Origin of the sequence: Rhodococcus sp. NPDC003318 (assembly GCF_042879035.1) — a bacterium.
Lineage (GTDB): Bacteria > Actinomycetota > Actinomycetes > Mycobacteriales > Mycobacteriaceae > Rhodococcus_G.
Window position 1 is genome coordinate 1,049,254 of the sequence record NZ_JBIAOU010000001.1, and the last position, 57,313, is coordinate 1,106,566.

Annotated in this window: 52 protein-coding genes, 3 tRNA genes and 1 pseudogene (1 of these 56 cut by a window edge); 21 read left to right on the forward strand and 35 right to left on the reverse strand. The window is 70.0% G+C overall.

What is annotated here, in order from left to right; genetic code table 11:
• Window positions 1-129: 129 nt before the first annotated feature.
• Window positions 130-1,041, reverse strand: a complete 912-nt coding sequence (locus ACFYVR_RS04680) for a shikimate dehydrogenase (RefSeq protein ID WP_387470062.1) — start codon at window positions 1,039-1,041, stop codon at window positions 130-132.
• A gap of 127 nt (window positions 1,042-1,168) precedes the next feature.
• On the opposite strand from ACFYVR_RS04680, the gene ACFYVR_RS04685 reads away from it, so the two are divergent.
• Together ACFYVR_RS04685 and ACFYVR_RS04690 are read left to right on the forward strand one after the other, a co-directional pair.
• Window positions 1,169-1,894 carry a TetR/AcrR family transcriptional regulator gene (locus ACFYVR_RS04685; protein ID WP_387470064.1) on the forward strand — a complete coding sequence of 242 codons (726 nt, stop codon included), beginning with the start codon at window positions 1,169-1,171 and terminating at the stop codon, window positions 1,892-1,894.
• Between the two features lie 113 nt (window positions 1,895-2,007).
• A complete protein-coding gene (locus tag ACFYVR_RS04690) occupies window positions 2,008-3,387 on the forward strand; it encodes an MFS transporter (protein WP_387470066.1) in 1,380 nt (459 codons plus the stop codon).
• A 72-nt stretch (window positions 3,388-3,459) separates the two neighbouring features.
• Here ACFYVR_RS04690 and ACFYVR_RS04695 read toward each other — a convergent pair whose 3' ends face one another.
• From ACFYVR_RS04695 to ACFYVR_RS04725, 7 genes are all read right to left on the reverse strand, one after another.
• Window positions 3,460-5,367, reverse strand: a complete 1,908-nt coding sequence (locus ACFYVR_RS04695; RefSeq protein ID WP_387470366.1) for a TIM barrel protein — start codon at window positions 5,365-5,367, stop codon at window positions 3,460-3,462.
• Window positions 5,367-5,807 (reverse strand): type II 3-dehydroquinate dehydratase, encoded by a 441-nt coding sequence (gene aroQ, locus ACFYVR_RS04700; protein ID WP_387470068.1) that lies wholly within the window; start codon window positions 5,805-5,807, stop codon window positions 5,367-5,369. The genes ACFYVR_RS04695 and aroQ overlap by 1 nt, the downstream gene beginning before the upstream one ends.
• Window positions 5,808-5,885: 78 nt before the next feature.
• A complete protein-coding gene (gene clpX / locus ACFYVR_RS04705) occupies window positions 5,886-7,163 on the reverse strand; it encodes an ATP-dependent Clp protease ATP-binding subunit ClpX (protein ID WP_387470070.1) in 1,278 nt (425 codons plus the stop codon).
• Between the two features lie 278 nt (window positions 7,164-7,441).
• Window positions 7,442-8,104, reverse strand: coding sequence for an ATP-dependent Clp protease proteolytic subunit (locus ACFYVR_RS04710; protein ID WP_387470072.1), 663 nt, complete (start codon window positions 8,102-8,104; stop codon window positions 7,442-7,444).
• Between the two features lie 44 nt (window positions 8,105-8,148).
• Window positions 8,149-8,775 (reverse strand): ATP-dependent Clp protease proteolytic subunit, encoded by a 627-nt coding sequence (locus tag ACFYVR_RS04715; protein ID WP_387470074.1) that lies wholly within the window; start codon window positions 8,773-8,775, stop codon window positions 8,149-8,151.
• Between the two features lie 129 nt (window positions 8,776-8,904).
• The gene (tig, locus tag ACFYVR_RS04720; protein ID WP_387470076.1) at window positions 8,905-10,263 is read right to left on the reverse strand and encodes a trigger factor; all 1,359 of its coding nucleotides are present in this window, start codon (window positions 10,261-10,263) and stop codon (window positions 8,905-8,907) included.
• A 78-nt stretch (window positions 10,264-10,341) separates the two neighbouring features.
• A tRNA-Pro gene (locus ACFYVR_RS04725) sits at window positions 10,342-10,418 on the reverse strand.
• A 153-nt stretch (window positions 10,419-10,571) separates the two neighbouring features.
• Here ACFYVR_RS04725 and ACFYVR_RS04730 point away from each other — a divergent pair.
• Window positions 10,572-10,645, forward strand: a tRNA-Gly gene (locus ACFYVR_RS04730).
• A gap of 92 nt (window positions 10,646-10,737) precedes the next feature.
• On the opposite strand, the gene ACFYVR_RS04735 is transcribed toward ACFYVR_RS04730, so the two are convergent.
• Window positions 10,738-10,932, reverse strand: coding sequence for a hypothetical protein (locus tag ACFYVR_RS04735; protein ID WP_387470078.1), 195 nt, complete (start codon window positions 10,930-10,932; stop codon window positions 10,738-10,740).
• A gap of 135 nt (window positions 10,933-11,067) precedes the next feature.
• Here ACFYVR_RS04735 and ACFYVR_RS04740 point away from each other — a divergent pair, with 135 nt between their 5' ends.
• Together ACFYVR_RS04740 and ACFYVR_RS04745 are read left to right on the forward strand one after the other, a co-directional pair.
• Window positions 11,068-11,244: a hypothetical protein gene (locus ACFYVR_RS04740; RefSeq protein WP_387470080.1), complete on the forward strand. Its 177-nt coding sequence runs from the start codon at window positions 11,068-11,070 to the stop codon at window positions 11,242-11,244.
• Window positions 11,245-11,338: 94 nt separating this feature from the next.
• Entirely contained in the window at window positions 11,339-12,472 is a 1,134-nt protein-coding gene (locus ACFYVR_RS04745; RefSeq protein WP_387470082.1) for a nitronate monooxygenase, read from the forward strand.
• A 10-nt stretch (window positions 12,473-12,482) separates the two neighbouring features.
• Here ACFYVR_RS04745 and dinB read toward each other — a convergent pair whose 3' ends face one another.
• Window positions 12,483-13,739, reverse strand: a complete 1,257-nt coding sequence (gene dinB, locus ACFYVR_RS04750) for a DNA polymerase IV (protein WP_387470084.1) — start codon at window positions 13,737-13,739, stop codon at window positions 12,483-12,485.
• Between the two features lie 152 nt (window positions 13,740-13,891).
• On the opposite strand from dinB, the gene ACFYVR_RS04755 reads away from it, so the two are divergent.
• Entirely contained in the window at window positions 13,892-14,695 is an 804-nt protein-coding gene (locus ACFYVR_RS04755; protein WP_387470086.1) for a DUF1542 domain-containing protein, read from the forward strand.
• Between the two features lie 102 nt (window positions 14,696-14,797).
• Here the strand turns inward: ACFYVR_RS04755 and ACFYVR_RS04760 are convergent, their stop codons facing one another.
• The 3 genes from ACFYVR_RS04760 to ACFYVR_RS04770 form a co-directional block, all read right to left on the reverse strand.
• On the reverse strand, window positions 14,798-15,595 hold the full coding sequence (locus tag ACFYVR_RS04760; RefSeq protein WP_387470088.1) for an Fpg/Nei family DNA glycosylase: 798 nt from the start codon (window positions 15,593-15,595) through the stop codon (window positions 14,798-14,800).
• Window positions 15,596-15,598: 3 nt separating this feature from the next.
• The gene (locus tag ACFYVR_RS04765; protein WP_387470090.1) at window positions 15,599-16,072 is read right to left on the reverse strand and encodes a ribose-5-phosphate isomerase; all 474 of its coding nucleotides are present in this window, start codon (window positions 16,070-16,072) and stop codon (window positions 15,599-15,601) included.
• 80 nt (window positions 16,073-16,152) lie between these two features.
• A complete protein-coding gene (locus ACFYVR_RS04770) occupies window positions 16,153-16,776 on the reverse strand; it encodes a DsbA family protein (protein ID WP_387470092.1) in 624 nt (207 codons plus the stop codon).
• A 142-nt stretch (window positions 16,777-16,918) separates the two neighbouring features.
• Here ACFYVR_RS04770 and ACFYVR_RS04775 point away from each other — a divergent pair, with 142 nt between their 5' ends.
• Entirely contained in the window at window positions 16,919-18,154 is a 1,236-nt protein-coding gene (locus ACFYVR_RS04775) for an NAD(P)/FAD-dependent oxidoreductase (protein ID WP_387470094.1), read from the forward strand.
• A 76-nt stretch (window positions 18,155-18,230) separates the two neighbouring features.
• Window positions 18,231-20,810, forward strand: a complete 2,580-nt coding sequence (gene pepN / locus ACFYVR_RS04780; protein WP_387470096.1) for an aminopeptidase N — start codon at window positions 18,231-18,233, stop codon at window positions 20,808-20,810.
• Window positions 20,811-20,876: 66 nt separating this feature from the next.
• Here pepN and ACFYVR_RS04785 read toward each other — a convergent pair whose 3' ends face one another.
• The 3 genes from ACFYVR_RS04785 to ACFYVR_RS04795 are packed head-to-tail and all read right to left on the reverse strand — an operon-like array spanning window position 20,877 to window position 22,224.
• A complete protein-coding gene (locus ACFYVR_RS04785) occupies window positions 20,877-21,347 on the reverse strand; it encodes a DUF5130 domain-containing protein (RefSeq protein ID WP_387470100.1) in 471 nt (156 codons plus the stop codon).
• Entirely contained in the window at window positions 21,334-21,603 is a 270-nt protein-coding gene (locus ACFYVR_RS04790; protein WP_387470102.1) for a hypothetical protein, read from the reverse strand. The genes ACFYVR_RS04785 and ACFYVR_RS04790 overlap by 14 nt, the downstream gene beginning before the upstream one ends.
• Before the next feature lie 57 nt (window positions 21,604-21,660).
• Window positions 21,661-22,224, reverse strand: a complete 564-nt coding sequence (locus tag ACFYVR_RS04795; protein ID WP_387470104.1) for an HNH endonuclease — start codon at window positions 22,222-22,224, stop codon at window positions 21,661-21,663.
• A 265-nt stretch (window positions 22,225-22,489) separates the two neighbouring features.
• On the opposite strand from ACFYVR_RS04795, the gene ACFYVR_RS04800 reads away from it, so the two are divergent.
• Both ACFYVR_RS04800 and ACFYVR_RS04805 read left to right on the forward strand, forming a co-directional pair.
• On the forward strand, window positions 22,490-22,885 hold the full coding sequence (locus ACFYVR_RS04800) for a globin (protein ID WP_387470106.1): 396 nt from the start codon (window positions 22,490-22,492) through the stop codon (window positions 22,883-22,885).
• 57 nt (window positions 22,886-22,942) lie between these two features.
• Entirely contained in the window at window positions 22,943-24,550 is a 1,608-nt protein-coding gene (locus ACFYVR_RS04805) for a glycoside hydrolase family 13 protein (RefSeq protein WP_387470108.1), read from the forward strand.
• A gap of 19 nt (window positions 24,551-24,569) precedes the next feature.
• On the opposite strand, the gene ACFYVR_RS04810 is transcribed toward ACFYVR_RS04805, so the two are convergent.
• The 9 genes from ACFYVR_RS04810 to ACFYVR_RS04850 all read right to left on the reverse strand — a co-directional run bounded on the left by ACFYVR_RS04810 (window position 24,570) and on the right by ACFYVR_RS04850 (window position 38,054).
• Window positions 24,570-25,235 carry a hypothetical protein gene (locus ACFYVR_RS04810; protein WP_387470110.1) on the reverse strand — a complete coding sequence of 222 codons (666 nt, stop codon included), beginning with the start codon at window positions 25,233-25,235 and terminating at the stop codon, window positions 24,570-24,572.
• Window positions 25,228-25,674 (reverse strand): acyl-CoA thioesterase, encoded by a 447-nt coding sequence (locus ACFYVR_RS04815; protein WP_387470112.1) that lies wholly within the window; start codon window positions 25,672-25,674, stop codon window positions 25,228-25,230. Before ACFYVR_RS04815 ends, ACFYVR_RS04810 begins: the two co-directional genes overlap by 8 nt.
• Window positions 25,671-30,569, reverse strand: coding sequence for an NAD-glutamate dehydrogenase (locus ACFYVR_RS04820; RefSeq protein ID WP_387470114.1), 4,899 nt, complete (start codon window positions 30,567-30,569; stop codon window positions 25,671-25,673). Before ACFYVR_RS04820 ends, ACFYVR_RS04815 begins: the two co-directional genes overlap by 4 nt.
• Window positions 30,570-30,632: 63 nt before the next feature.
• On the reverse strand, window positions 30,633-31,052 hold the full coding sequence (locus tag ACFYVR_RS04825) for an acyl-CoA thioesterase (protein ID WP_387470116.1): 420 nt from the start codon (window positions 31,050-31,052) through the stop codon (window positions 30,633-30,635).
• Window positions 31,053-31,061: 9 nt separating this feature from the next.
• Window positions 31,062-32,735, reverse strand: a complete 1,674-nt coding sequence (gene ettA, locus ACFYVR_RS04830) for an energy-dependent translational throttle protein EttA (protein WP_387470118.1) — start codon at window positions 32,733-32,735, stop codon at window positions 31,062-31,064.
• A gap of 79 nt (window positions 32,736-32,814) precedes the next feature.
• The gene (locus tag ACFYVR_RS04835) at window positions 32,815-33,969 is read right to left on the reverse strand and encodes a lipase family protein (protein ID WP_387470120.1); all 1,155 of its coding nucleotides are present in this window, start codon (window positions 33,967-33,969) and stop codon (window positions 32,815-32,817) included.
• A 29-nt stretch (window positions 33,970-33,998) separates the two neighbouring features.
• Entirely contained in the window at window positions 33,999-35,243 is a 1,245-nt protein-coding gene (locus ACFYVR_RS04840) for an alpha/beta hydrolase family protein (protein WP_387470122.1), read from the reverse strand.
• Between the two features lie 157 nt (window positions 35,244-35,400).
• A complete protein-coding gene (ssb, locus tag ACFYVR_RS04845; protein ID WP_387470124.1) occupies window positions 35,401-35,838 on the reverse strand; it encodes a single-stranded DNA-binding protein in 438 nt (145 codons plus the stop codon).
• 185 nt (window positions 35,839-36,023) lie between these two features.
• On the reverse strand, window positions 36,024-38,054 hold the full coding sequence (locus ACFYVR_RS04850) for a cytochrome c oxidase assembly protein (RefSeq protein ID WP_387470126.1): 2,031 nt from the start codon (window positions 38,052-38,054) through the stop codon (window positions 36,024-36,026).
• Window positions 38,055-38,221: 167 nt separating this feature from the next.
• Between ACFYVR_RS04850 and ACFYVR_RS04855 the strand changes: the two genes are divergently transcribed.
• A tRNA-Arg gene (locus tag ACFYVR_RS04855) sits at window positions 38,222-38,295 on the forward strand.
• A gap of 17 nt (window positions 38,296-38,312) precedes the next feature.
• Here the strand turns inward: ACFYVR_RS04855 and ACFYVR_RS04860 are convergent.
• Window positions 38,313-39,470, reverse strand: coding sequence for a tyrosine-type recombinase/integrase (locus tag ACFYVR_RS04860; protein WP_387470128.1), 1,158 nt, complete (start codon window positions 39,468-39,470; stop codon window positions 38,313-38,315).
• Between the two features lie 398 nt (window positions 39,471-39,868).
• Between ACFYVR_RS04860 and ACFYVR_RS04865 the strand changes: the two genes are divergently transcribed.
• Window positions 39,869-40,006, forward strand: a complete 138-nt coding sequence (locus ACFYVR_RS04865) for a hypothetical protein (protein ID WP_387470130.1) — start codon at window positions 39,869-39,871, stop codon at window positions 40,004-40,006.
• Window positions 40,007-40,234: 228 nt separating this feature from the next.
• Window positions 40,235-40,666, forward strand: coding sequence for a hypothetical protein (locus ACFYVR_RS04870; protein WP_387470132.1), 432 nt, complete (start codon window positions 40,235-40,237; stop codon window positions 40,664-40,666).
• Window positions 40,667-40,696: 30 nt separating this feature from the next.
• Here ACFYVR_RS04870 and ACFYVR_RS04875 read toward each other — a convergent pair whose 3' ends face one another.
• A complete protein-coding gene (locus ACFYVR_RS04875; protein ID WP_387470134.1) occupies window positions 40,697-40,867 on the reverse strand; it encodes a hypothetical protein in 171 nt (56 codons plus the stop codon).
• Window positions 40,868-40,975: 108 nt separating this feature from the next.
• Window positions 40,976-42,382 carry an FUSC family protein gene (locus ACFYVR_RS04880; RefSeq protein ID WP_387470136.1) on the reverse strand — a complete coding sequence of 469 codons (1,407 nt, stop codon included), beginning with the start codon at window positions 42,380-42,382 and terminating at the stop codon, window positions 40,976-40,978.
• A gap of 73 nt (window positions 42,383-42,455) precedes the next feature.
• Between ACFYVR_RS04880 and ACFYVR_RS04885 the strand changes: the two genes are divergently transcribed.
• Window positions 42,456-42,965 carry a MarR family winged helix-turn-helix transcriptional regulator gene (locus ACFYVR_RS04885; protein ID WP_387470138.1) on the forward strand — a complete coding sequence of 170 codons (510 nt, stop codon included), beginning with the start codon at window positions 42,456-42,458 and terminating at the stop codon, window positions 42,963-42,965.
• Window positions 42,966-43,034: 69 nt separating this feature from the next.
• Here the strand turns inward: ACFYVR_RS04885 and ACFYVR_RS04890 are convergent, their stop codons facing one another.
• The 3 genes from ACFYVR_RS04890 to ACFYVR_RS04900 are packed head-to-tail and all read right to left on the reverse strand — an operon-like array spanning window position 43,035 to window position 45,628.
• A complete protein-coding gene (locus tag ACFYVR_RS04890) occupies window positions 43,035-43,307 on the reverse strand; it encodes a hypothetical protein (RefSeq protein WP_387470140.1) in 273 nt (90 codons plus the stop codon).
• 6 nt (window positions 43,308-43,313) lie between these two features.
• Window positions 43,314-44,492: a fatty acid desaturase family protein gene (locus ACFYVR_RS04895; protein WP_387470142.1), complete on the reverse strand. Its 1,179-nt coding sequence runs from the start codon at window positions 44,490-44,492 to the stop codon at window positions 43,314-43,316.
• A 26-nt stretch (window positions 44,493-44,518) separates the two neighbouring features.
• The gene (locus tag ACFYVR_RS04900; RefSeq protein WP_387470144.1) at window positions 44,519-45,628 is read right to left on the reverse strand and encodes a ferredoxin reductase; all 1,110 of its coding nucleotides are present in this window, start codon (window positions 45,626-45,628) and stop codon (window positions 44,519-44,521) included.
• Window positions 45,629-45,743: 115 nt separating this feature from the next.
• Between ACFYVR_RS04900 and ACFYVR_RS04905 the strand changes: the two genes are divergently transcribed.
• Window positions 45,744-46,364, forward strand: a complete 621-nt coding sequence (locus tag ACFYVR_RS04905) for a TetR family transcriptional regulator (RefSeq protein ID WP_387470146.1) — start codon at window positions 45,744-45,746, stop codon at window positions 46,362-46,364.
• Between the two features lie 4 nt (window positions 46,365-46,368).
• Here the strand turns inward: ACFYVR_RS04905 and ACFYVR_RS04910 are convergent.
• The 3 genes and pseudogenes from ACFYVR_RS04910 to ACFYVR_RS04920 all read right to left on the reverse strand — a co-directional run.
• Window positions 46,369-47,046, reverse strand: a pseudogene (locus ACFYVR_RS04910) (HNH endonuclease family protein); the annotation flags it as partial.
• Between the two features lie 137 nt (window positions 47,047-47,183).
• Window positions 47,184-48,140, reverse strand: a complete 957-nt coding sequence (locus tag ACFYVR_RS04915) for an endonuclease/exonuclease/phosphatase family protein (RefSeq protein WP_387470148.1) — start codon at window positions 48,138-48,140, stop codon at window positions 47,184-47,186.
• Between the two features lie 71 nt (window positions 48,141-48,211).
• Window positions 48,212-49,444, reverse strand: coding sequence for a PucR family transcriptional regulator (locus ACFYVR_RS04920; protein WP_387470150.1), 1,233 nt, complete (start codon window positions 49,442-49,444; stop codon window positions 48,212-48,214).
• Between the two features lie 186 nt (window positions 49,445-49,630).
• Here ACFYVR_RS04920 and ACFYVR_RS04925 point away from each other — a divergent pair, with 186 nt between their 5' ends.
• Window positions 49,631-50,476 carry an alpha/beta fold hydrolase gene (locus ACFYVR_RS04925; protein WP_387470152.1) on the forward strand — a complete coding sequence of 282 codons (846 nt, stop codon included), beginning with the start codon at window positions 49,631-49,633 and terminating at the stop codon, window positions 50,474-50,476.
• On the forward strand, window positions 50,473-51,042 hold the full coding sequence (locus ACFYVR_RS04930) for a DUF4203 domain-containing protein (protein ID WP_387470154.1): 570 nt from the start codon (window positions 50,473-50,475) through the stop codon (window positions 51,040-51,042). Before ACFYVR_RS04925 ends, ACFYVR_RS04930 begins: the two co-directional genes overlap by 4 nt.
• Here the strand turns inward: ACFYVR_RS04930 and ACFYVR_RS04935 are convergent.
• On the reverse strand, window positions 51,039-52,358 hold the full coding sequence (locus tag ACFYVR_RS04935) for an MFS transporter (RefSeq protein ID WP_387470156.1): 1,320 nt from the start codon (window positions 52,356-52,358) through the stop codon (window positions 51,039-51,041). The genes ACFYVR_RS04930 and ACFYVR_RS04935 overlap by 4 nt on opposite strands.
• A gap of 98 nt (window positions 52,359-52,456) precedes the next feature.
• On the opposite strand from ACFYVR_RS04935, the gene ACFYVR_RS04940 reads away from it, so the two are divergent.
• The 4 genes from ACFYVR_RS04940 to ACFYVR_RS04955 form a co-directional block, all read left to right on the forward strand.
• Window positions 52,457-52,984: a PadR family transcriptional regulator gene (locus tag ACFYVR_RS04940; protein ID WP_387470158.1), complete on the forward strand. Its 528-nt coding sequence runs from the start codon at window positions 52,457-52,459 to the stop codon at window positions 52,982-52,984.
• A gap of 26 nt (window positions 52,985-53,010) precedes the next feature.
• Window positions 53,011-55,041: an FAD-dependent oxidoreductase gene (locus ACFYVR_RS04945; RefSeq protein ID WP_387470160.1), complete on the forward strand. Its 2,031-nt coding sequence runs from the start codon at window positions 53,011-53,013 to the stop codon at window positions 55,039-55,041.
• 75 nt (window positions 55,042-55,116) lie between these two features.
• Entirely contained in the window at window positions 55,117-55,920 is an 804-nt protein-coding gene (gene cmrA / locus ACFYVR_RS04950) for a mycolate reductase (protein WP_387470162.1), read from the forward strand.
• Window positions 55,921-56,108: 188 nt separating this feature from the next.
• Window positions 56,109-57,313: the 5' portion of an AMP-binding protein gene (locus ACFYVR_RS04955; protein ID WP_387470164.1), read on the forward strand. The gene runs 427 nt beyond the window's last position; the window shows 1,205 of its 1,632 coding nt (coding positions 1-1,205); the start codon lies at window positions 56,109-56,111; the stop codon falls past the right edge of the window.

Genomic DNA, 57,313 nt, shown 5'->3' on the forward strand with positions numbered 1-57,313 from the left:
GGGTGCGGTCTTTTTGTTTTTGTGTTGGGGGGGCGGTGGGGGCGTGGCTGTTTTTTAAAACCCGGGGCTTGTGGGGCCCCCGGGGGGGGGGCCCCCCCCCCCCCCCGCCCACCACTGCGCGAAGCGCCTCTACTCGGCGGCGAGGATCCGCGTCATGTGGGCGGTCATCCTGGCCTCGTCGGCCGCGAGTCCGGTGAAGATCCGGAAGGAGTCGACGGCCTGACCGACCGTCATGCCGATGCCGCTGATCGTGCGGGCCCCCACGGCCCGCGCCCGACGCAGCAGTTCGGTCTCGGTGGGGCGGTACACGACGTCGGCGACCCACAGGTCGGGACGGAGCAGCTCGGCGTCGAGGGCGATGCCGGGATGCGCGGCCATGCCGATCGGGGTCGCGTGCACCAGGCCGTCCGCCTCCCGCACGGCGGACGGGGTGTCCGCGAGGCCGCCGGACGTGATGGTGCGGCCCGGGAACTGCGTGCGGAGCCGGTCCGCGAGCGCCGCAGCACGGGCGGGGTCGGCGTCGATGACGGTGAACGCGTCGGCGCCGCGCTTCATCGTCGCGTAGGCGACCGCCGCACCGGCCCCGCCCGCACCCAGCTGCACCACGCGGCCCAGCGGCGCGTCACCGAGACCGAGCTCGAGATTGCGGGAGAAACCCGTCCAGTCGGTGTTGTGGCCGATCAGCCGGGTGCCGTCGATCTTGACGGTGTTGACGGCGCCGAGCATCCGGGCATCCGGGGACAACTCGTCGAGCAGCGGGATCACCGCCTGCTTGCACGGGTGCGTCACGTTGAGGCCGTCGAAGCCGAATTCGACTGCGTCGCCGACGATCCGAGCAAGCGCCTCCACCCCGCCGAGGGTGTCGATGTCGAGTATCCGGTACACGTACCCGACGCCCTGCTCCCGCCCCTCGGTCTCGTGCAGGGTCGGGGTGAGCGACCGGGTGATGCCCGATCCGATCAACCCGCACAGGAACGACGGGGCGGTGGGCGCCTCGATGCGCACCGGCGCGGACGGGAGAAGGGGGGCGACGAGTGTCATGCGATCACTTCCAGTCGACTAATTAACTATCCAGTGAGTTATCTCACCGTAGCATACGATTCGGGACGCGAACACCACCGAACGACGCACGGAGTTCGCAGACGACACCGAATTCCCAGGAGAGACGATGGCGCCGGCCGAGACCGACCCCAAGGCAACCGCACCCAAGGCCCCCACATCGAAGGCAGCCGCATCGAAGGCCACGGCGCGGAGCAAGACGGGACGAACCCGCAACCCCGAGCGCACGCGCGAGGACATCCTCCGAGTGGCCACGGCCGAGTTCGCGGACAAGGGCCTCTCCGGCGCCCGCATCGACGAGATCGCCGCCAAGACCGCGACCACCAAGCGGATGCTCTACTACTACTTCGGCGACAAGGAGGGCCTCTACCGGGCCGTCCTCGCCAACGCCTACCAGGAGATCCGGTACGAGGAGGCCCAGGTCGACATCGAGCACCTCGACCCGGAGGACGCGATCCGCGCCGTCGCGGAGATCACCTTCGACCACCATGAGGCCCACCCGGACTTCATCCGGCTGGTGTCGATCGAGAACACCCACCGCGGCGAGAACCTCGCAGCGATCGAGGGCATGGCGCAGACCCAGCAGCCCGCGATCGAGACGCTCGAACGCATCCTGGTCCGCGGCCGCGAACTCGGACTGTTCCGCGCCGACGTCTCGTCCCTCGACGTCCACATCCTGATCAGCTCGTACTGCGTGTTCCGGATCGCCAACCGGTACACGTTCGGCACCCTCTTCGACTGGGATCCGGCCGCCCCCGAACACCGCGCCCACCTGCGGACGATGCTCGGCGACGTCGTGCTGTCGTATCTGCGGTCGCGACCCGGTCGAGTTTAACTAACCAGTTCGACCATTATTGACTACAGGCTGTGACCGGGGTTACCTTGGCATCTGCGCGATACGGACGGCTCGTTCGTGACGCGGACACTTTGCCCCTTCAGGAGTTCCCGATGACCCTCGACCACCGCCCCGGTCGTCCGTCCCACGACCCCGGCTCGAGCGATCCCAACGCCGATCCCGCGAAGGCGAAGATGGCGGCCAAGGCCGCCTTCTTCGGCAGCATGCTCGAGTACTACGACTTCTACATCTTCGCGTCGGCGGCGGCACTGGTGTTCCCCCACGTCTTCTTCGAAGGCGCGAAGAACCCCGTGCTCCTCTCGCTGGCGACCTTCGGCATCTCGTACATCGCCCGCCCCGTCGGCGCCGTGGTGCTCGGCCACTTCGGTGACCGCGCCGGTCGCAAGAAGGTGATGATGTTCTGCCTGGTGCTGATGGGCCTGGTCACCTTCCTCATCGGATGTCTCCCGTCGTCGGCCACGGCGGGCGCCGTCGGACCGATTCTGCTCGTCGTGCTGCGGGTGTTCCAGGGCATCTCGGCCGCGGGCGAGCAGTCGGGTGCCGGCTCGCTCACCCTCGAGCACTCCCCCGCGAACCGTCGTGGCTTCTTCTGCAGCTGGACACTGACCGGCACCCAGGCCGGATTCATCCTCGCCAGCCTCGCCTTCATCCCGGTCGCGTCCCTGCCCGACGAGACCCTCTACTCGTGGGGATGGCGAATTCCGTTCTGGTGCAGCCTGATCGTGCTTGTCGTCGCCTACGTTGTCCGGCGCAAGCTTGAGGAGCCCGAGATCTTCGTCGCCACCCAGGAGGCGATCGCCGAGTCCAAGACCGCCGCCCCGCTGCCCGTCGTGGACCTGTTCCGCACCCACTGGCGTGACGTGATGCGTGTCGTCTTCTGCGCCTTCATCGCCGTCGTCAGCACGGTCTTCTCCGTCTTCGGCCTGGCCTACGCGACCACCCCGGAGATCGGGATGAGCCGCACCACCATGCTCTGGGTCGCGATCGCCGCCAACGCCGTCGCCCTGGTCTCGCAGCCCCTGTTCGGCATCCTGTCCGACCGGATCGGCCGCAAGCCCGTCTTCATCGGCGGCGCGATCGGGTCCGCGGCCGGGATCTTCCTCTACTTCGCCGCGATCGGATCCGGCAACGTGGTCCTCATCTTCGCCGCGGGCATCGCCCTGATGGGTGGCCTCTATGCCGCGACCAACGCCATCTGGCCGGCGTTCTACGCCGAGATGTTCTCGTCGAGGGTTCGATACTCCGGCATGGCAATCGGCACTCAACTCGGCTTCGCCCTGGCCGGTTTCGCCCCCACGATCGCGCAGGCACTGCGCGGCGGCGAAGCCGACAACTGGATCCCCGTCGCGGCCTTCACCGCGGTCTGCGCGCTGATCGCAGCAACCTCGGCATCGACGTCGCGGGAGAACTCCCGCACCCCGCTCGCAGAGCTGGACAAGGCGCTACCCGAACCGGCCCTGACTCGAGTGTAGGACGAATGGCAGTGGGCCCCAACCGGATTCCGGTTGGGGCCCACACTCGTCGGTGCCCTGGGTGCGGTTCCCTCAGGGCGCCCGCAGTTGGGCCGCCAGGCGGACCGCGGCGTTCGCGTCGCCGTAGCCGCGGTAGCCGCGGACCCGCTGCACGACCTCGAAGAAGAAGTCGGCGCCGACGGTCGGCGTGAACAGGTGGAAGAACTCTCCGTCCGCGTCCGCGTCGTACAGGATGCCCGAGTCCGCCATCCGGTCGAGCAGTGCCCGCGGCAGACCGAACCGCGCATCGAGGTCGTCGTAGTAGTTCGACGGAATCGGCAGCGGCTCGAATCCCCGCGCCCGCATCGAGGCCGCGGTGGTGAAGATGTCGCTGCACCCGAACGCCACGTGCCCGATCCCGCCGCGGCGGGCGACCCCGAGGTGCGAGGTGACCGAGCCGGGCACCATGCCCAGCGTCAGCCGCAGGGGGTTCGGGCCACCGGACGGTTCCTCGAGCGCCCGGTTGCGGAGCATGCCCACGGCGTCGGTGACGTCGAGCCCCTCGTGCGGCTCCATCGCGAAAACCGACCGCAGCAACAGCATCACGCCGTCCCAGTTGTCCGCGGGAATGGCCAGGCCCACGTGGTCGACGCCGGTGAACAGCGGCACCTCGTCCTGCCAGTCTCGGCTGCTGGGGTACAGCTCGAACGCCGCCTCCCATGCCGCCGCGCTGGCCGGGCCGCGGACGTCCAGCGACGTCGCGTCGGTGATGTCGAGTCGCACGACGTCCGTGTCGGTGCCGCCGTCGGCGCCGGGCATGGCGACGTCGCGGGCGCGGACCTCGAGGGCGCGGGCCCGCGCGGCCCACGACTCCGGATCCGCCGAACGCACCCCGATCTGCGTGAGCACCGGCAGATGGGCGGGCAGACCCGGGGCGGTCCACACCGTGCCCGCGCTCGCGTCGACCACCATCGTCACTCCGGCGTGCCGCCACAGCTGGAGGTCGTGCGCGCCGTGCACCCCGGCCAATCGGAACCCGAGCTGCCCCAGCACCGCCCGCAGTGCGTCGTTCTTGCCCGGTCCCGCGGCGATCCGCAGTGAGACAACACCTTCCAGCGGAGAGGCCGCCGGGGGCTCGAACAGTGCGGGTGCTGCCGACCGCGCGGCGGCCGCGGTCTGACCCGCCACCTGACCCTCGAGGTACAGCAGGGACCGGTGCGCGTCGACGGCCGTCCGGCCCGTGTCCGAGCCGCGGAACGTGTCGTTGAAGATCTCCAGCGACCACGGCCCGCGGTAGCCCGCGGCCTGCACGTGGCCACCGAACGCGGTGAGGTCGAAATTGCCCTGCCCCGGGAAGTTCCGGTAGTGGCGGCTCCACTGCAGCACGTCCATCGCCATCGCCGGCGCGTCCGCCAGTTGGAGGAAGAAGATCTTCTCCCCCGGGATGTCCCGGATACCCGACGGGTCGTCGCCGCGGGAGAGGATGTGGAAACTGTCGAGGCACACGCCCAGCGCGGGATGGTCGGCGGCGCGGACGACCTTCCACGAGTGCCGGTAGGTGTTGACGTGCGCCCCCCAGGCCAGGGCCTCGTAGGCGATGCGCAGGCCGCGCCGCTGCGCCGCATCGGCGAGGACGGACAGTTGCTCGGTGAGCCGGTCGTCGTCGCGGACCGCCTGCGGCAGCGGCGACGAGCACACCAGCAGGGTGTCGCAACCGAGCTGTTCCATCACGTCGAACTTGCGTTCCGCGCGAACGAGGTTGCGGGCGAAGGTGTCCGGATCCGTCGAGTCGAAGTCCCGGAACGGCTGGTAGAGGTCGAGGGTCAGGCCGAGGTCGCGAGCACGCGCGGCGAGATCCCCCGCGGTCAGCGGAGACCCGACGAAATCGGGCTCGAACACCTCGAACCCGTCGAATCCGGCCGCCGCGATCGCGGACAGCTTCTCCTCGAGGGTGCCGCTGAGCGAGACGGTGGCGATGGACGTGCGCACTCGGTCCACGATCAGCCCCGACGGCAGATGTACTCGATCGCGAGGCCGTAGCCCGCAATGCCCAGGCCCGCGATCACCCCGGTCGCGACCGGCGACACGTAGGAGTGGTTCCGGAACTCCTCGCGGGCGTGGACGTTGCTGATGTGCACCTCGACGAGCGGGACCTCGAGCGTCACCAGCGCGTCACGCAGCGCGACCGAGGTGTGGGTGTATCCGCCGGGGTTGACGACGACGCCGGACGCCTCCGTGCGTGCCTCGTGCACCCAGTCGATCAGCACACCCTCGTGGTTGGACTGACGTGCCTCGACGGTGCGCCCGAACCCGGCGGCGGTCTCCACGCAGAGCGCGACGACATCGTCGAGCGTGTCCCGGCCGTACACCTCGGGCTGGCGCTGACCCAGCAGGTTGAGATTCGGTCCGTTCAGGACGTAGATGGGTCCCGGTGTCGTCACGCCCAGCCTCCACAGTTATGTACGAAATAGTGAATTACTTCGTACACAGCTTAGCGCGCGGGGCGGGCCACCCGCCGCTCAGGCGGTCTTGTCGCGGCGCTCGCGGTCCGGCTTGCGCGGCACGATGGTCGGGAGCACGTTGTCGTTGACCGTCTCCGCGGTCACGACCACCTTCTCGACGTCGTCGCGGCTGGGGATGTCGTACATCACCGGCAGCAGGACCTCTTCCATGATGGCGCGCAGACCACGCGCACCGGTGCCGCGCAGGATCGCCTGATCGGCGACCGCCTCGAGCGCGTCCGTGGTGAACTCGAGCTCGACCCCGTCCATCTCGAACAGCCGCAGGTACTGCTTGACCAGCGCGTTCTTCGGCTCCGACAGGATCTGGACGAGGGAGTCCTTGTCCAGGTTCGTCACCGAGGCCACGACGGGCAACCGGCCGATGAACTCGGGGATCAGACCGAACTTGATCAGATCCTCCGGCATGACCTCGGCGAAGTGGTCCTGGGTGTCGATCTCCGCCTTCGAGCGCACCTCGGCACCGAAGCCGATACCCCGCTTGCCGATCCGGTCCGAGACGATCTTCTCCAGACCCGCGAACGCCCCGGCGACGATGAACAGCACGTTCGTCGTGTCGATCTGGATGAACTCCTGGTGCGGGTGCTTGCGACCGCCCTGCGGCGGCACACTCGCCTGCGTCCCCTCGAGAATCTTCAGCAGCGCCTGCTGGACGCCCTCACCGGACACGTCCCGGGTGATCGACGGGTTCTCCGACTTGCGGGCGATCTTGTCGACCTCGTCGATGTAGATGATGCCGGTCTCCGCACGCTTGACGTCGTAGTCGGCGGCCTGGATCAGCTTCAGCAGGATGTTCTCGACGTCCTCGCCGACGTAGCCGGCCTCCGTCAGGGCGGTGGCGTCCGCGATCGCGAAGGGCACGTTGAGCATCTTCGCGAGCGTCTGTGCCAGGTACGTCTTGCCGCACCCGGTCGGACCCAGCATCAAGATGTTCGACTTCGCGAGCTCGACGGTCTCGCCCCGCACATCCCGACCCTTGTCGCCGGCCTGGATGCGCTTGTAGTGGTTGTAGACCGCGACCGCCAGCGTGCGCTTGGCCGCGTCCTGCCCGATCACGTAGTTCTCGAGGAAGTCGCGGATCTCCGCGGGCTTGGGCAGCTCGTCGAGCTTGACCTCGCTGGACTCGGCGAGCTCCTCCTCGATGATCTCGTTGCAGAGGTCGATGCACTCGTCGCAGATGTAGACGCCGGGGCCTGCGATGAGCTTCTTCACCTGCTTCTGACTCTTGCCGCAGAACGAGCACTTCAGCAGGTCTCCGCCGTCACCGATGCGTGCCATCTCGTCAGGTCCTACTTCCTTCTCAGCTGCGCGGTGCTCCTGTGCGCACTGTGCGTCTCAGTTGCACCGCGCTTCTCAGCTGCACTCGCTACGGGTGCCGACCATTCCACGTGGGCTACGTCACACGAATCTCGCCCGGAAGGCGAAACCTCTGTCTGTGACCGTACCCGTTGAGCCCGAAACAGGTCGACTTGTTGACCGTGTTTCGCGCCGACCCGCCCGGACCGTTACGGTCCGGGCGGCCGACCTGAAGACAACCGCGCGGCGCGGCCGCCCGGTCACTTCTGCGCGGAGAGCTTCCGGTAATCGAGAACGTTGTCGATGATCCCGTATTCCTTGGCCTCCGTAGCCGTCAGGATCTTGTCGCGATCGGTGTCCTTGCGAATCACCTCCGGCTCCTTGCCGGTGTGCCGTCCGAGGGTCTCCTCCATGAGCCTACGCATCCGCTCGATTTCCGCAGCCTGGATCTCGAGGTCGGAAACCTGTCCCTGGATACCGCCGGTGGCCGGCTGGTGGATCAGCACGCGGGCGTTCGGCAGCGCGAGCCGCTTGCCCGGCGTGCCCGCCGCGAGCAGCACCGCCGCGGCCGAGGCCGCCTGACCGAGGCACACCGTGGTGATGTCGGCGCGGACGTACTGCATGGTGTCGTAGATCGCCATCAGCGCGGTGAAGGATCCGCCGGGCGAGTTGATGTACATCGTGATGTCGCGGTCCGGGTCCTGCGACTCGAGCACGAGCAGCTGGGCCATCAGGTCGTTCGCGGACACGTCGTCGACCTGGTTGCCCAGGAAGATGATTCGTTCCTCGAACAGCTTGTTGTACGGGTCGGACGTCTTGACGCCGTAGCTGGTCTGCTCGGTGAACTGCGGCAGGATGTAGCGGGCCTGCGGACCTGCGGGGGCCGCGCCGGCCAGGCCGCGGGGATCAAAGAGGTGTGCCATCTGTTTCTCCAAGGTCGGTAGTGGGCGGTGGGGGCGCGACCGGCTCAGTTGCCGGTACCGCCTGCCTGCCGCGCGCGGGAGATGACGTGGTCGACGAAGCCGTACTCCTTGGCCTCGGTCGCGGTGAACCAGCGGTCGCGGTCCGAGTCGGAGGTGATCTGCTCGACGGTCTGGCCGGTGTGCTCGGCGATCAGTTCGGCCATCTCGCGCTTGGTGTGCGCGAACTGCTCGGCCATGATCGCGATGTCGGAGGCCGTACCGCCGATACCGGCCGACGGCTGGTGCATCATGATCCGCGCGTGCGGCAGGGCGTACCGCTTGCCCCGGGTGCCGGCGGAGAGCAGGAACTGGCCCATCGAGGCCGCGAGACCCATACCGAAGGTCGCGACGTCGCACTCGGCGAACTGCATGGTGTCGAAGATGGCCATACCGGCCGTCACCGAGCCGCCGGGCGAGTTGATGTAGAGCGAGATGTCGCGCGTCGGGTCCTCCGCGGAGAGCAGCAGGATCTGGGCGCACAGCTTGTTCGCGATGTCGTCGTCGACCTGGGTACCGAGGAAGATGATGCGCTCACGGAGCAGCCGCTCGTACACCGAGTCGCTCAGGTTCAGACCTGACGTGGCCGAAGTCATGACGGGGCCCTGCGAAGCCGCCGGGTTCTGTGAAGTCACGGTACCTGCCTTCTCGATCACTGAATCGTTGTCTCTTGACACAGACACTAACCAACAGGGGCGGCCCCGGAGTCCCGGTGCCGCCCCTGTTCGCTCAAGGCGTGATATCTGTTTGCACGCCGGAGGGTTCTAGTCCTCGGTGCCCTCGGATGCCTCGGTCTCGTCGTCCGGGCTGCCGAACAGCTCCTTGGTGTCCACGGTCGCGCCGCTGGTGTCGGTGACGGTGAACTTCTCGACGACGGAGGCGAGCGCCTTGCCGCGGCGGACGTCGGCGAAGACCGCGCCGAGCTGACCGGCCTGCTGGATCTGCTGGATGAACTGGTCCGGCGACAGGCCGTACTGCTGCGCCTGGAACAGGATCCGCTCCGTGAGCTCCTGCTGGCCGACGCTGGTGCCCTCGGCCTCGGCGATCGCGTCGAGCAGCAGCTGCGTCTTGACGGACTTCTCGGCCGCGGCCTTGGTGTCGTTGTCGAACTCCTCGCGCGACGAACCCTGCGCCTCGAGCAGCTCACCCAGCTTGGCCTCGTCGTGGTCGAGGCTGTGGATCGCGTCGTGCAGCGCGGCGTCGACCTCGGCCTTGACGACGGCCTCGGGCAGCGGCACCTCGACGGTCTCGAGCAGCGTCTCGAGGACCTTGTCGCGGATCTGGCCGGCCTGCTCGACCTTCTTGACGCGGGTGACCCGCTCGCGCAGGTCCGCGTTCAGCTCCTCGAGGGTGTCGAACTCGCTGGCCATCTGCGCGAACTCGTCGTCGGCCTCGGGCAGCTCACGCTGCTTGACGGTGTCGACCTTGACGGTGACGACCGACTCCTTGCCCGCGTGGTCGCCGGCGACCAGGCTCGTGGTGAACTCCTTGGACTCGCCGGCCTTGAGGCCGATGACGGCCTCGTCCAGGCCCTCGATGAGCTGGCCGGATCCGACCTCGTGGGACAGGCCGGTGGTCGACGCCTCCGGAACGTCCTCGCCGTCGACCGTGGCGGACAGGTCGATCGAGACGAAGTCGCCGTCCTCGACCGCGCGGTCCACACCGATCAGGGTGCCGAAACGCTGACGCAGCGACAGCAGCTGCTCGTCGACGGCCTCGTCGGTGACCTCGATCGGGTCGACCTCGACAGCGAGGGTCGAGAAGTCGGGCAGGGTGATCTCGGGGCGGATGTCGACCTCGGCGGTGAACGCGAGCTCCTCGCCGTCCTCGATCTTGGTGATCTCGATCTCCGGCTGGCCGATGACCTTGATCTCACCGGAGACGACGGCCTCCTGGTAGCGGCCCGGCAGCGCGTCGTTGACGACCTGCTCCAGGACCGCGCCGCGACCGACGCGGGCCTCGAGCAGCTTGGCCGGGGCCTTGCCCGGACGGAAGCCGGGGAGACGGATCTGCTGCGCGAGGGCCTTGTACGCCTTGTCGAAGTCGGGCTTGAGCTCCTCGAAGGGCACCTCGACGTTGATACGGACCCGCGTCGGGCTCAGCTGCTCGACGGTGCTCTTCACGGACATGCTCCTTCGTTGGTCTATCCGGTGTGCGGGCACCCGGTTCTTCGGATGCCCGCTTCTTCTTCGTGTTGTCCCTGGTCGGGGTGACAGGATTTGAACCTGCGACCCTCCGCTCCCAAAGCGGATGCGCTACCAAGCTGCGCCACACCCCGTCAGTTCGCACTGCGCCGTCACCACGGAGAATCCCGCGATGTCGGCGCCGAGAGGGAATCCTACGGCCACCCGATTGGCGAATTCAAAGCGAGGTTATGTACAGTCTCCATCGCAGACGGCAGTCATGGCGATCCCAAGATGTCGTGTGCGTCGGGGATGTAGCTCAATGGTAGAGCCCTAGTCTTCCAAACTAGCTACGCGGGTTCGATTCCCGTCATCCCCTCCAGCAGGGAGAAGGCCCGTCACCATCGCGGTGGCGGGCCTTCGTCGTTCCCGGGCCTTCGTCGTTCCCGGGCCTTCGTCGTTCCCGGGAGGTCGTCATTCCGGGCTTCCCCACACGTCCGGCACCACCGACCGCACCCGCCTGCCTCGCTCGCCCAGTACGTGCCCGAGCAGTTTGTGCAGCCGCAGGACCACCGACCGGTCGCGCACCTCGAGGTCCGGGTAGCCGTCGGCGAGTCGCTGCTCGAACGCACCGAGATCCCCGACCGAGCGGAGCCACACCTGGGCCACCAGGTTGTTCGGACCGTACAGCGCGAAACGGTTCCGCCACCTGCCCGCTCCACGGTCACGGCGAAGGTGTGGTCGAGCAGTGCATCCGCGACCGCCGCACCCCGCTCCGGACTGCAGCGGATCTCCAGGAACGCGGTGCACAGGTGGCGAAACACACTCGTCGACGGCGAGACGGTGATCCAGGCGTTTCCCGCCGCCACCAGGCGCTGCCACCGGCGCGCCAGCGTCACGCGCCACACGACCCGTGGGGCGTTCGCGGCGTGGCGCGCGGCGCGGGCGTCCGGGAACGAGGTGGGACGCACCGTCGGGTGAGCGACGGTTTCGGCGGACGAACTCTGTTCAGCGGCGCTCCAGATAGGGTAGAACGTGTTGCAGTCTGTCCGCCATCGCACCCGAGGAGCGCCCCGTGCACACACCGCTTTGCGACGAACTCGGCATCGAGTTCCCGATCTTCGCGTTCACCCACTGCCGCGACGTCGTCGTCGCCGTGAGCAAGGCCGGCGGCTTCGGCGTGCTCGGCGCGGTCGGATTCAGCCCCGAGGAGCTCGAGATCGAGCTGAACTGGATCGACGAGCACATCGGCGACCACCCGTACGGGGTCGACATCGTCATCCCGAACAAGTACGAGGGCATGGACTCGAACCTGTCGGCCGACGAGCTCACGAAGATGCTCCAGTCGATGGTGCCGCAGGCCACCCTCGACTTCGGACGCAAGATCCTCACCGACCACGGCGTACCCCTGCCCGACGACGGCAGCGATAACGCGTTGCAGCTTCTCGGCTGGACCGAGGCCACCGCCACCCCACAGGTGGAGGTGGCTCTGCAGCACCCGAAGGTCACGCTCATCGCGAACGCGCTCGGTACCCCGCCCGCGGACATGATCGCGCACATCCACGACGCGGGCCGCACGGTCGCGGCGCTGTGCGGCTCGCCCTACCAGGCACGCAAGCACGCCGACGCCGGCGTCGACATCATCATCGCCCAGGGCGGCGAGGGCGGCGGCCACTGCGGCGAGGTCGGGTCGATCGTGCTGTGGCCGCAGGTCGTCAAGGAGGTCGCGCCGATCCCGGTTCTGGCCGCGGGTGGCATCGGCAGCGGTGAGCAGATCGCTGCCGCTCTGGCCCTCGGCGCGCAGGGCGCCTGGTCCGGCTCGCAGTGGCTGATGGTCGAGGAGGCCGAGAACACCGCCGTGCAGCAGGCCGCCTACGCGAACGCGTCCAGCCGCGACACCGTGCGCAGCCGCTCGTTCACCGGCAAGCCGTGTCGGATGCTGCGCAACGACTGGACCGAGGCCTGGGAAACCGAGGGCAACCCCGAGCCGCTGGGCATGCCGCTGCAGTACATGGTGTCGGGCATGGCCGTCGCGGCCACCCACAAGTACCCCGACGAGACCGTCGACGTCGCGTTCAACCCGGTCGGCCAGGTCGTCGGCCAGTTGACCAAGGTCGAGAAGACGTCCGCGGTGATCGAGCGGTGGGTGCGGGAGTATCTCGACGCGACCGGCACGCTCGAGCAGTTGAACGCGGCCGCCGACGCCTGAGGTCGCGCCGTCAGTCGGGCAGGATCGGCACGCTCACCCCGCGGTCGCGGCCCAGCGACGCGGCGCGGGTGATCGCGACCGATCCGAACCGGTCCCGGACCGAGTCCAGTGCGCTGTCGAGGGCGGTGGCGTCCCGCGCGGCGGCGTCGATCTCCCCCGTCTCCGGCGTGAACGGGAGCGCCAACTGCTCGGCGCCCTCGCGGTCCAGGTTGGTGAGCGCGACCCCGACCAGGGTCAGGCCCTGCGCCGCGATCAGCGACCGCGACTGCTCCAGCAGCGTCCGCACCGCAACCCTGATGGTGTCGGTCCGGGCCGACGCCTGCCGCAGCGTCAGGGACCGTGTCGCGCGGCTGAAATCCCCGAACCGCAGCCGCAGCACGACGGTGCGACAGACCCGGCCGGCGGCGCGCAGGCGCCGCACCACCCGGTCGACGAGCGCCGCGGCGGTCGCGTCGATCTCGTCGAACGACCGGGGCCTGCGCCCGAGAGCGTGCTGAGCGCCGATCGAGCGGCGACGTCTGCCGGTCTCCACCCGCCTCGGGTCGCGGGCCCACGCCAGCGCGTGCAGGTGCCTGCCCGCGGCGCGCCCGACGATCGCAGCGAGTTCACGTTCGGGCAGCAGGGCCATCTGCCCGACCGTGGCGATGCCGTGTTCGCGCAGCCTGCCGGAGGTGACGGTGCCGACGCCCCACAGCCGCTCGACGGGCAGCGGGTGCAGGAACTCGAGTTCGCGGTCCGCGGGCACGACGAGCAGGCCGTCCGGCTTGCCGACCGCGCTCGCGACCTTGGCGAGGAACTTGGTGCGGGCGACCCCGACGGTGATCGGCAGCCCGACCTCCCGACGAATCCGCCCACGCAGGCGGGTGGCGATCTCGACCGGGGTGCCCGACACCCGTGCCAGTCCCCCGACGTCGAGGAACGCCTCGTCGATCGAGATGCCCTCGACCAGCGGGGTGGTGTCGCGGAACACCTCGAACACGGCACGGCTGGCCTCCGCGTACGCCGACATCCGCGGTCGGACCACCACCGCCTGCGGGCACAGCCGGAGGGCCTGGGACGCGCTGCTCGGGGTTCGTACGCCGTACGCCTTGGCCTCGTAGCTGGCGGCGAGCACGACACCGCCGCCGACGATCACCGGACGCCCACGCAGCGACGGATCGTCGCGCTGCTCCACGGACGCGTAGAAGGCGTCGAGGTCCGCATGGAGGATTGTCGCCGCGCTCCGCTCGACCCGGCCGACCCGGCCTGATTCACTGGACACGAACATATGTTCGCATCGGGGTCCGACATGTTCTCCCGTCCGCGAACGGCGGACCCGCCGGGGATGCCGGTATCCTGATGTTGTCCGATTTGTCCCTGTGTTCGAGCCGTGGTTCCCGCTTCCGCGAAGCGGTGCCGGGTTCGGCTGGAAGGTCTCGCGTGGAACTCCTCCTGATCCTCGTCGTTCTCGGCGCTGTCGTCTTCCTGGTCATGAAGAGCCAGAAGAAGTCCGCCGGACACACCGCCAACCAACTCGAGGACGCCAAGGCCGACGCCCGGCAGTCGATCGAGCGGCTCGGCGGCCAGGTGTACAGCCTGACCGGCACCGACACGGCGTCGAAGCAGGCGCTCGCCGACGCCTCCGAGCGCTACACCGCCGCCGGCTCGCAGATCGAGCAGGCGAACACCCCGGCCCAGGCGCGTCTGGCCAAGCAGACCGCACTCGAGGGCCTCTACTACATCCGCGCCGCCCGGACGGCGATGGGCATGGACCCCGGACCCGAGGTGCCCAGCATCGACGGGCAGAGGTCCGCGGGACAGGTCACCGAGGACCGCGAGATCGAGTTCGAGGGCAGGCAGGTGGCCGCGTCGCCGAACCCCTCGTCCCGCACCCCCAACTACTACCCCGGCGGACGCGTCGCGGGCCGTCCGGTCCCGGCGGGCTGGTACTCCGAGCCCTGGTGGAAGCCGGCCCTCGTCGCCGGCGCCTGGGGCGTCGGGTCGATGCTGCTGTTCTCCGCGATGTTCAGCGGTATGTCGGGTGTCGGCTATGACGCCCAGGCCTTCGAGAACGGCTACGGCGACGGTTACCAGGACGGTCTCGAGGCGGGCGGCGGCGACGCCGGGGCCGATGCGGGCGGGGACGCCGGCGGGGACTTCGGCGGCGATGCCGGTGGCGATTTCGGCGGAGACTTCGGCGGCGGGGACTTCGGCGGCGGCGACTTCGGCGGATTCGACTTCTGAACCGACGACATTCGAGCGGCCCGGGTCCGGCGGACCCGGGCCGCTCGGTGTCTCAGGGACGCTCGGTGTCTCAGGGACGCTCGGTGTTTCAGGGACGTTCGGTCACGCCGGCTGACAGGCCGGGCACCAGAAGAGGTTGCGCGCCTTCATCACCGCGTGCAGCACGGGTGTGCCGCAGACCCGGCACGGCTCCCCCGCCCGGCGGTAGACGTACGTGCGCGGGCGGTCCACCGCGTACGACGGCGCACCGTGATCGTGCTCGGGACGTACGACGTGCATGACACCGGCGTCGACCCCGACCGCCATCAAGCCCACCAGGTCCGTCCACACGGCGTCCCACTCGGCGCGACCGACCTTCGCGCCCGGCCGGTCGGGATGGATGCCGTGCCGGAACAGAACCTCGGCGCGGTACACGTTGCCGACTCCGGCGAGTACCGCCTGGTCCATGAGCAGAGCCCCGATCGCGGTCTGCGACTTGGAGATTCGCCGCCACGCCCGGTCCGGGTCGGCGTTCTGGCGCAGCGGGTCCGGGCCCAGCCTTCGTTCGAGTGCCCGCACCTGCGGTACGTCGTAGATCTCGCATGCGGTCGGGCCGCGCAGGTCGGTACCGACCTGCGCGCCGACCATCCGCATCCGCACCTGCCCGACCGGCGCGCCCATCGGCAGCGGCATCTCGGTGAACTTGCCGTACAACCCGAGGTGGACGTGCACGATCCGGCCGCCCTCGTAGTGGTGCAGCAGGTGCTTGCCGTTGGCCTCCGCCCGCTCGAGGACGCGACCGTCGACCGACGCCGCCCCGGCGTCGAACCGCCCCTGCGGGCTCGACACGCGAACGGGAGCACCGGCGAAGTGTCGCTGGTGCTCCCGCGCGAGTCTGTGGAGGGTGTGCCCCTCGGGCACGTCCTAGGCGCCCGGAACGGCGGGGGCGACGCCGGAGCGCTCGTACTCGGAGAGGATGTCGATGCGACGCTGGTGCCGCTCCTCCTCCGACCACGGGGTGGCGAGGAACGCGTCGACGATCGCGAGCGCCTCGTCGACCGAGTGCATGCGTCCCCCGATGCCGATCAGCTGCGCGTTGTTGTGCTGACGGGCGAGCTGCGCGGTCTCGACGCTCCACGCGAGTGCGCAGCGGGCGCCGGGCACCTTGTTCGCGGCGATCTGCTCGCCGTTGCCGCTGCCACCGAGCACGATGCCGAGGCTGCCCTCGTCCTCGACCACGCGGCGGGCGGCGTCGATGCAGAAGGCCGGGTAGTCGTCGAGCGCGTCGTACTCGTGTGCCCCGCAGTCGACGGCCTCGTGGCCGTTCGCGATCAGGTGGTCCTTGATGGTGTTCTTGAGCTCGAAGCCGGCGTGGTCGGCACCCAGGTATACGCGCATGGCGCCAATTCTTGCAGGCTGTCCCCCGTGAGTCCTTCCGGCCCCCGTGGGGGCCGGAAGGACTCACGGGCGCGCAGCGGCTACTCGAAGGACGGGCCCTCGGTGCGGGTGCGCTTGAGCTCGAAGAAGTGCGGGTAGCCGGCCAGAGCGACGACGCCGTCCCACACCTTGCCCGCGTCCTCGCCGCGCGGGATCCGCGACAGGACCGGCCCGAAGAACGCCACGCCGTTGACGTGGATCGTCGGCGTTCCGACGTCGTCGCCGACCGCGTCCATACCCGCCTTGTGGCTGGCCCGCAGCGCCTCGTCGTGGACATCGGTGTCGGCGGCGGACGCCAGATCGGCCGGGAGCCCCACCTCGGCGAGCGCCTCCGCGATCACCACCGCGAAGTCCTGGTTGCCCTGGTCGTGGATGCGGGTGCCCATCGCGGTGTACAGCGGCGCGAGCACCTCGTCGCCGTGGGCCTGCGCGGCGGCGATCGCGACGCGCACCGGGCCCCACGCCTTCTCCATCCGTTCCCGGTACTGCTCGGGCAGTTCGCGGCCCTCGTTGAGCACCGCGAGGCTCATCACGTGGAAGTTCGCCTCGATGTCGCGGACCTTCTCGACCTCGAGAATCCAGCGGGAGGTGATCCAGCACCACGGGCACAGCGGATCGAACCAGAAGTCGGCGGTGTCCTTACCTGCGGCACGTGTCTCGGTCACTCGAAACTCCATCCATCATTCATCGATTCCGGGCAGTCGCCCTCGGTCTGGAACGCGGGACGGACGCAATTGCTTCCCGGGGTGCGACCGCGGGCAGTACGGTCGACGTACTGAAGGATTCCCCGACCACGGAGCGTGACCGATGTCAGCGAACCGGACCTTCGTCATCGTCGGCGGCGGACTCGCCGGAGCCAAGCTTGCGGAGGCCTTGCGCGACAACGACTTCGACGGCGAGATCGTGCTGTTCTGCGCGGAGGAGCACCTCCCCTACGAGCGACCACCGCTGTCGAAGGACCACATGATCGTCGGCAAGCCGCTCGACGCGTTCACCGTCCATCCCGGCGACTGGTACCGCGATCACCGCGTCGACGTGCGGCTCGGCACCACGGTCACCGCCCTCGACCCGGCCGCGCACACCGTCACCCTGCCGGACGGGAGCACCGTGCACTACGACAAGGCGGCGCTCGCGACGGGGTCGAGGTCGCGTCGGCCACCGATCCCCGGCGCCGACGCTCCGAACGTGCGGTACCTGCGCACCGTCGACGAGTCCGACGACCTGCTCGGGACGCTGACCCACGGCACACACCTGGTGATCGTCGGGGCCGGCTGGATCGGTCTCGAGATCGCCGCCGCCGCACGGGGCCGGGAGGTGACGGTCACCGTCGTCGAGACCGCACCGCTGCCCCTGTTCGGGGCGCTCGGCCCCGAGATGGGCACCGTGTTCGCCGAACTGCACCGCGAACACGGGGTGGATCTGCGGCTCGAGGCGTCGGTCGAGTCGATCGTCACCGGCGACGACGGTCGCGCCACCGCGGTGCGGCTCGCCGGCGGTGAGGAGCTCGCGGCGGACGTCGTCCTCGTCGCGGTCGGTGCCGCGCCGAATGTGGAACTGGCGCAGGCGGCGGGCCTCGACGTCGACGGCGGTGTGCTCGTCGACGCCGCCCTGACCACCAGCGACCCCGACATCGTCGCGATCGGTGACATCGCCGCCCACCAGCATCCGGTGCTCGGCACCCGGGTCCGGGTCGAGCACTGGGCGAACGCCCTGAACCAGCCCGCGGTCGCCGCCGCCACGATGCTCGGACGGACGGCCGCGTACACGAACCTGCCGTACTTCTTCACCGACCAGTACGAGCTCGGCATGGAGTACGTCGGGCACACCCCGAACGGGTACGCCAGGGTGGTCGTTCGCGGCGACGCGGCCCGGCACGAGTTCGTCGCGTTCTGGCTCGACGACTCCGACCGCGTGCTGGCAGGCATGAACGTCAACGTCTGGGACGTCACCGACGCGATCAAGGCGATCATCGGGTCCCGGCAGCCCGTGAACGCCGAACGGCTCGCGGATCCGGCGGTGCCACTGGACGACGCGTACGCGTGAGCGGTCGTACGCGTCGCCCTCACGTGATGGGATAGGGGTCGTTCCCCATCGTCCCCAGTGCGAGGAGTGTTCCCCCGTGGCCCCACCGAACCTGACCCGCGAACAGGCAGCTGAGCGCGCGTCACTGCTGACCGTCGACAACTACGCCGTCGAGCTGGACCTGACCGACGGCGCCGGGGGCCCGGGCGATGGGACCTTCCGTTCCCGCACCACGGTCACGTTCGACGCCACCGAGGGCTCCGCGACGTTCATCGACCTGATCGCGAAGACCGTGCACTCGGCCACCCTCAACGGAACCGCGATCGACACCTCCGAGTACACCGAGGAGACCGGGATCCCGTTGCCTCGGCTCGCGGCCCGCAACGAGCTGATCATCGACGCGGACTGCCTGTACACCAACACCGGTGAGGGCCTGCACCGCTTCGTCGACCCCACCGACCAGAGCGTGTACCTGTACTCGCAGTTCGAAACGGCGGACGCCAAGCGCATGTTCGCCTGCTTCGACCAGCCGGACCTCAAGGCCACCTTCGACATCCGCGTCACCGCGCCGGTGGACTGGCGGGTGATCTCCAACGCGGACGTCGTGGCGACCCTCGCCGCGACCCCGGGTGAGCACATCTTCCGCACGACCCCGCGGATGAGCACCTACCTGGTCGCGTTGATCGCCGGGCCGTACGCCCAGTGGACCGACTCGTACTCCGACGAGCACGGCCACATTCCGCTCGGTATCTACTGCCGCGCCTCGCTGGCCGAGCACATGGACGCCGAGCGGCTCTTCACGGAGACGAAGCAGGGATTCGACTTCTACCACCGCAACTTCGGCGTTCCGTACGCGTTCGGCAAGTACGACCAGCTGTTCGTGCCCGAGTTCAATGCCGGCGCGATGGAGAACGCGGGCGCGGTGACGTTCCTCGAGGACTACGTCTTCCGGTCCAAGGTCACGCGCTACTCGTACGAGCGGCGCGCCGAGACCGTGCTCCACGAGATGGCGCACATGTGGTTCGGCGACCTGGTCACCATGAGGTGGTGGGACGACCTGTGGCTCAACGAGTCGTTCGCGACGTTCGCGTCGGTGCTGTGCCAGACCGAGGCGACCGAGTACACCAACGCGTGGACGACGTTCGCGAACGTCGAGAAGTCGTGGGCGTACCGGCAGGACCAGCTGCCGTCGACGCACCCGATCGCCGCCGACATCCCCGACCTCGCCGCGGTCGAGGTGAACTTCGACGGCATCACCTACGCCAAGGGCGCGTCGGTGCTCAAGCAGCTCGTCGCGTACGTCGGGCTGGAACCGTTCCTCGCGGGCCTGCGCGCGTACTTCGCCGAGCACGCGTTCGGCAACGCCACGTTCGACGACCTGCTCGCGGCGCTGGAGAAGGCGTCCGGACGAGATCTGTCCGGCTGGGGCGCGCAGTGGCTCAAGACCACCGGCCTGAACATCCTGCGGCCGCAGTTCGAGGTGGACGCCGACGGGAAGTTCACCTCCTTCGCGGTGCTGCAGGACGGCGCGGCGCCGGGCGCGGGCGAGACCCGGGTGCACCGGCTCGCGATCGGTGTCTACGACGACGCGGACGGCAAGCTGGTCCGCACGCAGCGCGTCGAACTCGACGTCGAGGGTGCCCGCACCGAGGTTCCGGAGTTGATCGGGACCTCCCGCGGCAAGCTGGTGCTGATCAACGACGACGACCTCACCTACTGCTCGGTGCGGCTCGATCCCGAGTCGCTCGCCACGGCGATCGACCGGATCGGCGACATCGCCGATCCCCTGCCCCGCACCCTGGTGTGGTCGGCGGCGTGGGAGATGACCCGGCAGGCCGAGCTCAAGGCCCGCGATTTCGTCGCGCTCGTGCAGCACGGCATCGGCTCCGAAACCGAGGTCGGTGTGGTGCAGCGGCTGCTGCTGCAGGCGCACACGGCGCTCGCGAGCTACGCCGAACCCAGTTGGGCGACGGAGACCGGCTGGCCGGGATTCGCGAACCGGCTGCTGGAGTTGGCCCGGGAGGCGGAGGCCGGATCCGACCATCAGCTCGCCTTCGTCGGCGCCCTCGCCGCGGCGCAGCTCTCGCCGTGGCACACCGAGGTCCTCGCCGAACTGCTCGACGGCGCACCGGAATCGGTAGGGCTTCCTGGCCTCGTTGTCGACACCGACCTGCGGTGGCGGCTGGTGAGCGCGCTCGCGGCAGCGGGCGAGGTCGACGCCGAGGGCATCGAGTCGCCGTTCATCGACGCCGAGGCCGAGCGCGATCCGACGGCGGCCGGAGCGCGGGCGGCGGCCGCGGCCCGTGCCGCGCGACCGCAGGCCGCGGTCAAGGAGCAGACGTGGGCGACGGCCGTGTTCGACGAGTCGGTCCCGAACATCACGACGCGGGCGATCATCGGCGGATTCGCCGGTCCCGGCCAGTCCGAGCTCCTCGAACCGTTCGTCGCCCGCTACTTCGCCGACATCGCCGGGGTGTGGGAGCGGCGATCCAGCGAGGTCGCGCAGACCGTGGTCGTCGGGCTGTACCCGTCGTGGTCGATCAGTGAGGCGTCCGTCGCCGCGGCGGACGCGTTCCTGGCGGGCGAGCATCCGCCGGCGCTGCGCCGGCTCGTCGTCGAGGGCAGGGCGGGGATCGTGCGGTCCCTCGCCGCGCGTGCGTTCGACGCGGCCGACTGACCCCGAAACCACAAGTTCCCCGATGTCACAGTGTCACTGTGACATCGGGGAACCTCGAGGTGCTGTCTACCGCTTCGTGATCGCTGCGCTCATCACCCGGATGGCGCTGATCAGCCCGTCGATCAGGTCGGACTCGGCGAACGAGGACACAGCCGCGGTCACACCGAGCTGCGCGACGCGGTCGGTGACGCGATCGGCGACGCCGCGGCCCGAGCGGATCTCGACCACGCGCTGGTTCGGGGACACCGCGATCAGCACCGAGCGCTCGGCCTCCGGCGTGGTCGGGAACAGCGCGGCGACACCGGCTGCCGGGTCCTCGCCGAGCGAGCCGACGTAGGCGTTGAACCGGACCTTCGTCGCGCGGGTGGCGTCGGTGAGGGCATCGTCGAGGGCGACGAGTTCGTCGACGCTGAACGGAAGGTCGTCGAACGGCTCGCCGATGCGGTGCACCGCGGACACGCGCCCGCTCGACGTGACGGCCGAGCCGACGGGAAGGTCGGCCTCGATCACGGCCGGGAACGTGCTACCACCTGCCACTTGCGGAACCTCCGATCAGATCTGCCGAGCCGGCCTCGATCGCCGCGTGGTGGCCACCGTCGTGGTGGCCCGGGCGGGTCGTGACCTCGTCGACGGCGGACCAGAGCACCGGCTCGTGGGTCCACTCCTTGTCGAGCGAGTAGTGGGAGGGCGTGTCACCGGGGACGGGCTTGGCCAGGTAGCACAGCCCCGCGATGATCGCCGTGACGACGACGGGAATCCCGACGAAGATCAGCGTTGTCTCGAGAATGCTCACCCGCCAAAGGTAGCCCAGTGGCAGCCGAAATGCGCCGTTGGGGCCGGGTTGTGCGGGTCAGGCGGCGCCCTCGCCGAGGTACCTCAGCCACAGCGGGTCGAGTTCCTTGGTTGCGGCGAGCAGCCGCCAGTGCTGCCCCTTCGGCGGAACCAGCGCGGCGCGCAGAGTCCAACCGAGCTCGCTGAGCAGTTTGTCCGCTTTGCGGTGATTGCAGGGTGCGCAGCACGCGACGCAGTTCTCCCACGAGTGATCGCCGCCGCGACTGCGCGGAACGACGTGGTCGATCGTCTCGGCCTTGTCACCGCAGTAGGCACAGCGGAACCGGTCGCGATGCATCAGCGCGGCACGGGTCATCGGGATGCGGGCCCGGTACGGCACCCGCACATAGGTGCGGAGTCGGATCACGGACGGGACCTGAACCGAGGATCCGGCGGAATGGATCACCTGGCCGAGCGGGTCCTCGTGGACGGAGTCGGCCTTGTCGCAGACCAGCAGGACCACCGCGCGGCGGGCGGAGAGGGCGGTGAGGGGTTCGTAGGTGGCGTTGAGAAGCAGCACCCGGCGTTTCACCCAGGCGGGCACCGCGTCCTCGTTCGAGGGTGCGGTGCCTTCGTCGATCATGTGCAGGGTTGAGGCCCCCGGCCCACGCCGGTCACGCGGGTCGGTGGGCTCGAGTTGTCGATGCGCTCGGGCGCCGTGCCGGTGCTTCATGCCACCTCCGGGAAAATTCCTCACAAGTGCACCACGGATGACACGCCGACGCACGCCCATTTCGGGACCAATTCGTCGCATGTCCGGTGAACAGTCGGCGTACGGACGCCCCCCGCGACGCCCGGTGCGGGCGCGCGTCGACGCGTCCGGGCGCGGCGGGCACAATGGAGTGGCCATGACTGATGCCGAGATGAGCTTCTACGATGCGGTCGGCGGTGCCGAGACGTTCCGCAAACTGACCGCCCGGTTCTACGAGGAAGTCGCGAAGGACGAGATCGTCCGACCCCTGTACCCCGAGGAGGACCTGGGCCCGGCCGAGCGCCGGATGCGCATGTTCCTCGAGCAGTACTGGGGCGGACCCCGGACCTACTCGGACGAGCGCGGCCACCCCCGGCTGCGGATGCGCCACAATCCGTTCCGGATCGGACCACTCGAGCGCGACGCCTGGCTGCGCTGCATGCACGTCGCGATCGACTCGATCGACGAGCGAACCCTCGACGCCGAGCACCGGCGCGCGCTGACGGAGTACATGGACATGGCCGCCGCCTCACTGGTGAACTCCCCGGTCTGACGACACGATCCGCGTACGACTCGTGGGCGCCGCGGGTCTGTGGCACTGTGACCTCTCGTGAGCAGTGTCGAGAGGACACCCGGCGGCGTGGATCCGGGCGCAGGCGACCGGTGGTGGACGAACGCGGTTTTCTACCAGATCTATCCGCGCTCGTTCTCCGATTCGAACGGTGACGGTGTCGGCGACCTCGGCGGTGTCCGGGAACGCCTCGGTTACCTGGAACTACTCGGCATCGACGCGATCTGGCTCAGCCCGGTGATGCGCTCCCCGATGGCCGATCACGGCTACGACGTGTCCGACCCGCGCGACATCGACCCGCTGTTCGGCGACCTCGAGGCGATGGACGCGCTGATCGCGGAGGCCCACGCACGCCACATCAGGGTCACGATGGACCTGGTGCCGAACCACACCAGCGACCAGCACCCCTGGTTTGCGGCGGCGCTCGCCGCGGCGCCGGGCAGCCCGGAGCGGAACCGCTACATCTTCCGGGACGGACGCGGCCCGGACGGCGCGGAGCCGCCGAACAACTGGCCGTCGATCTTCGGCGGTCCGGCCTGGACCCGGGTGACCGAGGCCGACGGCACGCCCGGCCAGTGGTACCTGCACATCTTCGCCCGCGAACAGCCCGACCTGAACTGGGACAACCCGGACGTCGCCGAGGACCTCCACACCACCCTCCGGTTCTGGCTCGACCGCGGCATCGACGGTTTCCGGATCGACGTCGCGCACGGCATGGCGAAGCCGGAGGGTCTGCCCGACCACGACTGGGCGCTCAACGAGCTGATGCGCAACGACGACAACGATCCGCGGTTCAACAACCCGGGTGTCCACGAGATCCACCGTGGGATCCGCAAGGTGATGAACGAGTACCCGGACACCATGTCGGTCGGCGAGATCTGGGTCCGCGACAACGAACGGTTCGGCGAGTACATCCGGCCCGACGAGCTGCACCTCGGGTTCAACTTCCGGCTCGCCGAGGCCGAGTTCGGCGCCGAGTCGGTGCGGGCGGCGATCGAACACTCCCTCGCCGCGGTCGCGGCGGTCGGCGGCACGCCGACCTGGACGCTGTCGAACCACGACGTCGAACGGGAGGTGACCCGGTACGGGAACGGCCCCGTCGGCTGGGCGCGGGCCCGGGCGATGGCGCTCGTCGAGCTGGCCCTGCCGGGCGCGGTCTTCGTCTACAACGGCGCCGAGCTCGGCCTGCCGAACGTCGACGACCTGCCCGACGAGGCGCTGCAGGATCCGGTGTGGGAGCGGTCCGGCCACACCGAACGCGGCCGGGACGGCTGCCGGGTCCCGCTGCCCTGGGAGGGCGCCGCGCCCCCGTTCGGGTTCGGTCCGTCCGACTCGTCGTGGTTGCCGATACCGCCCTCGTGGGCCGGTCTGACCGTCGAGGCCCAACTCGAGGACGTCGGGTCGATGCTGTCGCTGTACCGCACGGCGATCGAACTGCGGTCGCAGCGTCCGGAGTTCTCCGGGGCCGAGATCGACTGGTACGGAAGCCCTCCCGGTTGCCTCGCGTTCCGTCGCCGGGGCGGGCTGATCTGCGCGCTCAACGCCACCGATGCGCCGATCCCGCTGCCGCCGGGCGCACTGCTGCTCGCCAGCGCGCCGCTCGTCGACGGCGCGCTCGCGCCGAACGCGGCAGCCTGGCTGGTCTGAGGGCCGACCGTCGCGGCAGCTACAGCACGGACAGCGGGATCTCGCCGCCGCGACGCGCGCACACCGACCCGTAGCGGGCGTCCAGCCGCAGCCAGGTCCGGTGGACGCGGACCCGCACCAGCTCGGCCGGGTCGACGACCTCGGACTCGAGGTCGCTGCCGGGCACGAAACCCATTGCGGCGAGGGCGAACACCGTCCTCATGGTGACGCCGACCTGCTCGCCGCGGCCCTCGACGGCGAGCACCTCCTGGTCGAGCAGTGACGCCGGCGGCCCGTGCCCGCCGTGTTCGGAGGCGACCCGAGCGCCCTGCCTGGCCAGGTCGATCAGCAGGTGGGCGGGCACGTCGTCGACGTGCACGAAGCCGCGGTCCGGCGGCAACGCGCCGCGCCACGCCGAGTCCATCGGGAAGCCCGGATCGATCTCGGCATCCCCGGGGTTCACCGCGGCGAGGGCGTGCACCAGCCCGTCGGCCGCAGCGGTGATGTCGTCGGGGCGCATCCGGCCGGTCACGACTCGCGCGGCGAGCACGTCGAAACCGGTTGTCACCCAGGCGACCAAGTGGCCTTCGTCGCGACGACGCAGACGCACGACCGCGGCCTCGTCGAGCCGGACCGCCCGACCGAGGAACGCGGTCAGGTTCGCCCGCTCCCCCGGGTCGGCGACGACCAGGGCACGATCAGCCACGCCGCCAGCTCTCCAGGTACTCCCGTTCCGGCGCGGTGAGGCGACGCAGCCGCTGGGTGTCGATGTCGAAGGCCGCGATCTGCGTCGAGGCGACGATCGACGGCGGGGACGCGGGGTCGGCGCCGCCGGCCCGGACCTCGTAGCCGATGGTGAAGTCGACGGCCCGGACCTGCTCGATCCACATCAGCACGTCGAGCGGTCCGTCGTCGTGCCGCAACTGGCCGCGGTAACGCACGTGCAGGTCCGCGATCACCGCGCCGTCCCGCAGCGTCACCGTCGGCTGCCCGTCCTCGAACAGCCACGGGATCCGGGCCTCCTCGAGCAGCGTCACCATCCGGGCGTGGTTGATGTGCTGGAAGACGTCCATGTCGGACCAGCGCACCCCCACCTTCGCGTGGAATCCCACCCGCTCCGCCGTCCCTGCCAGACCCTCGCTCACCGCGTTCCCTCCACCCGGGTGCCCGCTCCGCGCACCATGCTCCGTACCTGACGCGCCGCCACCGACAGCGTCGCGAGGTCCAGGGTCCCAGACGCCCCGATCTCGCCGAGCGCCACCCGCGCCCTGGCGAGCCGGGACGCGTTGGTCGACTCCCAGTCCTCGATCATCTCGGCAGCGCTCTCGTGCGGCTCACCGCCGTACAGCACCTCCATCGTCAACGAGCGCAGCGATCCGTACAGGTCGTCCCGCAGCGCCAGCCGCGCGAGGGAATGCCAGCGGTCGCCGCGTTCGAGTTGGGACACGGCGGTGAGGAACCCGTCGATCCCGAGATGCTCGTCGAGCGCGTAGTACAACAGTCCCACCTCGTCGTACTCGCGTTCGGTGATGTCCGCGACGTCGATGATGTCGAGGACGGGGAACGCGTCGAGCATCCCGAACACCCGGACCGCGAGGTCGCGCGGGCAGCCGCGACCGAGAACCGACGCCATGCGCGTGTCGAGTTCGCTGAGGTGGTGTTCACGCAGCCACCCGTGCACCTGCGGCATCAGGTCGCGGACCCGGGCGGCGTACCGGTTGATCTCGGCGCCGACCGCGATCGGCTGGGGCCGGTTGGTCAGCAGCCACCGGGAGGCCCGGTCGAGGGTCCGCCGCGATTCGAGGATCAGGTCGTCGCCGACCGACGCGGACACCGGAGCCGCGGCGATGTCCGCCCACACGCGGCGCAGCGCGAAGATCTCGGTGGCGGCCGTGAACGCGCGGATCGCGTCGGTGCTGCTCGCTCCGGCGTCCTCGGCGAGCCGGTACGGGTAGCTGATGCCGCCGACGTCGACGGCCTCGTTGGCGAGCATCGTTGCGACGATCTGCCTGCGCAGCCGGTGGGTACGGATCTGCGGCGCGAACCGGTCCCGCAGCGGCCGCGGGAAGTACCGGGGCAGCCTGGTGGCGTACGTGTCGCTGTCGGGCAGTTCGCTGGCGAGCAGGTCGTCCTTGAGGGAGAGCTTCACGTGGGCGAGCAGGGTCGCGAGTTCCGGTGAGGTCAGCCCGATCCCGGCCTCCCGTCGGCGGGCGATCTCCTCCTCCGTCGGCAGCACCTCGAGCTCCCGGTCCAGTCCGCGCTCGGCCTCGAGGTCGGCGAGCAGCCGGGAGTGGACGCCGAGCATCCCGGGCGCGTCCGCCCGCGACGTGCCCATCAGCAGGTTCTGAGCGATGTTGTCGCGCAACACGAGCCGGGACACCTCGTCGGTCATCGAGGCGAGCAACTCGTTGCGTTCGGTGGCCGCGAGCGCGCCCGCGCTGACCGCGGTGTCGAGCAGGATCTTGATGTTCACCTCGTGGTCGGAGCAGTCCACACCCGCGGAGTTGTCCAGCGCGTCGGTGTTGATCCGGCCACCGGACAGGTCGTACTCCACGCGGCCACGTGGCGTGACGCCCAGGTTGCCGCCCTCCCCGACCACCTTGGCGCGCAACTCGTTTCCGTTCACCCGCACGACGTCGTTGGACTTGTCCCCGACCTCGGCCTGCGATTCGCCGGACGCCTTGACGTAGGTGCCGATGCCACCGTTCCACAGCAGGTCGACCGGCGCGCGCAGGATCGCGCGGATCAGTTCGGGCGGGGACAGTTCGGTGACCGTGTCGGCCAGCCCCAGCGCCGCCCGCGCCTGCGGACCCAGCGGCACCGACTTGACCGAGCGTTCCCACACGCCGCCACCCGCGCTGATCCGTGCGGGGTCGTAGTCCGCCCACGACGACCGTGGCAGGCGGAACAGCCGCTCCCGTTCGGAGAAGGATCGGGCGGGATCCGGATTCGGATCCAGGAACACGTGCCGGTGGTCGAACGCGGCGACCAGACGCAGGTGCCTGCTCAGCAGCATGCCGTTGCCGAACACGTCACCGCTCATGTCACCGATCCCGACGGCGGTGATCGCCTCGGTGCGCACGTCCACTCCGAGTTCCCGGAAGTGCCGCGTCACCGACTCCCACGCGCCCTTCGCGGTGATGCCCATGGCCTTGTGGTCGTAGCCCACAGAGCCACCCGACGCGAACGCGTCACCGAGCCAGTACCCGTACTCGGCGGCGACCGCGTTGGCGAGGTCGGAGAACGCCGCCGTGCCCTTGTCCGCCGCGACGACCAGGTAGGTGTCGTTGCCGTCGCGTCGCACCACCCGCGCCGGGGGCAGCACCCGTCCGGTGGCCGGGTCCACGTTGTCCGTCACGTCGAGCAGCCCGGCGACGAACAGCCGGTAGCAGGCCTGCCCCTCCACCAGCGCGGCCTGCCGGTCGATGACCGGATCCCCGGTCGGCGACGGCGGCCGTTTCACGACGAAACCGCCCTTGGCGCCGACCGGCACGATCACCGCATTCTTGACGGCCTGCGCCTTGACCAGGCCCAGGATCTCGGTGCGGAAGTCCTCCCGACGGTCGGACCAGCGCAGTCCGCCGCGCGCGACGGGTCCGAAGCGCAGATGCACACCCTCCACGCGGGGCGAGTACGCGAACACCTCGAAACGCGGTCGGGGGCGGGGGAGCTCGGGGATCCGACCGGGATCGAGTTTGAACACCAGCACCTCGCGGGGCGCACCGTCGCTCCCGCGCACGTACGCGTTGGTGCGCAGCGTCGCCAGGATCAGCGACAGCATGGCCCGCAGGATCCGGTCGGCGTCGAGGCTGACGACCTCCTTGATCCGCGTGCGCAGTTCCCCGACGAGGTGTTCGGCGCGGGACGCGTCACCGGTGTCGGGGTGAAAGATCGCGGCGAACAGGTCGACGAGCAGCCGGGTCGTGTGCGCGTGTTCGAGCAGCACCGACTCGATGCGGAACTGACTGTAGGGAAAACCGGCCTGGCGCAGGTACTTCGCGTAGGCCCGCAGCACCGCCGCCTGCCGCCACTCGAGTCGGGATCGCAGGACCAGCTCGTTGAACTTGTCGGGCTCGGACAGGCCGTGCCAGACCGCGGTGAACGCCTCGGTGAAGCGGCGCTGCAGCGCCCGCGCCTCGGCCACGCCCGCCGGCTCGTCGAGTTCGCGCTCCAGTTCCTGCTCGATCGCCGCGTCGATCATCTCGGGTGCCGCGGACAGTCCGAAGTCGTAGATCCAGCAGGCGATTCCGTCCGGTCGGACGACATCGTAGGGGCGTTCGTCGACCACCTCGACACCGAGCGACTGCAGCACCGGCAGCACCTGACTCAGCGACACCCCGCCCCCGGTGATGTACAGGCTGAACCTCCAGTGGCCGGGCCGTTCACCGCGCCGTCGGTACAGCTCGAGGTCGATCTCCCCCACCTGCAGCGCCTCGAGTCGGGCGATGTCACGGATGGCGCGCGGGGCGTCGAAGTCCTCCTTGTAACTCTCCGGGAACGCGGCGGCATACCGCTGGGCGGCCAGGGAGGTCACGTGCGGCTCGCCGGCGGTGGCGTCCATCAGGTCGTCGTCCCACGCGCGGGTGGCGGCGGCGAGGAGCGACTCGATGCGTTCCCGGTTCGGGGCGGACGTGTCGACCGCCGGGACGGGTTCGCCGGGCGGTGTGCGGATCGTGAAGTGCACCATCGCCCGATCCGACTCGGTGACGCGAGCACTGTATTCGAGTGTGCCGCCGCCGAGTTCACGCAGCAGGATGGACTGCATCGCCAGCCTGGCCCGGGTGTTGTACCGGTCCCGCGGCAGGTACACCAGCGCCGAGACGAACCGGCCGTCGTGGTCGTCGCGCAGGAACAGCCGTGCCTGCCTGCGCACCCCGATCGCCAGCACCGCGGTCACCGTGTCGAACAGCGCGTCCGTGTCGATGGAGAACAGCTCGGTGCGCGGCAACGACTGGATCACCTCGAGCATCGCCTGACCGGAGAACGAGTGCAGGTCGAACCCGGCCCGGGCGATGACGGCCCGCGCCCGCCCCGAGATGACGGGGATGTCGAGGATGTTCTCGTGCACGGCCGTGACGGTGAGGACGCCGAGGAAGCGATGTTCGCCGACGATGCGGCCTCCCGCCCCGAGATCCACGACCCGCACGAACGACGGGTACACCGAGCGGTGCACGGTCGCGGGCAGTGGTCCCTGCGCGAACGTCAGCAGCGCGGTCTCGTTGTCGAATTCCGGTGCGGGAAGGTCGATCCGGTGATCAGTCCGGGTGGCGGCCCCGAGCACGCCGAGCCCGCTGCCACCGACGACCCGAGCCGTCGGGCCGCCGTGCACCGCCGGCTCGCCGAACTCGTAACGCCGGTAGCCGAGCAGGGCGAAGTTGCCGCCGGCGAACCACCGCAGCAGCGCGGCGGTTTCCCGCACGTCCCGCTCCGGATACCCGGTCGGTCCGGTGTCGGCGAGCACCTCGAGATGCTCCGCGACGTCGTGCTGCGCCGCCCGCATCGCGGCGGTGTCCGCGATGACCTGGCGGACGTCGACCAGGACGTCCCGGACGGCGGCCGCGATCGCGTCGAACCCGGCCGGATCGGTCGCCGGATGCAACTGCAGGTGCATCCACGACTCCGTGTGCGTCGACCGCTCGTGCTGCGCGCCGTCGACGAGCACGTCGACCAGGTCGCCGGTCTCCGACCGTTCCACCCGCAGCACCGGATGCACGATCTCGACGACGGTGACACCGTGCCTGGCCAGCAGCGCGGTCACCGACTCCACCAGCATCGGCATGTCGTCGGTGACCACCTGCACCGCCGGTGCACCCGGAGTGGGAACACAGACGCGGGCGATCGACTGCCCGGATTCGCGGACCGCGGCGAACTCCAGGTGCGTCCGGAACGCGGCCATCGCCTCGTCGGTGACCGCCTCTGCGGTCCAGGCGAAATCGGTGCCCCGGAAGTACACCCCCGCCACCTCGGGAAGGTGCCGGGCGACGGCAGGCGGCAACCCCGCCGTCCACTCCGGGCCGAATCGGTCGGCGGGAACGGTCATCTCGCGGTCACCCCCTGGTCGAACGGGACAGGTGTGCCGCTGAGCCTAGTCGGCTCGACGAGATCAGTGCGCGACCGACGTGGGCGCGTACTCCTGCAACAGTTCACGGGTCCGCTCCGACAGCGGAACCGACTTCTCGGTCTCCGGGTCGAACCCCACCATCACGCCCTCGACCACGACGCACACCTCGTCGTTGCGGTCGCGCAGCACCTCCCGCACTCCGAACGACGACGTCCCCACCCGCAGGATCGACACCTCGACCGTGATCGGCCCCGTCTCGTCGGTCACCGGCCGCTGGTAGTCGAACGCCATCGTCCGCACCACCATCGGGGCGGGCGGTGCGCCCGCCCCGACGATGCGCTCCTTGAAGAAGCGGATGCGTGCCTCCTGGGCGTACTCCGCGTACAGCACGTTGTTGACGTGTCCGTTGCGGTCGGAGTCACCCCAGCGCACCTGGAGCTCACAGGTGTAGATCTTCGGCACGCCGTACCCTCAGTCGCGGGTGAGCTTGCGGTGCGTGACCCGGTGCGGGCGAGCGGCCTCGGCGCCGAGCCGCTCGACCTTGTTCGCCTCGTAGGCCTCGAAGTTGCCCTCGAACCAGAACCACTTGCCCTCTTCGACGTTGCCTTCCCACGCGAGGATGTGGGTGCAGGTGCGGTCGAGGAACCAGCGGTCGTGGGAGATCACGACGGCGCAGCCCGGGAACTGCTGCAGCGCGTTCTCCAGCGAGCTCAGGGTCTCGACGTCGAGGTCGTTGGTCGGCTCGTCGAGCAGGATCAGGTTGCCGCCCTCCTTGAGGGTCAGGGCGAGGTTGAGGCGGTTGCGCTCACCACCGGAGAGCACCTCCGACCTCTTCTGCTGATCCGGGCCCTTGAAACCGAACGCGGAGACGTAGGCACGCGACGGCATCTCGTTCTGGCCGACCTCGATGAAGTCGAGCCCGTCGGAGACGACCTCCCACACCGTCTTCTTCGGGTCGATGTTGGCGCGACTCTGGTCGACGTAGCTGAGCTTGACCGTCTCGCCGACCTTCACGGTGCCCGAGTCCGGGTTCTCGAGACCGACGATCGTCTTGAACAGGGTGGTCTTGCCGACACCGTTGGGGCCGATGACGCCGACGATGCCGTTGCGGGGCAGCGTGAAGGACAGGTCCTTGATCAGCACCCGGTTCTCGAAGCCCTTGTCGAGGTGGTCGACCTCGACGACGACGTTGCCCAGGCGCGGCGGCGTCGGGATCTGGATCTCCTCGAAGTCGAGCTTGCGGTGCTTCTCGGCTTCGGCGGCCATCTCCTCGTACCGGTCGAGGCGGGCCTTGTTCTTGGTCTGCCGGGCCTTGGCGCCGGACCGGACCCAGGCGAGCTCCTCCTTGAGGCGCTTCTGCAGCTTCTGGTCCTTCTTGCCCTGCACCTCGAGCCGCTCGGCCTTCTTCTCCAGGTAGGTGGAGTAGTTGCCCTCGTAGGGGTGCAGCTTGCCGCGGTCGACCTCACAGATCCACTGCGCGACGTGGTCGAGGAAGTACCGGTCGTGGGTGACGGCGAGGACGGCGCCGGGGTAGCTCGCCAGGAACTGCTCGAGCCACAGCACCGACTCGGCGTCGAGGTGGTTGGTGGGCTCGTCGAGGAGCAGCAGGTCCGGCTTGCTGAGCAGCAGCTTGCACAGCGCGACGCGGCGGCGCTCACCGCCCGACAGGTGGGTGACCGGCTCGTCGGCGGGCGGGCAGCGCAGCGCGTCCATGGCCTGCTCGAGCTGGGAGTCGAGGTCCCACGCGTCGGCGTGGTCGAGATCCTCCTGGAGCTTGCCCATCTCCTCCATGAGTTCGTCGGAGTAGTCGGTGGCCATCAGCTCGGCGATCTCGTTGAACCGGTCGAGCTTGACCTTGATCTCGCCGAGGCCCTCCTCTACGTTGCCGCGGACGGTCTTCTCCTCGTTCAGCGGCGGCTCCTGGAGGAGGATGCCGACGGTGGCCTCCGGGTCGAGGAACGCCTCGCCGTTCGACGGCTGATCGAGTCCCGCCATGATCTTGAGGATCGAGGACTTGCCCGCGCCGTTCGGGCCGACGACGCCGATCTTCGCGCCCGGGTAGAAGCTCATGGTGACGTCATCGAGGATGACCTTGTCGCCGTGCGCCTTGCGCACCTTCTTCATCGTGTAAATGAACTCCGCCATGCGCACCAGGGTATCGGCAGGACACGCGCGGCCCCAATCCCGGACGCCGCGCGCGACCGCACAGGTCAGCGCCGGTCCCTCACACGTGGGCGCGGGCGAAAGCGATGGCGTCGGGCAGGGACTGTGCCGCGGACGGCTGATGCGCGCCCGGATAGGCCCGGACCGTCACGTTCTGGCCGGAGGCGACGAGGTCCGCGGCCAGCTTCGCCCCGAGCGGGAACGGCACCATCCGGTCGGGCAAGCCGTGCCCGACGAACAGCGGGCGGTCGTATCCGGTGGTCGGGACCGCCAGGTAGTCGCCGATCGCGTCCCGGATTCTCGGTTCGTCGAGCGGGCGGGACAGCATCTCCCCGATTCCCAGTGCTCCGGCCCGGTCGCGCAGCGCCGTGAAGCACAGTGTCTCGGACTCCGCGACGAGCGCGGCCCCGGCCGGGGTCAGGTAGTCGTCGATCGGCAGATCGGGCCGCGCGACCCGTACCCCGTCGACGATGTAGGCGGCGAACACGGTCAGTCCGTTGAGACCGAGGTCCGGGAAGCCGGGTCCGCCCAGCGGGAGCAGCTGTTCGAGATTCGCGGGCGTGCCGGTGGCGACCGCACCCCGGTAGTCGAGTTCGGGGGCGTAGCCGGTGGCGGCGTGCGCGGCGAACATCGCCGCGTGCCCGCCCTGCGAATGTCCGACCGCGACCCAGCGGCGGGACAGTTCCGGTGCGACGGACGTCGCCGCCCGCACCATGTCGATGACCGCGCGGCCCTCGCTGCGCCCGTGCAGGTAGGGGTGCACGCCGTCGGTGCCGAGGCCGACGTAATCGGTGGCCGTGACGGCGAACCCGGCACTCAGCCACGCGTCGAGGTACTCGCGGGTGGCCGAGGAGTCGCCGGTGAACGAGGGTGCGCAGTCGTCCCCCACGCCGGTGGTGCCGTGCGCGAACGACACCACCGGCCAGCCGCCCACGGGAGGTTCACCCGGCGGCAGGTACACGGCGCCGGTGCTCAGTGCCGGCTCACCGTCCGGCCCCTCCGTCCAGTAGGTGACGCGCCGCTGGCCGGCATCGGCGGCTCCGGCCAGTCGGGCCGCCTGCGGCAGCGCGTCGGTGCGGACCACCGTGCCCGGCTTCGCAGCGGGTTGCGCGGACACGGCGCTCGCCACTCCCGCGATCAGGGCGAGGACGGCGGTTGCGGTCGTGGCGGCGCGCCGGGACCGGAGTCCGGGTCTCACCGCCTTCAGGATCCGCATCGGCACCGTCCTGCGTGATCGGGAATCCGTCAACCCATCGCTCGGTCGACGAACTCGGCGGCGTCGTCGAACGCCGCGGTGAGCGTCCCCATGTGGTCGACGCCGGGGTAGACGCGGAACGTGTGGGCAGTGCCCGCGGCGCCGAGTTGACCGACGAACGCGATCGCCAGCGGGGCGGGCACCACGAGGTCGGACCCACCCTGCCCGAGGAACAGCGGACGGTCGTACCCGTCGGCGGGCACCCCGAGATAGTCCGACATGGCCGGGGCCAGGCCGTCGACCGGCCGGGCCAGCAGGTCCCCGACCGAGGCCGCCCCCACGTACCGGTTGAACTCGACGGAACAGACCTCGGTGGCACGGCGGGCGAGGTCGCGGCCGCGGGGTGAGAGGTACGAGTCGATGTCCAGTTCGGGGCGGGCGTCCCGCATCCCCGCCATGGTGAACAGGGAGAACTTCGTCAGCCCCGACACCCCGAGGCGCGGGATGCCGGGTCGGCCGAGCGCGAACAGCCGGTCCAGATTCGTCGGGGCACCGAGCGCGACCGCTCCGCGGTAGTCGAGGTCCGGGGCGTACGCGGTCGCCACCCGCCCGGTGTGCAGCGCGGCGTGCCCGCCCTGGGAGTGCCCGACAGCCACCCAGCGCGACGCCAGCTCCGGCGCGGCGGCACGCGCCGCGCGCACCATGTCGATCACGTTGTGCGCGGCCGCCCGCCCGTCGAGGTACGCCAGCTCGCCCGGGGTGCCGAGGCCGGCGTAGTCGGTGGCCACCACGGCGTAGCCGCGCCGCAGCCAGCGCGACACGAACTCGGCCTCCTGGGCGGTTCCCCCGACCTGGGACGGCGCGCACTGATCGGCCAGCCCGACGGTGCCGTGCGCGTAGGAGACCACGGGCCACCCGCCGGGCGGCGGCGCACCCTCGGGAACGTGCACCGCACCCGTACTCGAGCGGATGCCGCCGCGGTGGTCGGTGGTCAGGTAGGTGACGCGCCGCTCGGCGCCGGCATCCGGCAGCGCGGCGGCGGTCGGGAGGTTCTCGACCGCCACCACGGTTCCGGGAGTGCCCGCAGTTGTCGTTCCGGGCGTGCCCGTTGTCACCACAACCGCACCCTCGGTCGGGGCTTCTGCGAACGCCGTCGCGCCTGCGGGTTTCGAGTCACCGGGAGCGCCGGTCGCCGGAGCCACCGGTGGTCCCAACCCGGCAACGCCGACACCGACCGCCGTCGCCGTGGGTACCGCTGTGGCGAGCACCTTCTGCCGAACCCTCGTCCACTTCACGGGCGCCTCCCTCATTCGGCACCGCTTCGAACCGGCGCCGTCATGGTCGCGCGGGTCCTTCCACGGTAGGCCCGGAGGGCGGCCCGTCGTCGATTTTTCGCGGGATCGGCCTCGCCTGCGGCCCGGTTGTCACCGGATCGAGGTCACGGACCGGCGGTCACCCGGCGACGGCCTCCAACTCCTCCTCGGGCCTCTCCTCCTCCACGACCTCGTCCTGGTTCTGCGCCGGCACACGTTGTCCGCGTTCGAGTTTCGCGACGCACCGCGCGAGATCCGGACCGACGGCGCTGGCGCGCATCTCGAGGTCGGACCGCTCGACGCCCTCCTTCGTCGTGTACTCGGCGGTGCGCAGCTGGCCGTAGGCAACGATCGGGTCGCCCTTCATCAGCGAGGCCGCGACACCGTCGACGAGGCGGCGCCAGCAGTTCACGCTCAGGTAGAGGGTGCCGCCGTCGGTCCACTCCCCCGTCGCCTGGTCGAATCGGCGGGCGTTGCTGGCCATCCGGAAGCTGATCACCTCCTCGCCGGCGGTGGTCGATCGCTTGACCGGGTTGGTGATCACGGTGCCGACGACCGCGGTGTGGGTCTCGTACATGTCTGCGCCCCTTCGTGTCCAGGGGCCGGGCGGCCCCTCGGACACCAGCGTGCCGCGGTCGGCACCGGTCCGGTGCGGCCCGCGGCAATCTGTGGACGGCGCGCGAATCAATCCACAGGGCGGGGCTGAACGGCACGTCGACGCCCCGCGCCGTCAGGGCACCGTGGTAGCCGAGCTCTGCCCGACTACTTCCAGCCCTCCTTGTCGCGGCGGGCGAGCTCGGCGAACATGGCGTTGTGGGCGGCCAGTTCGGCGTCGTCGTCCCGGTCGGCGGCGCGGTCGATGCGCTTGGCGGCCTTCTGATCGGACCTCGACCACTGCACGAGCAGAGCCAGCATCACCAGCACCAGCGGGATCTCGCCGGTTGCCCAGGCGATGCCGCCGCCGATCTTCTGGTCCTCCATCAGGTCGGTGTTCCAGCCGAGACCGAGTGAGCTGTAGTACCAGCCTCCGATGACCTCGACGGTGCTCATCAGGGCGATCCCGAAGAACGCGTGGAACGGCAGCGATCCGAACACCATCGCCAGCTTCGTCACCGGTGACAGCTGCCGCGGCGCGGGGTCGATGCCGATCACGACCCAGTAGAAGAGGTAGCCGCTGAGGATGAAGTGCAGGTTCATCAGCAGGTGCGCACCGTGCGAATCGAGGGTGGCCCCGAAGATGCCACCGAGGTACAGCGCGTAGAAGCCGCCGACGAACAGCAACGACGCCACGAGCGGGTGGGTGATGAAGCGCGAGTACGAGCTGTGCAGCGCCGCGAGCAGCCACTCGCGGGGACCGGGCGCACCGTCCGGCCCGGCCGGCTTGAGGGCGCGCAGGGCGAGGGTCATCGGGCCACCGAGCACCAGCAGCACCGGCGCGAGCATCGACAGCGCCATGTGGGCGCCCATGTGGACGCTGAACACGGCGGGCGCGTAGCGGCCGAGGCCCGACGAGGTGCCGACGAGCATGGTCAGGCATCCGAGCAGCCACGCGACGGTCCGGCCGACGGGCCAGCTGTCGCCCCGCGCGTGCAGCGTGCGTACACCGACGATGTACCAGACCGCCGCGATGATCGCGGCGGTGCCGAAGATCAGGTCGAAACGCCAGTCGAACATCAGTCGCGCGGCCGTCGGAGGCGCGTCGAGGTTGTAGCCGAGTTGGACTTCGGCGGGCGTCGGGCGGACGTCCTCCGGCGGCGGCGGGGTGCGCCCCAGGCCGACCGCGAGCCCGATCGTCGCCGCGAACACCAGCGCCTCGCCGCCGGCGAACCGGATCAGTGCACCGCGCGAGGTCGGGTCGGACTCGAGCGCGGGCAGCGAACTGCGCCGCTGCAGGAAGCCGAACACGCCGAGGATCACCAGGGCGACGGTCTTGGCGACGAGGAGCCAGCCGTAGGTACTGGAGAACAGATCGCGCAGCGGCAGCCGGACGAGGCCGTTGATCACACCGGAGATCGCCATGATCACGAACGCCGCGGTCGCCACCTTCGAGAACCGCCGGGCCGCCAGGTCGGTGTGCGCGCCGCCGCGACGGGCGTGCACCAGGAGCGCGAACAGGCCGCCGGCCCACAGCGAAGCGGCGATCAGGTGCCACAGCAGGCTGTTGGTGGCGACGTCGTGCGCGCCGCCCGCCGAGGAGTGCCCGGTCAGGCCGAGCGGGATCAGGGTCGTGATGCCGAGCACCAGGACCACCGGCGTCCAGTTCCAGCGCAGCAGCATGCGCGCGCAGATCGCCAGGATGATCGCCAGGATCGCCGTGTTGCGCCAGGCGCCCGCCAGTTCGATCTGCGGGATCGCCTTCCACAGGTTCTCCGGTTTCAGCGACTCCGACAACGACTGCCCCGACGTGTCCGACACCGTGAGGGGAACGAGGACGAGCGCGCACGCCGCCCACACGATCGCGGCGTTGGACGCCGTCCGCACCGCGCGGTACCCGTCGACGTCGAGCACACCGCTCTTCTGCGGCGGCACCAGGAACGACGCCAGCAGCAGCGACCCGATCGCGATCACCGCCGCGACCTCGCCGATCGCCTTCACCGCGGGCAACCCGTAGGTGGTGAGCGGTCCGGGGTCGGGAATGCCGAGCCGAACCAGCGCCTCCGACGCCGACAGCCCCACGACGATCGCCGCGACCAGTCCCGCGATCAACCCGAGAGTGACGAAGACGGGGACCGCGCCCTGCCCTGCCCTACGGGTCGGTGCAGCGTCGGACGGGGCGAGCTCGGGTGATGCCATGACTACCAGGGTAGGAGGCGCGCGAGCGTCGACCGCGCCCAGGTTGGGACGCAGTGACGCCGCCTACACCCGGCCGCCGCCGACGATTCGATTCCGCCGCCCGCGTGCCGGGCGAGCGCGCCCCGGCCGAGCCGGTAGACTGCTGACCCGATCCCCCACGGGGTCACGCCTCCGTAGCTCAGTTGGATAGAGCAAGAGCCTTCTAATCTCTAGGTCGCAGGTTCGATTCCTGCCGGGGGCACCGAGCGCTGCCGCAGGTCAGGACGTCGACCTCGTGCCGGACGCGAGGGCGTCGTCGAGAGCGCGCGCATCGGCGAAGGTCGCCACCGACTTGCGGATCGTGCGGGTACCGACCCAGTCGAACCCGAGTGCCTCCCGGATCCGTCGCCACTGACGCGCGAAGTTGTCGGGGTCGCGGTAGGTGCCCACGCTCGACGGGAAGATCACGTCCTCGATGCCGTCCGTGACCGGGCGGACCTCTCCGCGCCGGCGGTCGAGCATCTCCACGGCGAAGTCGGGGAGCTCGATCGTGCGGGACGGCTGCCTGGCGTCGATTGCGCCTTCCCGGACGAGCCCGGAGCCGGAGCTCCGGATGACGTGCCCGGCGACCGTGATGGTGCGGTTGTCGCGGTCGTAGTCGCTCCACAGCAGTCCCAGCAGCTCGGAGCGGCGCAGGCCGGTGCCGGCGAGCAGGGTGATCGGGTCGACGAAGTCGATGAAGTGCGTCCACTGGGAGACCGTGCGTTTCGGGATGATCTTCTTCCCCTTGACGCGCGGTGGCAGCGGCGCGTCCGAGTTCTGCACGCCGTCGAGCAGTCGGGCGAGTTCCTCGCCGGTGAGTACGCGCGCAGGGTCCGTACCCTCCCCCACGTCGACACGGATCGGGTCGATGTCGTGGGCCGGGTTTCGCGTGAGCGCACCGTCCCGGACGGCCGCCGAGAACATGCCGGCCAGTACCGTCTTGGCCTGTTTCGCCGTGGTCTGCCCGTGGTCGAGGGCGAGTTGGTCGAGGATTCGGCTCAGCCGTCGCGGTGTCGCGTCGACGATGCGGATGGGACCCAGCCGAGGCAGCAGGAGCCGGACGATCCGGGCGTACGTGTCGCGGGTGCGGATGGCCTGCTTCTCCCGATCGGGGTGGTCCAGGTACATCTGCGCGAGCGTCGCGAGCTCGGTCTGCAGCGTCACGGTGCCGCGGTGTCCGTCGGACCGGCCGAACTCCTCGAACACGTCGGTCAGTGCCTTCTCCGCGACTGCGCCGTCGGTGTCACGCACACCCGCGGGCGTGTCCCGCTGCACACTGCGCGTCACGCCGTCGGGGCCACGGAACCGGGCACGCGCCCGCCAGACGTTCGGCGCCAGCTCCGTCCGGTTGACGACGCCGTGCTCGCCGTTGTCGAGGGGCGGACGTCCGGCCATGTGTGTGCCTCCGTGGGGGTAGGGGCGCATCGTGCAGAACGCAACCACGCCTCGATTAGTGGTGGATCGATAGAAGGTTCGCAACCACGATATACCGGCACCGCGCCACACAGGGCAGACCGCAAACGTTCTCGGCCCCGCGGCAAGTGTGATGTGAAACACTTCCCGGGCGGACGTCGATAGACCGGGTTGAGGTGATTTTCATGCCCGACCGTCACAGCGGCCGCCGCGGCCGCCGCATCCTCGGGAACACTCCCGCTGCGCCCTGCCGCTCGCCTCCTCGGTGACGGGAGTCCCCGACCTGCGGCGAGGAGCGGACGCACCGCGCACACGTCCGATGCGTCCGCTCCGTCGCCGTCACCGATACCCCTTCAGTTAGGCGCACCACCATGGAATTCATGTCGCAACTCATCGACTTGCTCGACCAACTCCTCACCGTCATGGACAAGATGCAGGGCGGGAAGGGCGGAGGTGCCAACCCACTCGGCAGCCTCGGCGGCCTCGGAGGACTCGGGGGCGGAAGCCTCGGCTCCTGAGACGACACCGTCGGCGGCCCCGGGTGCACCCACCCGGGGCCGCCGCCTGCGTCGCTGCGAATACGCCCGTGCGCCCCTTGCTTACGCGGTAAAATTCTCACTTGGCTGTGCCCGCCCTCGCCGGAGGGCATCGAAACCGTCCCAGGGCGATTCGCGTCAGGGCAGGCGTCGCGAGTCGCGGATCGCCGTCGTGTCCGTGAGAACCGTCCAGATCAAGTGGGGATCGCCATGAAGATGGCCAAGTCACTCGTCATGCCCGTACTCGTTGTCGCCGCGGTCGCCACGGGCGCAGGAACGGCAACCGCACAACCCGCCCTACCACCTCTGCCGGCACCACCCGCGTTGCCCACCCTGCCGCCGCCACCGCCGGTGGCCGCGATGTTCGCCGAGCAGACGTGGCCGGGCAACGACACGAAACAGGACGCCTTCAACGAGATGGCGAACGAGATCAACACCGGCTGGGTCAACAACGGCCTGCAGGGCACCCTGATCGGGGCGAACGTCGGCGGCGCGATCGGATGCGTCTCGATCTTCCCGAACTTCATCGCCGGCTGCATCGTCGGCACCGCGATCGGCCTGGTGGCCGGCGCCGTCGCGGGTATCGGGCAGGGCAATCCGAACGCCCTTCCCGCCGTGGAGAAGTTCTTCGCAACACCCTGACGGGCGACCGGCACCGCTCGGCTGATTCGGTCAGGCGCCGCCGCGACGCACGACCGTCAGCTTCGACAGCCGCGACGAGATGCGGCGGTCCTCGCCGTCACGCAGCAACGCGATACCGGATCGAATCTCCTCGACCACCCACGTTCCGGCCGTGTCCGAGATGTGGACCAGATCGCCCGCGTGCACCGCCGTCTCGGTCATTGCCGTCTCCGTTTCGCTTCGCGGCGCGCGGCCTGCCCGCGCACCGAGTGTTGTCAGTGCCGACAATTATCACGCGTACCGGCAGGTCCGCCGCTCGTCGGGGCGCCGTCACGCCACTGCGGGCAGATGTGTGCGGTCCGAGCGGCTGATCGTGACGGCTGCGACGACGACCCCGACCACCACGCCGACGAGCGTGTCCAGGACGCGGCTGACGCCGATCGCGGGGTCGACGGTGGCGCCGAGCCCGACCACCAGCAGCGCCATCGGGGTGACGAAGATCGAGCACAGCGCGTAGTTCCGGGGGGCCATCACCTCGGCACCGGTCTGCATGATCGCGACGACGATCACCGACTGCCAGTACCCGAGCGACAGGGCGATCAGTGCCGCCGCGATCACCGCGCCGCCGACATTGCCGAGCAGACGCTGGATCGCCCGCTGCACCGTCGGCCCGTAGGTGACGCCCTGCAACGCGGCCATCGCACCCATCGACGCCCACAGCGGATGATCGAGCCCGATCGCGGATGCGAGCCATCCCGCGGCCGCGGCGGCGAGCACGACACGCGCCGCGTTGGTGAGCACGTCGTGTCGGCGCAGTCGGGCGAGACCGTCGGCGAGAAACGGGGTGGGACGCGGCAACACCGGAATGTCGCCGAATCCACCGAGAATGGCCTTGTGCCGCTTGATCTTTCGCAGCTCCTTCTCGTGCCGCACGATGTCGCGGAGCCGGGCACCGGCCCCGCGTTCCCACTCGTCGAGCGCGCACTCCGCTTCGGACAGGACGGCAGCGAGGTCGCGGGCCTCGTGCCGGCGCACCGACCCGGAGGTCAGGGCGAGCTTCTCACGGGCCGAGGAGATGGCGGCGTGGGCGGCGCCGACGTCCGCGCCGTCGGGGACCGCGGCGACCGCGGCCAGCGCGCGAGCCGCGGCCAACCGCGCCGGGCCCCACGGCAGGAACGCGAACGGAACGAGCGCGGTGACGAATCCGACCGTCGCACCGATCGCGGCACACAGGACGGCGACACCGAGGGTGGCGACGCTCGACACGTACCCGACCGCCGCGGTGGCCGCGAAGACGAGGACGACGGGCCCCGGTCCGGCGACCCGGAATCCGAACAGCACGGCGGCGCCGCCACCCGACACGAGCGCCATCAGACCGACCTGGGCCCACAGCGGGGCTCCGGTCAGGGCGATCAGTCCGCCGGCGAGGACGGCGACGACGACGAACGAGCCGACGAAGCCGACCTTCTGCGCGGTGCGACGCAGCGGTTCGTGCCGGGAGAACGCCGATGCCAGGGATCCGAGCACGGCGAAACCGGCGACCGTGCCGTGGCCGGCGAGCCCGAAGACGACGAGCACGATCGCGGCGGCCAGCCCGACCCGCACCGAGACCGCGAGGGTCGCGTCGGCAGATCTCATCCGCAGCGACCGGCGCCAGGCGTCCGCGGACACCGAGTGCGCCAGCGCGTCTCGGGAATGACGCAACCGGGCGGGGGCGGTGAGAGTCGCGGTCGTCATGCCATCACGATACATCTATTTCACTAGTAAAATACATATGAAACGGTGTGAAACCGGTCGCTACGATGAGCCCATGCCGCCCGCAACGCCCTCCGGTGGAGACTTCATCGACCACGTCCGACGACAGTGGTCCGAGAACTATCCCGAGGTCGACTCCGCCCCGATCGAGGTGATCGGACGCATCACCCGCATCGGATCACTCGCCCTGCACCAACTGGACCGCGCGCTGACCGGCAGCGGCGTCTCCCGCGTCGAATTCGAGATCCTGTGCGCACTCGCCCGCAGCGACCGCCCCCTGCGGGCGTCCGAGGTCACGTCGGCGACGATGACGAGCGGCGCGTCGACCACCAAGCACGCGGACCGGCTCACACGCGCGGGCTTCGTCGAACGGCTGCCGTTCGAACGCGACGGCCGCGTCGTGCTGCTGCAGCTGACCGACGCGGGGCGGGCCGTCGTGGACGCCGAGTTCCCGGCACGCGTCGAGCGCGACCGCAGGATGCTCGAAGGACTCGACATCGAGGAGCGCAGGACGCTGGCCGCACTGCTGCGCCGCGTCGCCGGCAACCTCGAACCCGGGCAGTAGGGCGCATCTCTCGATTCCCCTTGAACGCGAGGGGCGCCGACAAGGGAATCGGGAGGTGCGCCTTCGCCGTCAGTCGCGAGGCTCGCGCGGGGCTTCGTCGTCGACGGCCTCGCTCCCTGCCTGCTCGTCCCCGTCCGCGGCGGGCGAGCTGCGCGCCTCGTCCTCCCCAGCCCGCTGCGCGGCCTCCCGCATCTCGATGCCGTCGCTGATCCAGTCGCCGATCTCACGGGTGACGTCGCGGACGGCGCCCGCGATGATCATCGCGATGCGACCCACGTGCGTCGCCCCGGACTCCGTCAGTTCCTGCACGGTGTCCTTGCGGCGTTCGAACTTGCCCACCATGGTGACTCACTCTCGGACCGAGGCCGGGGAACGCTCGACGATAACACCGACCGGCGGAGTCCGGCGGGTGAGAAACGGCGGCAGCGCGAGCGTGACGATCTTGCCCCACACGGATCCGATCTGCCGGAGGAATCCGCCCGTGTTGTACGGCAGACCGTGCTTCGCGCACAGCGCCCGCACCTCGGGGGCGATCTCCGGATAGCGGTTCGCGGGCAGGTCCGGGAACAGGTGGTGTTCGATCTGGTGGGAGAGGTTGCCCGACATGATGTGGAACAGCCGACCGCCCTCGATGTTGGCGCTGCCCAGCATCTGCCGCACGTACCACTCCCCCCGGGTCTCCTCGGCGGTCTCCTCCCGAGTGAAACTCTGGACACCTGAAGGGAAGTGGCCGCAGAAGATGATCGAGAAGGCCCACACGTTGCGGACCAGGTTCGCGCTGGCGTTGCCGAGCAGGGTCGTCACGAACAGCGGTCCGGTCAGCGCCGGGAAGATCACGTAGTCCTTGAGCACCTGGCGACGGGCCTTGCGCCACATGCCCGCGACGAGCGGCTTGACGTCGTACCAGGAGCGTGTGCGGGCGACGATGTTCTCGACCTCGAGATCGTGCAGCATCACACCCCACTGGAACAGCAGCATGAGCGCGGTGGCGTGGACGGGGTTGCCGAGGTGGTAGAGCCGCCACGGCTGCGCGTCGTCCATGCGCAGGATCCCGTATCCGATGTCGCGGTCCATGTCGACGATGTTGGTGTAGGTGTGGTGCATGTAGTTGTGCGAGTGCCGCCACTGATCGGCCGGGCACACCGTGTCCCACTCGAAGACCCTCGAGTTCAGGCCCGGTTCGCGCATCCAGTCGTACTGGCCGTGCATGACGTTGTGGCCGATCTCCATGTTGTCGAGGATCTTCGAGATCGACAGGGCGCCGACCGCCGCGAGCCAGAAGGGCGGCAGGAAGCCGAGATACATCAGGCCGCGACCGGCTACCTCGAATCCTCTCTGCGCCTTGATGATCGAGTATATGTACTCGCGGTCACGAGCACCGAGGTCCGCGACGACGCGGTCGCGCAGGGCGTCGAGCTCCCGGCCGATGTCCTCGACCTGTTCGCGGGAGAGGACGACTGGCTCGGGCACGTTGTCGCCGGCGCGGCCGCCGAGCAGTGCGGGAAGGGTGAAGGACAGTCCGAACATGGTGCACTCCTTCGAGTGATGAGTGTCTACAGATCGAGGGTCACGTCGCCGACCGCCGCGTTGACGCACAGCTGGATCGGCTTGTCGGGGTCGTGGTCGAGTTCGCCGGTGCGCAGGTTGCGGGTGCAGCCGGACGTCTTGACCGTGGTGCAGGTGAAGCAGATTCCCATCCGGCAGCCGTATTCCGGTGTCAAGCCCGAGTTCTCGGCCTGTTCCAGCAGGCTGGTGCCGACGTTGCGGGCGGTGACGTCGGACGCGGCGAACGTGACGGAACCGTCCGCGTCGGCGTCGGTGGGGGCGAGCACCGGTGAGAACTCCTCGGTGTGCAGCCGGTCGCCGAGGTTCCGCTCGTCGAACAGCTCGCGCACCGATCGCATCAGTGCCGGCGGGCCGCACAGGTAGGTCTGCGCCTGCGCGAACCAGGGTGCGGCGGCGCGCAGATGCTCGGCGCAGAACCGTCCGGCCAGGTCGCCGCCACGCGAATGCGTGTAGGCGAGAACGACGTTCACGTTGCTGCGACCGTCCGACAGCGCCCGGAGTTCACGGAGGTAGGGCACCGCGTCGGCCCGGTCTGCGTAGTGCAGCAGCGTCACGTCGCCGCGGTGACCCTCGTCGACGAGCGTGCGCAGCATCGAGATCACCGGCGTGATTCCACTGCCGCCGCTGATCAGCAGGACCTTCGAGGGACGCGGGCGTGGCAGCACGAACGTCCCGTCGGCCTGGGAGAGGCCGACCACCAGGCCGACCCGGGCGTGCCGGTACAGGTACCCCGACACGAGTCCACCTCCGTGGGCCTTGACCGTCAGTTCGATCCCGGCCCCGTGCTCGGAACCGGCCGGCGAGAAGCACCGGGCGTGCCGGACCCCGTCGATCACGACGCCGATCCGCACGAACTGTCCGCAGCGGAACCCGTCCCACTGTCGCGTGGGCCGCAGCGTCAGCGTGACGCTGCCGGGGGTCGGACGCCGCACCTCGACGACCTCGGCGCGCAGGTCCCGGACCGTGGCCATCGGGTCGACGAGTTCGAGATAGCGGTCGAGCGGGTGCGGGGTGGCCATCGCCTCGAACAGCGACAGCAGGCGGGATGGGGTCCTGGTCGGCACGGCATGCTCCCTCGACGCGATTTCAGTGAACATTTGTACACAAATGAGTGTGACAGAAAGTCCCAGGTAGATGTCAAGGGAAATCGAGATGTGACGGCCACAACAGGCAGCAGCCGCCACTTCCGGTGCACGGGCATACACTCTTTGCGTGACCGCAACCGAGAGCCGCGCCGAGCGCAAGGAACGCACCCGAGCGGCGCTGCTCGACGGCGCCCTCGGACTGCTCGCCGACCGCAGCCTCTCGGGCCTGAGCCTGCGCGAGGTGGCCCGCTCCGCGGGCATCGTCCCGACCGCCTTCTACCGCCACTTCGCGTCGATGGACGAACTCGGGGTCGCGCTCGTCGAGGACAGCATGCGGATGCTGCGCCGAATGCTGCGCGAGGCCCGCCGGGACCCGGCGCCGCGCGATGCCCGCACCTCGCTCGACATCCTGGTGCGGCAGGTCCGCGCGAACGACGGACAGTTCCGGTTCCTCAGCCGCGAACGCTACGGCGGCGTCACCGAGGTCCGGCAGGCAATCGCCTCCGAATTACGTTTGTTCTCCATCGAACTCAGCTCGGACCTCGGACGCAACCCGGCGTTGGCCGACTGGCCGACCAGCGACAGGGACATGGCCGCCGACCTGATCGTCAGCGTGATGATGACGACCGTCATCGACCTGCTCGAGGTCACCGGCCCCGACGAGGACGTCGTCGTCGACCGCGCCGAGCGCCAGCTGCGCCTGATCGTCATCGGCATGGGTGGCTGGCGCCCGGCGACGTCCTCGTGAATCAGCAGGCGGCGAGCTGCGTGACGATCGCGTCCTTCTCCGCCTGGGTGATCCACAGGCCGTAGGCCGCCTTCACCTCGACCTGCTTGGACACGTACGTGCAGCGGTAGGACTTGTTGGGGGGCAACCACGTCGCCGCGTCGCCGTCGGCCTTGGCGGCGTTCGTCGGACCGTCGACCGCGAGCAGGTTGCGGGGGTCGTTGGCGAGGTCACGGCGAGTGTCCTCGTCGAGCTGCTGGGCACCCTTCTGCCAGGCGTCGGACAGCGCGACGACATGGTCGATCTGCACGGCCGTCGAGGTGGTCTGGCCGCGTACGAAGTCGATGCGCTTGCCGGTGTACGGATCGTCCAGGACACCGGTGGCGACGACGCAGTCCCGGGTGTCGGGCCTGAAGGTCTCGTCGACGAGATCGCGGGCCAGGATGTCGTTGCGGGTGTCGCACCCGTTGTGGCCGCCCGCAACCCGGACGTCGTCCGTCCAGGCGGGGCCGAACAGGTCGCGGTCGTAGCCGGTCTTCGGCGCACGACCCTTGACCGGGATCGTGTCGAGTGTCGCGAGGGTGGCGGCCGTGTCGACCTGCACTCCGCCGGCACTGCCGACGTCGACGCCGCCCAGGGACTCGGCATCGGCCGCCTGGGTGCACCCGGACAGTGTCAACGCCGCCAGTGCTGCGGCGACCATCGCCGCCTTCCGGCGCGCGACAGGGTGAAAACTCAAGGGGGAACTCCTTACTCGTGAACGTGCACAGGGAAGTATTCACCGTCCGTTCACCGAGTGGAGGCAGCCACGCTGACCGCCGTCGCCGGCCGTGACCGAGATTACGCGAGTCCTCGACCCGCCCCGGAGTATCCGGGCACCGCGATCCGGGCGACGATGCCGCGGTGATCGGCACCCGGAAGGTCGACGGCCTCGACCGCGGTCGCGGTGGCCCCCGCGACGAGTATCCGGTCGATCGACAACAGCGGCGGCCACGACCGATCCGCGGGATAGGTGCGCAGCACGCCGGCGCCCGCCTGCTCGGCGGCGTCCCGGACACCGCCCCCGAGCAGCGCCCGGAACTGCGCGTGGTCCCAGGTGGCGTTGAAGTCCGCGGCCATCAGCACGGTGTCCGACTGCGAGCGCAGGCCGTCGAGGATCGTGTGCAGCCGGGACAGCTCGTCGGCCCAGATCGGCGTCTGGTGACGCGGCCACGACGGCAGCGGATGCGCGGCGAACACCGTCAGCGATCGGTCGCCCGGCAGCGCCACCCGTGCGGAGAGAGCGGCCATCACGAAGTCGGGGTACTCGACCTGCTCGTCGAGCGGATACCGACTCCAGATCCCGGTGCCGTCCGCGCCGGACGCGGCGGGCCGGATGTAGCGGTGCGGCAGCATCTCGTCGAGACCCGCGTCGGACAGCCCCGCCGCCGCGGACACCGTCAGCTCGTCGACCGTCAGAATGTCGACCTCGCGCGAACGAACATGCGCGACAACGGTATTCGTATCCCCCTTGCCGAACTCGATGTTCGCCTGCATGACGACGAGTTCGCCTCCGGTCGCGTCGCCTCCACCGAGGTACAGCGGCGCCTGCGTCCACCCCGCCAACGCGGCCACGGCAGTCGCGACGATCAGGCCCGCCCGGTGCCGGGCGACGAGGAACACCAGCAGGGCCGCCGCCGCGCCGACCATCAGGTACGGCGCCGCCGACGCGGCCACCACGACCAGCGGCGAGGTGAGCCCGATCCGATGCGCGGCCACGCCGACCGCCGCACTCGTGGCCGCCGGCCAGCCGATCACGATCGCACCCCGGCGAACCCGACGACGTCCGGCATGGGAACGCCGCCGGGGCGCCTCCTCTGCGAGGTCGCTCACTCGCCGGCCCGCAACGCGACCAGGGCGGCGCCGATCCGCGGCAGGTCAGCCGGGTCGGCAGGGTTGAGCCCGGTCAGCTCGAGCACCCGCCGCATCCGGTAGTCGACGGTGTTGGCGTGCACCGCGAGCGCGGCGGCCGTCGCGCGCCGGTTGAGCCCGCCCGCGACGTACGCCTCGAGCGTCTGCATCAACTCGGGCTTGCCCGCCAACGGGGCGAGCAGGCGCGCGAGCTCGCGACGCGCCGGACTCGGACGGCTGAGCTGGTAGTCGAGCAGGACGTCCGCGAGCCGGTACAGACCGGGCGGCCGGCCGGTGCGTTCCACGAGCCGGACGATCTCCGCCGCCTGCTCGACGGCGGCGGGTACCTCCGCCGGCGTCGCGATCACCCCGCCGACCCGCAACTCGACGTGGAGCGACCGCGACATCCGGTCGACGGCGGCCCGGAGCGGCTCCCAGTCCGGTGGGCTCGCGGGACACGGCACCAACGCCGTGCCGCCGCCGCTGTCGATCACCGTCAGCGCCGGTTCCCCCGTGATCCGGTCGAGTTCGGCCTGCAGGCGACGCAGCTTGCGGCGTCCCGCGACGGTCCCGCTGATCCCGACGCTCCGCTCGTCGGCGCTCTCCCCGACCGCGAGGCTCAGCGCCAGATAGTGCGGGGCGAGGCGAAGTCCGGTGCGGCCCAGGACCGCATCGAGGTCGTCGCCCGCGACGAGGGCGGACATCAGCGATCGGCGTCCGGAGTTCGCCTGGCTCTCCATCGTCTGACGTTCCTCGAGGTACGCGGCGCTGACGGCGATGGTCAGCCTGCGCAGGAAGTCGAGGATCATCCCGGTGACGATCCGCACGTCGGCGATGTCGTCGGGGCCGGCGTCCGCGAACAGTTCCTTCGACGCCATCCCGATCCCGAAGTGATAGGCGTGCAGGACCGCGTCGAGCGGAACGCCCTCCTCGGCCCGGCGGGCGGCGGAGTTGCGCTGCTCGGTCAGTTCGGAGTCGCGGGCGGCGCGGCGCTCGAACACCAGCGTCGCGAACAGTTCGATGTTGCGGGTGACGATGTCCGCGATCTCGCCGTGGACCTCTTCCCGCGGCAGCGCCCGGTAGATCGGCAGTTCGTCGACCAGGCGGGAGATCACCAGGTTCGTCAGGTCCGCGGCGGAGACGGACAACCACTGGGCGACCGGCCGCCCCGCGATCCGCAGCGGCGGCAGCATTCGGTTGTCGGTTGTCATGTTCACCCCCTCACCGGTGTCGGACCATACGGTAAACCCCCACGTCACCGCCCGCTCTTCGCCCGACAGCGCGGCGCGGGTGTTCGCGCGCGGCCCGTCCGGTCCGCATTCGCGGAATCCGGCGGTAGTGTTCGACTCATCGCCGCGGAACGGTGACGGCAGGGCCCGGTCGATGCTGGGAGGCACATGGATCCGGTCGAGGTCACGAGGGTGACCGTGGGTGACCACACCTTCGACGTCACGTGCGCAGGTCCCGGCGACGGTGTGCCCGTCGTGCTGCTGCACGGATTCCCGGAAACCGCGGCCTGCTGGCGCCCCGTCCTGCCGAAGCTCGCCGCTTCCGGCTGCCGGCTGATCGCCCCGACACAGCGCGGCTACTCCCCCGGCGCTCGTCCCGTCGGCGTCGACCACTACACCGTCGACCTGCTCGGAGCCGACGTGCTCGGCCTCCTCGACGTGTTCGGCCTGCAGTCCGCACATCTCGTCGGGCACGACTGGGGCGCGGCCGTCGCCTGGTGGATCGCGGGCCACCGTCCCGACCGCGTCGACTCGCTGACCGCGGTGTCGGTGCCGCATCCGGCCGCGTTCGGCTGGGCACTGCGCGAGGACGCCGACCAGAAGGCGCGTTCGAAGTACATCGCGGTGTTCCGGCACGGCGACTCGGCGGAGCGCGCCCTGCTCGCCGACGACGCGAAGCCGCTCCGGGACATCTTCGCGGGCGTCGACCCGGGTCTGGTGGACGAGCACCTCCGCGTTCTGACCGAGCCCGGCGCGCTGACCGCCGCCCTGTCCTGGTACCGGGCCATGGGCCGCGGGTTCGGCGAGATCCCGGCGGTGCGGGTGCCGACGACCTACGTGTGGAGCACCGAGGACATGGCGCTGGGCCGGGCCGGCGCCGAGCGGTGCGGGGATTTCGTCACCGGACCGTACCGGTTCGTCGAGCTCGACGGGGTCGGTCACTGGGTGCCGGAGGAGGCCCCGGACGCGCTGGCCGAGGCGATCATCGAACGAGTGGAAGGAAGCCGGTCATGAGCGGTCTCGCGGTACTGGTGGTCGGTGCCCTGCTGTGCTTCTACGGAATCCGGTCGATGCACCTCGCGGTGCTCGCCGCAGGGTTCGGTCTCGGCTGGCTGATCGCCGACCTGTTCAACGCGTCGGTGTGGACACTGGTGCTGTTCGGCCTGATCGGCGCCGTCGCCTGCTGGGTGGTGACGACGCTGGTCTTCAAGTTCTCCGCGTATTTCATCGGAGCCATCACCGGCGCGATGGCCGGAGCGAAACTCGCCGAGGTCCTGCAGCCCGGCGACAACAACTGGGCGCTCAGTGCGATCGTGATCCTGGCGCTCGCGGTCGCGGCCGCATTCCTCGCCGACAAGTTCCGGGCCCGGGCGTTGCTGTGGCTGACCTCGATCGGCGGCGCGAGCATGATCCTCACCGGTCTCGGCGGCATGGTCGGGGCCCTCGACTTCCTCCGCCACCCCGACGGGGGATTCCAGCAGGTCGTCGCCACGCTGATCTGGATCGCGCTCTCGGCCGCCGGGTGGATCGTCCAGCGCCGCCTGTTCCCGGACAAGCTCGGCCTCGAGTCCGCGTCCTAGCGTCCGGCGCCTGCGGGCCAGGCGTCCGGGGCCCGCACCGGAAGCAGTGCGGCCAAGCCGATCCCGAGCACCACCAGCAGGCCGAGGATGCCCGCCCGATCGCTGGCGAAAAGCCACGCAAACAACCCGAAGAGGGTCGGCGACAGGAACGACACCGCGCGTCCGGTCGTCGCGTACAGACCGAACATCTGCCCCTCGCGCCCTGCCGGGCTGAGCCGGGCCATGAAGGTGCGGGCCGCGGACTGTGCGGGCCCGACGAACAGGCACAGCAGCAGTCCGAGAATCCAGAAGGCCAGCACACCGGAGACGACGAGCAGGATCGCCCCGACCACCAGCATCGACGCGAGCGACCCGACGATCACCGCCTTCGGCCCGATCCGGTCGTCGAGCCGGCCCGCTCCGAGGGCTCCGAGCGCGGCGACCACGTTGGCCGCGACACCGAACAGCAGCACGTCCCCCGACGCGATGCCGTAGACGTTGACGGCGAGCACCGCACCGAAGGTGAACACCCCGGCGAGTCCGTCCCGGAACAGTGCGCTGGCGATCAGGTAGCCGACGGTACGCCGGTCCGTGGACCACAGTGCGCGCAGGTCGTTCCACAGCACCCGGTAGGAACCGAGGAATCCCGGGCCGGCGGCGGCGTCCGGGGACGGCAGTTCGGGAACCGCGAACAGCACGGGCACCGCGAAGACGGCGAACCAGACCGCGGCGAGCACGGCGACGGTGCGGACGTACAGGCCACCGTCGGTGGCGATCCCGAACAGCCCGCGGGTGGCACCGTCGCCGGCGATGAACCCGAAGTAGCACACCAGCAGCAGCACGATGCCGCCGAAATATCCCATCGCCCAGCCGAACCCGGACACCCGGCCGATGTTCGACGGCGTCGACACCTGACGGAGCATCGCGAAGTACGGCACCTGGGCGAGTTCGAAGAGCACCGATCCGACACCGAGGAGCAGCAACCCGAGCCACAGGTAGTCGTAGTCGTCCTGGACGAAGAACATCGCCAACATGCAGCCGACGACCGTCGCGGTGAGCAGCGCCAGCGACCGTTTCCGGTGGCCCGCCGCGTCCGAGCGCTGGCCCGTGACCGGGGCGAGCACCGCGATGAGCAGGCCCGCCGCGCCCAGCGACCATCCGAGCCAACTGCTCGCCGACACCGAGCCCGGCAGGTCGTCGCCCACCGCATCGGTGAGGTACACCGAGAAGACGAAGGTGACGATCACCGCGTTGAACGCGGCCGACCCCCAGTCCCACAGCCCCCACGCGACGACCTGTCTGCGCGTGGCCATCTCACCGCCCACCGCTGTGCTCATGGCGCGAGCCTACAAACTGCCGCGCGGAAACACGCGCCTCGCCGCGGCCTCCTATGAACTCAGTTGCATATACACGCGGGCGCACACATACTGACCGCATGGCGCTCGACCACGCACTGCTCGTCTCCCTCGCGGAACAATCCGGCTCCGGTTACGAGCTGGCGCGCCGCTTCGACCGGTCGATCGGCTACTTCTGGAACGCCACCCACCAGCAGATCTACCGCGTCCTCAAACGGATGGACGAGGCGGGCTGGGTGATCGGCGAGACCGTAGGCCAACAGGGCAAGCCGGACAAGCGCGTGTACCGGGTCTCCGACACCGGCCGAGCCGAACTCGCCAGCTGGATCGCCGAACCGACCGAGGCCGGGCACCTGCGCAACGAGCTCGCGGTGAAGATCCGCGCCGCCGCACACGGCGACCGCGGCGCACTGCGCGCCGAGGTGACCCGGCACCGCGACGCCCACGCCCAGCGGCTCGAGGTCTACCGGATGATCGAGAAACGCGACTTCCCGGCGCCCGACCGGCTGTCCGGCACGGCGCTGCACCAGTACCTCGTCCTGCGCGGCGGCATCCGCATCGAGGAGGGCTTCGACCAGTGGTGCCGGGAAGTCCTCGACGCCCTCTGATCCCCTCCGCCGGAAGGACCGTCCGCGTGACCGATCCGTACCCCCACCTGCTGTCCCCGCTCGATCTCGGGTTCACCACCCTGCGCAATCGGGTGGTGATGGGGTCGATGCACACCGGCCTCGAGGACCGCACCCGCGACATTCCCAAACTGGCCGCGTATTTCGCCGAACGTGCGCGCGGCGGAGTCGGGCTGATCGTCACCGGAGGCTACGCCCCGAACCGCACCGGTTGGCTGCTGCCACTCGGCGCCGACCTGATCACCCGCAGGCAGGCGGCCCGGCACCGGGAGATCACCGACGCCGTGCATGCCGAGGGCGGCAAGATCGCGCTGCAGATCCTGCACGCCGGCCGCTACTCGTATCAGCCGTTGAGCGTGTCGGCGTCGTCGGTCAAGGCTCCGATCAACCCGTTCCGGCCGCGCGCATTGTCCCGGCGCGGCATCGAGTCCACCATCGACGACTACGTCCGCTGCGCTCGCCTGGCGCAGGAGGCCGGCTACGACGGTGTCGAGATCATGGGCGGGGAGGGCTATTTCGTCAACCAGTTCCTGGCCGAGCGCACCAACCGCCGCACCGACGAGTGGGGCGGCTCCGCCGAGAACCGTCGCCGCCTGGCCACCTCGATCGTGCGCCGCACCCGCGCCGCCGTCGGCGAGCAGTTCCTCATCCTGTTCCGGCTCTCGATGGCCGACCTCGTCGAGAAGGGCCAGACGTGGCGCGAGATCGTCGATCTCGCCCGGGAACTCGAGGCCGCGGGGACCACGATCCTCAACACCGACATCGGCTGGCACGAGGCCCGGGTGCCCACCATCGTCACCTCGGTGCCGCGGGCCGCGTTCACCGAGTTCACCGAACGGCTCGCCCGCGAGGTGCGCATCCCGGTGTGCGCATCGAACCGGATCAACATGCCCGAGACGGCCGAGGCGATCCTGTCCCGTGGTGACGCGCAACTGATCTCGACCGCGCGGCCCCTGCTCGCCGACCCGGACTGGGTGAACAAGGCCGCAGCCGACCGCGGCGACGAGATCAACACCTGCATCGCCTGCAACCAGGCCTGCCTCGACCACGCGTTCGCCAACAAGCACGTCTCCTGCCTGCTCAACCCGCGCGCCGGACGAGAAACCGAACTGGTGCTCTCCCCCACCCGCCGGGGCAAGGCGATCGCCGTCGTCGGTGCCGGACCGGCCGGACTGTCGGCGGCACTGAACCTCGCCCAACGCGGGCACGCGGTGAGCCTCTACGAAGCAGGCGGCGAGATCGGCGGCCAGTTCGCGATCGCCCGCCGCATCCCCGGCAAGGAGGAATTCGCCGAGACGGTCCGCTACTTCACCCGGGCGCTCGACGTCGCGGGGGTCGAGGTGCACCTGAACACCCGGGTGGACGCGGCAGCCCTGATCGCCGGCGGCCACGACGAGGTGGTGCTCGCGACGGGCGTCACCCCGCGCATCCCGGCGATACCCGGGATCGACCACCCGAGCGTGCTGTCGTACGCCGAACTCGTCCGCGACGGCCGACCGGTGGGCGACGCGGTCGCGGTGATCGGGGCGGGCGGCATCGGCGTCGACGTGTCCGAGTTCCTGACCCACGACCACTCCCCGGCCCTGGACCTGGCCGCGTGGAACCGCGAGTGGGGCGTCACCCACGACGAGTCCGCGCCCGGCGCGCTCACCGAACCGGTGGTCGCGCCGTCGCCGCGCCGGGTGTACCTGCTGCAACGCAAGTCGACTCCGATCGGCGCGGGACTCGGCAGGACCTCGGGGTGGGTGCACCGGGCCGCGCTGAGGAAGAAGGGCGTCGAGCAGATCTCGGGCGTGAACTACGAGCGCATCGACGACGACGGTCTGCACATCACCTTCGGCGCGAAACACGAACGTCCGCGGACCCTCGCCGTCGACAACGTGGTGATCTGCGCGGGGCAGGAATCGGTGCGCGACCTCGAAGCCGACCTGACCACCGCGGGCGTGCCCGCCCACGTGATCGGCGGCGCGGACGTCGCGGCCGAACTCGACGCGAAACGCGCCATCGAGCAGGGCACCCGGCTCGCCGCGGTCCTGTGAGGCGGCTTCGCCGCTCGTGCGCGCTTTCCGGGTCCAGGGGCCCCCGAACCGCGCACGAGCGCTAGCCTGGGCCCGGTGAGTCTGCCTAACCCGACCCCAGACGCCCGTGCCGTCGTGACCGGCGCCTCCTCCGGAATCGGCGAGGCGCTCGCCACCGAACTCGCCGCGCAGGGGCATTCGCTGATCCTGGTCGCCCGACGCGGGGACCTGCTCGACGCGCTCGCAGCGACACTGTCCGAGGCGCACGGCGTCGAGGTCGAGGTGCGCGCCGTCGACCTGTCCGACCGCGACCGACGCTCGGCACTCGTCGACGAGCTGTCCGGGCGCGAGATCTCGATCCTGTGCAACAACGCCGGGATCGCGTCCTTCGGCCCGGTCGCCGAGCTGGACCCGTCGTACGAGCGGGCGCAGGTCGAGCTCAATGCCGTTGCGGTGCACGACCTCACGCTCGCCGTGCTGCCCGGGATGATCGCCCGCGGTTCCGGCGGCATCCTGATGGTCGGCTCGGCGGCGGGCAACATGCCGATCCCGAACAACGCGACCTACGCGGCGACGAAGGCCTTCGTGAACACCTTCTCCGAGTCCCTGCGCGGCGAACTGAAGGACTCCGGCGTCCACGTCACGCTGCTCGCACCCGGACCCGTGCGGACCGAGACCCCCGACCCGGCCGACGCGTCGATCGTGGACAGGCTCGTCCCGGACTTCCTGTGGATCTCGAGCGAGTACACCGCGAAGCTCTCCCTCGAGGCGCTGTCCAAGAACAAGATGCGCGTCGTACCGGGAATCCTCAGCAAGGGTATGTCCGTCGCCGGCGGCTACAGCCCCCGCGCGATCGTCGCCCCCATCGTCGGCACCTTCTACAAGAAGCTCGGCGGGTAGGCGACACCGCCACGGCGCGACGTGGTCCCGACCCCCGTCGGGCCGGTGCGGGAACCGGCCCGACGTGAGACCGTGGAGGAGCGGATGCGCAGGGAGTCCGGCTTGTCGGCAGTGCACACCTGGCGCACTTCCTTACCGACAAGTAAGTTATCGGGTGTCGACACCCGACCCCAGGAGGACACCGCCGCATGCCGCGCCTTTCCGGAGCAACCGACCTGATCAAGGGCCTGATACCGATCACGAAGGCCGGTATCGTCGGGCCGATCGGGCCGTCCACGCTCGCCGGGGTCGTGTCGGCCTGGTACCAGTGGGACTTCACCGCAGGCGGACTGCTCGCCGTCGCCGCGCGCCGCGACGGCGACCGGATCGCCGTGATCGACGACCACGGCCCCGTCACCTACCGACAGCTCGACGACGACGCCGAGGCTCTCGCCATCGCACTGCACGATCGCGGACTGCGCGAACGCGGACGCATCGGAGTCCTCGCCCGCAACCACCGCGGGTTCCTGATCGCGATGGGCGCATCGAGCCGACTGGGCACCGACCTGGTGCTGCTCAACACCGGCGCCTCGGCCACCCAGTTCGCCGACATCGTCACCGAGCAGAAACTCGACTGGCTGCTCGTCGACCCGGAGTTCACCCCCCTGATCCCCGACTCCGACCTCCGCGTCGCGGTGTTCGACGACCCCGACTGCGCCGAGGACGGCAACGCCGAGGGCTGGGCCCGATTCGAGGGCCTCCTCGAGGACGGTCGCGGCGTCGGTGCTCTGGTCCTGCCCGCACGACCCCGACGGGGACGGCTCGTCGTCCTGACGTCCGGAACCACCGGAACACCGAAGGGCGCCTCCCGGCCCGAACCCCGCAGCTGGATGCCGGCGTCGGCGGTGCTCTCCCGGCTGCCGCTGCGCAGCCGGTGCACCACTGTGCTGGTATCGCCGATCTTCCACACCTGGGGCCTGGCAGGTATCCAGATCGCGCTGGCACTGCGCTCCACCATCGTCCTCACCCGGCGCTTCGACCCCGCCGAGACCGTCAATGCGGTTGCCCGACACGGCGCGGACGTGCTGTGGGTGGTCCCGACGATGCTGCAGCGGATCACCGACCTCCCGAAGGACCGCCGCGACGTCGACCTCTCGGCGCTGCGGGTGATCGCCGCGAGCGGCTCGGCGATTCCGACCGGTGTGGTCCACAAGACCTTCGACGTCTTCGGCCCCGTCCTCTACAACTTCTACGGTTCGACCGAGGTCAGCTGGGCGTCGATCGCGCAGCCGGAGGAACTGCTGCGGCACCCGAACACCGCGGGCCGGCCGCCCCTCGGAACGGTGGTCCGCATCCTCGACGACACCGGCACCGAAGTCCCCGCGGGGACCGTGGGTCGCGTGTTCGTCGGCAA

Bases quoted from the DNA above. Each gene is read 5' to 3' on its own strand.
- ACFYVR_RS04820 (WP_387470114.1), bottom strand. From the start codon at position 30,569: ATGACCGTTCCCGCCGACCGATTCGGCCCGGAGTGGACGGCGGGGTTG.
- ACFYVR_RS04925 (WP_387470152.1), top strand. From the start codon at position 49,631: ATGGATCCGGTCGAGGTCACGAGGGTGACCGTGGGTGACCACACCTTC.
- ACFYVR_RS04860 (WP_387470128.1), bottom strand. From the start codon at position 39,470: ATGGCCGGACGTCCGCCCCTCGACAACGGCGAGCACGGCGTCGTCAAC.
- ACFYVR_RS04935 (WP_387470156.1), bottom strand. From the start codon at position 52,358: ATGAGCACAGCGGTGGGCGGTGAGATGGCCACGCGCAGACAGGTCGTC.
- ACFYVR_RS04795 (WP_387470104.1), bottom strand. From the start codon at position 22,224: ATGATCGACGAAGGCACCGCACCCTCGAACGAGGACGCGGTGCCCGCC.
- ettA (WP_387470118.1), bottom strand. From the start codon at position 32,735: ATGGCGGAGTTCATTTACACGATGAAGAAGGTGCGCAAGGCGCACGGC.
- ACFYVR_RS04900 (WP_387470144.1), bottom strand. From the start codon at position 45,628: ATGTTCACTGAAATCGCGTCGAGGGAGCATGCCGTGCCGACCAGGACC.
- ACFYVR_RS04880 (WP_387470136.1), bottom strand. From the start codon at position 42,382: ATGACGACCGCGACTCTCACCGCCCCCGCCCGGTTGCGTCATTCCCGA.
- ACFYVR_RS04890 (WP_387470140.1), bottom strand. From the start codon at position 43,307: ATGGTGGGCAAGTTCGAACGCCGCAAGGACACCGTGCAGGAACTGACG.
- ACFYVR_RS04895 (WP_387470142.1), bottom strand. From the start codon at position 44,492: ATGTTCGGACTGTCCTTCACCCTTCCCGCACTGCTCGGCGGCCGCGCC.
- ACFYVR_RS04835 (WP_387470120.1), bottom strand. From the start codon at position 33,969: ATGCGGATCCTGAAGGCGGTGAGACCCGGACTCCGGTCCCGGCGCGCC.
- ACFYVR_RS04685 (WP_387470064.1), top strand. From the start codon at position 1,169: ATGGCGCCGGCCGAGACCGACCCCAAGGCAACCGCACCCAAGGCCCCC.
- ACFYVR_RS04940 (WP_387470158.1), top strand. From the start codon at position 52,457: ATGGCGCTCGACCACGCACTGCTCGTCTCCCTCGCGGAACAATCCGGC.
- ssb (WP_387470124.1), bottom strand. From the start codon at position 35,838: ATGTACGAGACCCACACCGCGGTCGTCGGCACCGTGATCACCAACCCG.
- ACFYVR_RS04920 (WP_387470150.1), bottom strand. From the start codon at position 49,444: ATGACAACCGACAACCGAATGCTGCCGCCGCTGCGGATCGCGGGGCGG.
- ACFYVR_RS04680 (WP_387470062.1), bottom strand. From the start codon at position 1,041: ATGACACTCGTCGCCCCCCTTCTCCCGTCCGCGCCGGTGCGCATCGAG.
- ACFYVR_RS04875 (WP_387470134.1), bottom strand. From the start codon at position 40,867: ATGACCGAGACGGCGGTGCACGCGGGCGATCTGGTCCACATCTCGGAC.
- clpX (WP_387470070.1), bottom strand. From the start codon at position 7,163: ATGGCACGCATCGGTGACGGCGGAGACCTGCTGAAGTGCTCGTTCTGC.
- ACFYVR_RS04775 (WP_387470094.1), top strand. From the start codon at position 16,919: ATGTCAGCGAACCGGACCTTCGTCATCGTCGGCGGCGGACTCGCCGGA.
- ACFYVR_RS04870 (WP_387470132.1), top strand. From the start codon at position 40,235: ATGAAGATGGCCAAGTCACTCGTCATGCCCGTACTCGTTGTCGCCGCG.
- ACFYVR_RS04850 (WP_387470126.1), bottom strand. From the start codon at position 38,054: ATGGCATCACCCGAGCTCGCCCCGTCCGACGCTGCACCGACCCGTAGG.
- ACFYVR_RS04710 (WP_387470072.1), bottom strand. From the start codon at position 8,104: ATGGCACACCTCTTTGATCCCCGCGGCCTGGCCGGCGCGGCCCCCGCA.
- ACFYVR_RS04690 (WP_387470066.1), top strand. From the start codon at position 2,008: ATGACCCTCGACCACCGCCCCGGTCGTCCGTCCCACGACCCCGGCTCG.
- ACFYVR_RS04800 (WP_387470106.1), top strand. From the start codon at position 22,490: ATGACTGATGCCGAGATGAGCTTCTACGATGCGGTCGGCGGTGCCGAG.
- ACFYVR_RS04930 (WP_387470154.1), top strand. From the start codon at position 50,473: ATGAGCGGTCTCGCGGTACTGGTGGTCGGTGCCCTGCTGTGCTTCTAC.
- ACFYVR_RS04765 (WP_387470090.1), bottom strand. From the start codon at position 16,072: ATGCGCGTATACCTGGGTGCCGACCACGCCGGCTTCGAGCTCAAGAAC.
- ACFYVR_RS04885 (WP_387470138.1), top strand. From the start codon at position 42,456: ATGCCGCCCGCAACGCCCTCCGGTGGAGACTTCATCGACCACGTCCGA.
- dinB (WP_387470084.1), bottom strand. From the start codon at position 13,739: ATGTTCGTGTCCAGTGAATCAGGCCGGGTCGGCCGGGTCGAGCGGAGC.
- ACFYVR_RS04865 (WP_387470130.1), top strand. From the start codon at position 39,869: ATGTCGCAACTCATCGACTTGCTCGACCAACTCCTCACCGTCATGGAC.